This window comes from Acidovorax sp., from assembly GCF_047607405.1.
Lineage (GTDB): Bacteria > Pseudomonadota > Gammaproteobacteria > Burkholderiales > Burkholderiaceae_C > Acidovorax.
The window spans coordinates 1-57671 of the sequence record NZ_JASGDA010000008.1 but is presented as its reverse complement, the minus strand read 5'-3'; the positions used below and the strand labels follow the sequence as shown (position 1 = coordinate 57671).

General features: G+C 66.6%; 51 protein-coding genes (1 of these 51 running past the window's edge). 35 read left to right on the top strand and 16 right to left on the bottom strand.

What is annotated here, in order from left to right; all coding sequences use genetic code 11:
- The 29 genes from QM569_RS01590 to QM569_RS01450 all read left to right on the top strand — a co-directional run.
- Positions 1-133 carry the 3' end of an SDR family oxidoreductase gene (locus tag QM569_RS01590; protein ID WP_414985470.1) on the top strand. It extends 1853 nt beyond the left edge of the window, so the window shows 133 of its 1986 coding nt (coding positions 1854-1986); its start codon lies off the left edge, out of view; its stop codon occupies positions 131-133.
- 54 nt (positions 134-187) lie between these two features.
- A complete protein-coding gene (gene rfbB, locus QM569_RS01585) occupies positions 188-1249 on the top strand; it encodes a dTDP-glucose 4,6-dehydratase (protein ID WP_414985469.1) in 1062 nt (353 codons plus the stop codon).
- Entirely contained in the window at positions 1246-2136 is an 891-nt protein-coding gene (rfbD, locus tag QM569_RS01580; protein WP_414985468.1) for a dTDP-4-dehydrorhamnose reductase, read from the top strand. The genes rfbB and rfbD overlap by 4 nt, the downstream gene beginning before the upstream one ends.
- Before the next feature lie 11 nt (positions 2137-2147).
- Entirely contained in the window at positions 2148-3029 is an 882-nt protein-coding gene (rfbA, locus tag QM569_RS01575) for a glucose-1-phosphate thymidylyltransferase RfbA (RefSeq protein ID WP_414985467.1), read from the top strand.
- A gap of 12 nt (positions 3030-3041) precedes the next feature.
- Complete coding sequence (gene rfbC, locus QM569_RS01570; RefSeq protein WP_414985466.1) at positions 3042-3587, top strand: dTDP-4-dehydrorhamnose 3,5-epimerase; 546 nt, start codon at positions 3042-3044, stop codon at positions 3585-3587.
- 178 nt (positions 3588-3765) lie between these two features.
- The gene (locus QM569_RS01565) at positions 3766-4866 is read left to right on the top strand and encodes a glycosyltransferase family 4 protein (protein WP_414985465.1); all 1101 of its coding nucleotides are present in this window, start codon (positions 3766-3768) and stop codon (positions 4864-4866) included.
- A gap of 59 nt (positions 4867-4925) precedes the next feature.
- Positions 4926-5816 carry an acetylglutamate kinase gene (gene argB / locus QM569_RS01560; protein WP_414985464.1) on the top strand — a complete coding sequence of 297 codons (891 nt, stop codon included), beginning with the start codon at positions 4926-4928 and terminating at the stop codon, positions 5814-5816.
- Between the two features lie 164 nt (positions 5817-5980).
- On the top strand, positions 5981-7405 hold the full coding sequence (locus QM569_RS01555) for a mannose-1-phosphate guanylyltransferase/mannose-6-phosphate isomerase (protein WP_414985463.1): 1425 nt from the start codon (positions 5981-5983) through the stop codon (positions 7403-7405).
- Entirely contained in the window at positions 7405-8199 is a 795-nt protein-coding gene (locus QM569_RS01550) for an ABC transporter permease (protein ID WP_414985462.1), read from the top strand. The genes QM569_RS01555 and QM569_RS01550 overlap by 1 nt, the downstream gene beginning before the upstream one ends.
- A complete protein-coding gene (locus QM569_RS01545; protein ID WP_414985461.1) occupies positions 8199-9422 on the top strand; it encodes an ABC transporter ATP-binding protein in 1224 nt (407 codons plus the stop codon). The genes QM569_RS01550 and QM569_RS01545 overlap by 1 nt, the downstream gene beginning before the upstream one ends.
- The gene (locus QM569_RS01540) at positions 9419-11515 is read left to right on the top strand and encodes an FkbM family methyltransferase (RefSeq protein ID WP_414985460.1); all 2097 of its coding nucleotides are present in this window, start codon (positions 9419-9421) and stop codon (positions 11513-11515) included. The genes QM569_RS01545 and QM569_RS01540 overlap by 4 nt, the downstream gene beginning before the upstream one ends.
- The gene (locus QM569_RS01535; RefSeq protein WP_414985459.1) at positions 11512-12645 is read left to right on the top strand and encodes a glycosyltransferase; all 1134 of its coding nucleotides are present in this window, start codon (positions 11512-11514) and stop codon (positions 12643-12645) included. The genes QM569_RS01540 and QM569_RS01535 overlap by 4 nt, the downstream gene beginning before the upstream one ends.
- Positions 12646-12840: 195 nt before the next feature.
- A complete protein-coding gene (gene slmA, locus QM569_RS01530) occupies positions 12841-13497 on the top strand; it encodes a nucleoid occlusion factor SlmA (protein WP_414985458.1) in 657 nt (218 codons plus the stop codon).
- A gap of 110 nt (positions 13498-13607) precedes the next feature.
- Positions 13608-14345, top strand: coding sequence for a TetR/AcrR family transcriptional regulator (locus QM569_RS01525; RefSeq protein WP_414985457.1), 738 nt, complete (start codon positions 13608-13610; stop codon positions 14343-14345).
- A gap of 5 nt (positions 14346-14350) precedes the next feature.
- Positions 14351-16147, top strand: a complete 1797-nt coding sequence (locus tag QM569_RS01520) for an acyl-CoA dehydrogenase C-terminal domain-containing protein (RefSeq protein WP_414985456.1) — start codon at positions 14351-14353, stop codon at positions 16145-16147.
- 44 nt (positions 16148-16191) lie between these two features.
- On the top strand, positions 16192-16626 hold the full coding sequence (locus QM569_RS01515) for a DUF2147 domain-containing protein (protein ID WP_414985455.1): 435 nt from the start codon (positions 16192-16194) through the stop codon (positions 16624-16626).
- Positions 16627-16647: 21 nt separating this feature from the next.
- Complete coding sequence (locus tag QM569_RS01510) at positions 16648-19050, top strand: 3-hydroxyacyl-CoA dehydrogenase NAD-binding domain-containing protein (RefSeq protein WP_414985454.1); 2403 nt, start codon at positions 16648-16650, stop codon at positions 19048-19050.
- 88 nt (positions 19051-19138) lie between these two features.
- On the top strand, positions 19139-19525 hold the full coding sequence (locus QM569_RS01505) for an endonuclease domain-containing protein (protein WP_414985453.1): 387 nt from the start codon (positions 19139-19141) through the stop codon (positions 19523-19525).
- Positions 19526-19547: 22 nt separating this feature from the next.
- A complete protein-coding gene (locus QM569_RS01500) occupies positions 19548-20741 on the top strand; it encodes an acetyl-CoA C-acyltransferase (RefSeq protein ID WP_414985452.1) in 1194 nt (397 codons plus the stop codon).
- A gap of 73 nt (positions 20742-20814) precedes the next feature.
- A complete protein-coding gene (locus QM569_RS01495) occupies positions 20815-21651 on the top strand; it encodes an acyl-CoA thioesterase (RefSeq protein ID WP_414985451.1) in 837 nt (278 codons plus the stop codon).
- Between the two features lie 6 nt (positions 21652-21657).
- The gene (locus QM569_RS01490) at positions 21658-22428 is read left to right on the top strand and encodes an enoyl-CoA hydratase (protein WP_414985450.1); all 771 of its coding nucleotides are present in this window, start codon (positions 21658-21660) and stop codon (positions 22426-22428) included.
- A 172-nt stretch (positions 22429-22600) separates the two neighbouring features.
- The gene (locus QM569_RS01485; RefSeq protein WP_414985449.1) at positions 22601-23233 is read left to right on the top strand and encodes a TetR/AcrR family transcriptional regulator; all 633 of its coding nucleotides are present in this window, start codon (positions 22601-22603) and stop codon (positions 23231-23233) included.
- Between the two features lie 4 nt (positions 23234-23237).
- A complete protein-coding gene (locus QM569_RS01480; RefSeq protein ID WP_414985448.1) occupies positions 23238-24143 on the top strand; it encodes an SDR family oxidoreductase in 906 nt (301 codons plus the stop codon).
- Positions 24140-25747, top strand: a complete 1608-nt coding sequence (locus tag QM569_RS01475) for an acyl-CoA carboxylase subunit beta (protein ID WP_414985447.1) — start codon at positions 24140-24142, stop codon at positions 25745-25747. Before QM569_RS01480 ends, QM569_RS01475 begins: the two co-directional genes overlap by 4 nt.
- Before the next feature lie 22 nt (positions 25748-25769).
- Positions 25770-26939, top strand: coding sequence for an acyl-CoA dehydrogenase family protein (locus QM569_RS01470; protein WP_414985446.1), 1170 nt, complete (start codon positions 25770-25772; stop codon positions 26937-26939).
- Positions 26936-27745: an enoyl-CoA hydratase/isomerase family protein gene (locus tag QM569_RS01465; RefSeq protein WP_414985445.1), complete on the top strand. Its 810-nt coding sequence runs from the start codon at positions 26936-26938 to the stop codon at positions 27743-27745. The genes QM569_RS01470 and QM569_RS01465 overlap by 4 nt, the downstream gene beginning before the upstream one ends.
- Positions 27742-29652 carry a biotin carboxylase N-terminal domain-containing protein gene (locus tag QM569_RS01460; protein WP_414985444.1) on the top strand — a complete coding sequence of 637 codons (1911 nt, stop codon included), beginning with the start codon at positions 27742-27744 and terminating at the stop codon, positions 29650-29652. The genes QM569_RS01465 and QM569_RS01460 overlap by 4 nt, the downstream gene beginning before the upstream one ends.
- Complete coding sequence (locus QM569_RS01455) at positions 29649-30797, top strand: acyl-CoA dehydrogenase family protein (RefSeq protein ID WP_414985443.1); 1149 nt, start codon at positions 29649-29651, stop codon at positions 30795-30797. Before QM569_RS01460 ends, QM569_RS01455 begins: the two co-directional genes overlap by 4 nt.
- Before the next feature lie 2 nt (positions 30798-30799).
- Positions 30800-31702, top strand: coding sequence for a 3-keto-5-aminohexanoate cleavage protein (locus tag QM569_RS01450; protein WP_414985442.1), 903 nt, complete (start codon positions 30800-30802; stop codon positions 31700-31702).
- 62 nt (positions 31703-31764) lie between these two features.
- On the opposite strand, the gene QM569_RS01445 is transcribed toward QM569_RS01450, so the two are convergent.
- From QM569_RS01445 to QM569_RS01395, 11 genes are all read right to left on the bottom strand, one after another.
- Positions 31765-32229 (bottom strand): GNAT family N-acetyltransferase, encoded by a 465-nt coding sequence (locus QM569_RS01445; protein ID WP_414985441.1) that lies wholly within the window; start codon positions 32227-32229, stop codon positions 31765-31767.
- Positions 32230-32236: 7 nt separating this feature from the next.
- Positions 32237-34390: a 3-hydroxyacyl-CoA dehydrogenase NAD-binding domain-containing protein gene (locus QM569_RS01440; protein ID WP_414985440.1), complete on the bottom strand. Its 2154-nt coding sequence runs from the start codon at positions 34388-34390 to the stop codon at positions 32237-32239.
- A 19-nt stretch (positions 34391-34409) separates the two neighbouring features.
- Positions 34410-35615: an acetyl-CoA C-acetyltransferase gene (locus tag QM569_RS01435; RefSeq protein WP_414985439.1), complete on the bottom strand. Its 1206-nt coding sequence runs from the start codon at positions 35613-35615 to the stop codon at positions 34410-34412.
- A gap of 81 nt (positions 35616-35696) precedes the next feature.
- On the bottom strand, positions 35697-36854 hold the full coding sequence (locus tag QM569_RS01430) for an acyl-CoA dehydrogenase family protein (protein WP_414985438.1): 1158 nt from the start codon (positions 36852-36854) through the stop codon (positions 35697-35699).
- A 271-nt stretch (positions 36855-37125) separates the two neighbouring features.
- Positions 37126-38439, bottom strand: a complete 1314-nt coding sequence (locus tag QM569_RS01425) for a DNA cytosine methyltransferase (protein WP_414985437.1) — start codon at positions 38437-38439, stop codon at positions 37126-37128.
- 145 nt (positions 38440-38584) lie between these two features.
- On the bottom strand, positions 38585-39742 hold the full coding sequence (locus QM569_RS01420; RefSeq protein WP_414985436.1) for an ABC transporter substrate-binding protein: 1158 nt from the start codon (positions 39740-39742) through the stop codon (positions 38585-38587).
- Between the two features lie 67 nt (positions 39743-39809).
- The gene (locus QM569_RS01415) at positions 39810-41666 is read right to left on the bottom strand and encodes an AMP-dependent synthetase/ligase (protein WP_414985435.1); all 1857 of its coding nucleotides are present in this window, start codon (positions 41664-41666) and stop codon (positions 39810-39812) included.
- 5 nt (positions 41667-41671) lie between these two features.
- Positions 41672-42463 (bottom strand): ABC transporter ATP-binding protein, encoded by a 792-nt coding sequence (locus QM569_RS01410; protein ID WP_414985434.1) that lies wholly within the window; start codon positions 42461-42463, stop codon positions 41672-41674.
- Complete coding sequence (locus tag QM569_RS01405) at positions 42460-43296, bottom strand: ABC transporter ATP-binding protein (RefSeq protein WP_414985433.1); 837 nt, start codon at positions 43294-43296, stop codon at positions 42460-42462. The genes QM569_RS01410 and QM569_RS01405 overlap by 4 nt, the downstream gene beginning before the upstream one ends.
- A complete protein-coding gene (locus QM569_RS01400) occupies positions 43293-44369 on the bottom strand; it encodes a branched-chain amino acid ABC transporter permease (protein ID WP_414985432.1) in 1077 nt (358 codons plus the stop codon). The genes QM569_RS01405 and QM569_RS01400 overlap by 4 nt, the downstream gene beginning before the upstream one ends.
- A gap of 2 nt (positions 44370-44371) precedes the next feature.
- Positions 44372-45247 carry a branched-chain amino acid ABC transporter permease gene (locus QM569_RS01395; RefSeq protein ID WP_414985431.1) on the bottom strand — a complete coding sequence of 292 codons (876 nt, stop codon included), beginning with the start codon at positions 45245-45247 and terminating at the stop codon, positions 44372-44374.
- A gap of 245 nt (positions 45248-45492) precedes the next feature.
- On the opposite strand from QM569_RS01395, the gene QM569_RS01390 reads away from it, so the two are divergent.
- Positions 45493-45975, top strand: a complete 483-nt coding sequence (locus QM569_RS01390; RefSeq protein ID WP_414985430.1) for a thioesterase family protein — start codon at positions 45493-45495, stop codon at positions 45973-45975.
- Between the two features lie 132 nt (positions 45976-46107).
- Positions 46108-46644: a bactofilin family protein gene (locus QM569_RS01385; RefSeq protein ID WP_414985429.1), complete on the top strand. Its 537-nt coding sequence runs from the start codon at positions 46108-46110 to the stop codon at positions 46642-46644.
- A 7-nt stretch (positions 46645-46651) separates the two neighbouring features.
- On the opposite strand, the gene QM569_RS01380 is transcribed toward QM569_RS01385, so the two are convergent.
- Complete coding sequence (locus tag QM569_RS01380; protein WP_414985428.1) at positions 46652-47077, bottom strand: acyl-CoA thioesterase; 426 nt, start codon at positions 47075-47077, stop codon at positions 46652-46654.
- Between the two features lie 44 nt (positions 47078-47121).
- Here QM569_RS01380 and QM569_RS01375 point away from each other — a divergent pair, with 44 nt between their 5' ends.
- The 4 genes from QM569_RS01375 (at position 47122) to QM569_RS01360 (ending at position 50731) form a co-directional block, all read left to right on the top strand.
- Positions 47122-48921, top strand: coding sequence for an ABCB family ABC transporter ATP-binding protein/permease (locus QM569_RS01375; protein WP_414985427.1), 1800 nt, complete (start codon positions 47122-47124; stop codon positions 48919-48921).
- Positions 48918-49853, top strand: coding sequence for a 2-hydroxyacid dehydrogenase (locus QM569_RS01370; RefSeq protein WP_414985426.1), 936 nt, complete (start codon positions 48918-48920; stop codon positions 49851-49853). The genes QM569_RS01375 and QM569_RS01370 overlap by 4 nt, the downstream gene beginning before the upstream one ends.
- A gap of 105 nt (positions 49854-49958) precedes the next feature.
- On the top strand, positions 49959-50228 hold the full coding sequence (locus tag QM569_RS01365; protein ID WP_414985425.1) for a DUF1778 domain-containing protein: 270 nt from the start codon (positions 49959-49961) through the stop codon (positions 50226-50228).
- Positions 50219-50731 (top strand): GNAT family N-acetyltransferase, encoded by a 513-nt coding sequence (locus QM569_RS01360; protein WP_414985424.1) that lies wholly within the window; start codon positions 50219-50221, stop codon positions 50729-50731. Before QM569_RS01365 ends, QM569_RS01360 begins: the two co-directional genes overlap by 10 nt.
- A gap of 64 nt (positions 50732-50795) precedes the next feature.
- Here the strand turns inward: QM569_RS01360 and QM569_RS01355 are convergent, their stop codons facing one another.
- The 4 genes from QM569_RS01355 to QM569_RS01340 all read right to left on the bottom strand — a co-directional run.
- Positions 50796-52187 carry an efflux transporter outer membrane subunit gene (locus QM569_RS01355; RefSeq protein ID WP_414985423.1) on the bottom strand — a complete coding sequence of 464 codons (1392 nt, stop codon included), beginning with the start codon at positions 52185-52187 and terminating at the stop codon, positions 50796-50798.
- A complete protein-coding gene (locus QM569_RS01350; RefSeq protein WP_414985422.1) occupies positions 52184-55318 on the bottom strand; it encodes an efflux RND transporter permease subunit in 3135 nt (1044 codons plus the stop codon). The genes QM569_RS01355 and QM569_RS01350 overlap by 4 nt, the downstream gene beginning before the upstream one ends.
- Before the next feature lie 9 nt (positions 55319-55327).
- On the bottom strand, positions 55328-56533 hold the full coding sequence (locus QM569_RS01345; RefSeq protein ID WP_414985421.1) for an efflux RND transporter periplasmic adaptor subunit: 1206 nt from the start codon (positions 56531-56533) through the stop codon (positions 55328-55330).
- A gap of 200 nt (positions 56534-56733) precedes the next feature.
- Positions 56734-57671 (bottom strand): DctP family TRAP transporter solute-binding subunit (locus QM569_RS01340; protein ID WP_414985420.1); only part of this gene is annotated, 938 nt, incomplete at its 5' end.

The following is a 57671-nucleotide window of genomic DNA, read 5'->3' as shown; positions in this document are numbered from 1 at the left end:
GCAGATCGCCATGAACACGAGTTTTCGCATGTTCCCCGACTCCACGGCAGCCAAGGGCGACAAGAACGCCAAGCCCCAGCTCTCCGCCGAGGCCGTGGCGCTGCAGCAGATGATGCGGGGCATCCACTTCTGAGGTGGCGGGGCGAAGGGGATAATCCGGCCTTCCTTCGGACACGCCCATCCCCCCATGATCCTCGTCACCGGCGGCGCCGGTTTCATCGGTGCCAACTTCGTGCTGGACTGGCTCGCCACCTCGGATGAGCCGGTCCTGAACCTCGACAAGCTCACCTACGCGGGCAACCTGCACAACCTGGACAGCCTGCAGGGCGACCCGCGCCACGTCTTCGTGCAGGCCGACATCGGCGACAGTGCCACGCTCGCGCGCCTGCTGGCCGAACACCAGCCCCGCGCCATCGTCAACTTCGCGGCCGAGTCGCACGTGGACCGCTCGATCCACGGCCCCGAAGACTTCATCCAGACCAACGTGGTCGGCACTTTCAGGCTTTTGGAGGCCGTAAGGCAATACTGGAGCGGGCTGCCAGCTATCAAAAAAGAAGCATTCCGCTTTCTCCACGTCTCCACGGACGAGGTGTACGGCACCCTGCACGCTGACGCGCCCGCCTTCACCGAGGTACACCCCTACGAGCCCAACAGCCCCTACAGCGCCAGCAAGGCCGCCAGCGACCACATGGTGCGCGCCTGGCACCACACCTACGGCCTGCCGGTGCTCACCACCCACTGCAGCAACAACTACGGGCCCTACCACTTCCCGGAAAAACTCATCCCGCTGATGATCGTCAACGCCCTCGCGGGCAAGCCCCTGCCCGTGTATGGCGACGGCCTGCAGGTGCGCGACTGGCTGTACGTCAAGGACCATTGCAGCGCCATCCGCCGCGTGCTGGAGGCCGGGCAAACCGGCCAGACCTACAACATCGGCGGCTGGAACGAAAAGCCCAACATCGACATCGTGCATACCATCTGCGCGCTGCTCGACGAATTGCGCCCCCGCGCCGACGGCCAGAGCTACCGGGCGCAGATCACCCACGTGAAGGACCGCCCCGGCCACGACCGCCGCTACGCCATCGACGCCCGCAAGATCGAGCGCGAGCTGGGCTGGAAGCCTGCCGAGACCTTCGACACCGGCATCCGCAAGACCGTGCAGTGGTACCTGGCGAACGCCGACTGGGTCGCCAGCGTGCAGACCGGCGCCTACCGCGACTGGGTTTCCAAACAATACGAAACCGCATGAACATCCTGCTCTTTGGCAAGAACGGCCAGGTGGGCTGGGAGCTGCAGCGCAGCCTGTCGGTGCTGGGCACCGTCACCGCGCTGGACTTCGACAGCACCGACCACTGCGGCGACTTCGCCAACCCCGCAGGCGTGGCCGACACCGTGCGCGCCCTGCGTCCCGACGTGATCGTGAATGCGGCGGCCCACACCGCCGTGGACAAGGCCGAGAGCGAGCCCGAATTCGCCCACACCCTCAACGCTGCGGCGCCCGCCGCGCTGGCCGACGAGGCTGCCCGCCTGGGTGCATGGCTCGTCCACTACAGCACCGACTATGTGTTCGACGGCAGCGGCACCCGCCCCTGGACGGAAGACGACACGCCCGCGCCCCTGTCCGTCTATGGCCGCACCAAACTCGCGGGCGAGCAGGCCATCCAGCAGTCCGGCTGCCAGCACCTCATCCTGCGCACGAGCTGGGTGTATGGCGCACGCGGCGGCAACTTCGCCAAGACCATGCTGCGCCTGGCGCAAGAGCGCGAGCGCCTCACCGTCATCGACGACCAATGGGGGGCGCCCACCGGTGCCGACCTGCTGGCCGACGTGACCGCCCACGCCATACGCCACCTGCGCCAGCACCCGCAGCACGCGGGCCTGTACCACTGCGCGGCGGCGGGCGAAACCAACTGGCATTTTTATGCAAATCACGTTCTAGCGCTTGCTGCACAAGCGCAAGCAGCTATCAAAATTAAAGCAACCGAGGTGGCGCCCATCCCCACCAGCGCCTACCCCACGCCCGCCGCGCGCCCGCACAACTCGCGCCTGAACACGCGCAAGCTGCAGGCCACCTTTGGCCTGACCCTGCCCCCGTGGCAGGCGGGCGTGGCGCGCATGCTGGCGGAAATTCTTTGAAAAACAGCACCATGGAACGCAAAGGCATCATCCTCGCGGGCGGCTCCGGCACCCGCCTGCACCCGGCCACCCTCGCCATCAGCAAGCAACTGCTGCCGGTCTATGACAAGCCCATGATCTACTACCCCCTCAGCACCCTGATGCTGGCGGGCATCCGCGAGATCCTCATCATCAGCACCCCGCAGGACACGCCCCGCTTCCAGCAACTGCTGGGCGACGGCAGCCAGTGGGGCATCCGCCTGGAATACGCCGTGCAGCCCAGCCCCGACGGGCTGGCGCAGGCGTTCCTGATCGGTGAGGCATTTCTGGCAGGCAGCCCCAGCGCCCTGGTGCTGGGCGACAACATCTTCTACGGTCACGACATCCACCTGCTGCTGGCCCACGCCATGCACCGCACCGAGGGCGCCAGCGTCTTCGCCTACCACGTACACGACCCCGAGCGCTACGGCGTGGCCGCGTTCGACGGCGCGGGCAAGGTGCTGTCGCTGGAAGAAAAGCCTGCCAAGCCCCAGAGCAACTACGCCGTCACCGGGCTGTACTTCTATGACAGCCAGGTGGTGGACATGGCCAGGCGCCTTACTCCGTCGCCGCGGGGCGAGCTGGAGATCACCGACCTGAACCGGCTGTACCTCGACCAGGGCCAGCTCCACGTCGAGATCATGGGCCGGGGCTATGCCTGGCTGGACACCGGCACCCACCAGAGCCTGATGGAGGCGGGTCAGTTCATCGCCACGCTGGAGCACCGCCAGGGCCTCAAGATCGCCTGCCCCGAAGAGATCGCCTGGCGCCAGCGCTGGATCGACGGCGCACAGCTCGAAGCCCTGGCCCGGCCTCTCACGAAGAGCGGCTACGGCCAGTACCTGATGCGGCTGCTCACCGAAAAAATCTATTGATAACGCCGCCCCATGCAAGTCACGCCCCAGGCCATCCCCGACGTTCTGCTGATCGAACCCAAGGTGTTCGGCGACGCGCGCGGCTTTTTCTTCGAGAGCTTCAACCAGCGCGCCTTCAACGAGGCCACGGGCACCAACCATCAGTTCGTTCAGGACAACCACAGCCGCAGTGGCAAGGGCGTGCTGCGCGGCCTGCACTACCAAGTCCGCCAGCCGCAGGGCAAACTGGTGCGCGTGGTCAGCGGGGCCGTGTTCGACGTGGCGGTGGACATCCGCAAAAGCTCGCCCACGTTCGGCCGCTGGGTGGGGGTGGAACTCAGTGCCGACAACCACCGGCAGCTCTGGGTGCCGCCCGGCTTCGCGCATGGGTTCGTGGTGCTCAGCGAGACGGCGGAGTTTCTGTACAAGACCACCGACTACTACGCGCCCGAGCATGAGCGGTGCATCGCCTGGAACGATGCCGCCTTGGCCATCGACTGGCATCTGGGTGGCGAGCCGCGCCTGTCGGCCAAGGATGCGCAAGGCGTGGCGCTGGCACAGGCGGAAGTCTTTGCCTGACGGGTTTGGCGCCCCCGCGCTGGAAGCTGTTTTTGTCGTCCCCCGCTGGGCGACCCGACTGATGCCATTGGTCTGCACGAGCTGGTGTGCCGCTGCTGCGCCTGGAATCCGGTGCGACCGGAATACTCCTGAATGTTTGCAATTTGAAACCTGCGTGCCGCGTAACATCGGCAATCCCATGATCTTGTTGTCCTTTGTCAGTTTCCTCTGCACGCTGGCCGTTTCCGCCGCCGTCATCCGTTGGCTGGGCAAACGCAGTGTCGAATACGGTGAAGGCATGCCCCAGCGCTTCCATGTGGGCGAAGTGCCCCGACTGGGCGGCCTGGCCCTGTTGATCGGCGTAGTGGCCAGTTGGCTGCTGGGCGTGTGGCGGACGCAGGCGGGTGACCCGGGCTTGCTGCGCCTGGGCTCCTGGGTGCTGCTGTGGATCGCAGTGCTGCTGCCCGCAGCACTGGGCGGCATCGCGGAAGACATGACGCAGCGGCTGTCGGTGCGCTACCGTTTGCTGCTCACCCTGCTGTCGGGCGGCCTGGCAGTGTGGTTGCTAAACCTGCGCCTGCCGCGCCTGGAACTGCCCTGGCTGGACGTGCTGCTGCACCAGGCGCCCTGGCTGGGGGTGGGCATCGTCCTGCTGGCCATCGCGGGCCTGCCGCATGCCTTCAACATCATCGACGGTTACAACGGCCTGGCGGGCATGGTGGCCCTGATCGTGTGCCTGGCCCTGGCCCACGTGTGCCTGCAGGTGGGCGACCGGGCATTGGGCGCGCTGCTGGTGTGTACAGCGGCAGCGACAGGCGGGTTTCTGGTGTGGAACTACCCGCGCGGCATGCTCTTCGCCGGGGATGGCGGGGCCTACATTTGGGGCCTGGTGATTGCGGTGGCCAGCCTTTCGCTGGTGCAGCGCAACCCCGACGTGTCGCCCTGGTTCCCCATGCTGCTGCTGATCTACCCAGTCTGGGAGACAGTGTTTTCCATCTACCGCAAGACCGTGCGCGGTGTGTCGCCCGGCGTGGCGGACGCGCTGCACTTTCACCAACTGATCTACCGCCGCATCGTGCGCGGCGTGTTCCACGACGACGAATCGCGCCGCGTACTGATGCGCAACAACCGCACCTCGCCCTACCTCTGGGGCTTCACCCTGCTGACCGTCGTGCCTGCCGTGCTGTTTTGGAACAACACGCCGCTGCTGATGGCGTTCTGCGGGTTGTTCGTGATCAGCTACGTCATGGCGTATTTCGCCATCGTGCGCTTCAAGGTTCCGCGCTGGCTGAGGCATTGAACCGGATACGGCACAATTTGCGCCTTACCGTTTTCTTTGCTGCCCAGCGGCCCGCCCCCATGACCGATCTCCTCTCGATTGCCCCGCGCGACAAGGCTGAAATCCTGGCCCAGGCGCTGCCCTACATCCGCAAGTTCCACGGCAAGACCATCGTCATCAAGTACGGCGGCAACGCCATGACCGACCCGGCCCTGCAGGCTGATTTTGCCGAGGACGTGGTGCTGCTCAAGCTGGTGGGCATGAACCCCGTGGTAGTACACGGCGGCGGGCCGCAGATCGAGATGGCGCTCAAGCGCCTGGGCAAGAAGGGCGAGTTCATCCAGGGCATGCGCGTGACCGACGCCGAGACCATGGAAGTGGTCGAGTGGGTGCTGGCCGGCGAGGTGCAGCAGGACATCGTGGGCCTCATCAACCAGGCCGGCGGCAAGGCCGTGGGCCTGACGGGGCGCGACGGCGGCATGATCCGCGCGCAGAAGCTCAAGATGGTGGACAACAAGGACCCGAGCATCGAGCACGACGTGGGCCAGGTGGGCGACATCGTCGCCATCGACCCCAGCGTGGTCAAGGCGCTGCAGGACGACGCCTTCATCCCCGTCATCAGCCCCATCGGCTTCGGTGAGGCCAACGAGAGCTACAACATCAACGCCGACGTGGTGGCCAGCAAGCTCGCCACGGTGCTGCAGGCCGAAAAACTGGTGATGCTGACCAACATCCCCGGCGTGCTGGACAAGCAGGGCCAGTTGCTAACCGAACTGACGCCCCGCCAGATCGACGCGCTGATTGCCGACGGAACCATCTCGGGCGGCATGCTGCCCAAGCTGGCCGGCGCCATCGACGCGGCCAAGGCCGGCGTGAACGCGGTACACGTGGTGGATGGCCGCGTGCCGCATTCCATGCTGCTGGAGATTCTGACCGACCAAGCCTACGGCACCATGATCCGCAGCCATTGAAATTGCGAGCAATGGCGGGTAGCGGTTCGTTACGTGCTGCCGTGGGGCGATGGGATAATTCTTCGCATTGCCGCTGCAGCACATCCAACTCACCTGATCGTCCTTCGATCACGGCCCGCCTTGCAAATGCTTTTCGTTGGTTCGTTTCTTCCCAAAGGTAAGTCATGTTGATCCCCGTAGTACTGTCCGGCGGTGCTGGCACACGGCTCTGGCCTGCTTCCCGGGAGGGCCATCCCAAGCCCTTCATGCAACTGGCGGATGGCGAGAGCCTGTTGTTGAAAACCTACCGGCGCGCTTCGGAAGTGGCTGCCGGTGGCGAAATCGTGACGGTCACCAACCGCGACTACTACTTCATGAGCAAGGACGAACTGGCTCTGCTGGGGGGCGGTGAGCGCGGCACATTCCTGCTGGAGCCGACGGGGCGCAATACGGCTCCCGCCGTTGCACTGGCTGCCCGGATGGTGGCGGCCCGGTACGGGCGCGATGCGGTGATGCTCGTGCTGGCGGCGGATCATTTGATTCAAAACCAGCGAGGGTTTGTCGATACCGTCGCCATCGCGCAAGGGTTGGCCCAGCAGGGGCGGCTCGTGACGTTTGGCATCGTGCCGACGGCTCCCGAGACCGGCTTTGGGTACATCGAGACGCAGGAGGGCGAAGCCTCTGACGGCGGCAAGCGCGTGCTCCGTTTCGTTGAAAAGCCTTCGGCGGACAAAGCGCGCGAGTATCTGGCGAGCGGGCGGTTTTTGTGGAACTCGGGCATGTTCTGCTTTCAGGCGGGCGTCATCCTTGACGAACTGGCGCGGCATGCGCCTGATGTCAGCGCCGCCGTTGAGGCATGCTGGAGCGCGCTGGGCGCTGCGGAGGGCGAGATGATCGAACTCCCGGCACAGTCTTTTTCCCAGGTGCCGGACATTTCCATCGACTATGCCGTCATGGAGCGGTCGAGCAACGTGGCCGTGGTGCCGACCGACATCGGGTGGAGCGACATCGGCTCATGGGTCGCCGTGAGCCAGCTCACGCAGCCTGACGGCGACGGCAACCGTGCAGCCTGCGATTCGGCGGTGTTCGTCGATAGCCACGACGTGTTCGTGCGCAGCGAGGGGCGGGTGGTGGCAACGGTGGGGGTGCGTGATCTGATGATCATCGACACACCCGATGCACTGCTGGTTGCCGACCCCGCGCGTGCGCAGGATGTCAAGCAGGTCGTGGCAAGACTGAAGAAACAGGGGCACGAAGCCTACAAGCTGCACCGCACCGTAAGCCGCCCATGGGGCACCTATACGGTGCTGGAGGAAGGCGCCCGCTTCAAGATCAAGCGCATCGAGGTCAAGCCCGGCGCCAGCCTCAGTCTGCAGATGCACCACCACCGCAGCGAGCATTGGATTGTCGTCAGCGGCATGGCCAAGGTCGTCAACGGCGACAAGGAATTCTTCGTCCGGGCCAATGAATCCACCTACATCCCCGCCGGCCACCAGCACCGGCTGGAAAACCCCGGCGTGCTTGACCTGGTGATGATCGAGGTGCAAAGCGGCGAATACCTGGGTGAAGACGACATCGTCCGTTTCCAGGACATTTACGGGCGCGCCTGATGCTGGGCATGGTGAGGGCCCTTTGGGCCTACCGCGGCTTCATCCTGGGCAGCGTCAAGCGCGAATTTCAATCCAAGTACCAGAATTCGCTGCTGGGCGCGGCGTGGACGGTGCTCAATCCGCTGGCCATGATCGTCGTTTACACGGTGATCTTTTCACAGGTCATGCGCACCAGGCTGCCGGGAGCGGACAACAGCTTCGCTTACAGCATCCACCTTTGTGCGGGCGTCCTCACCTGGGGGTTGTTCGCGGAGATCGTCAGCCGGGCGCAGAACACCTTCATCGACAATTCCAACCTGCTAAAAAAACTGAGCTTTCCGCGCCTGTGCCTACCGGTGATCGTGGTCGCCAATGCGCTCGTCAACTTTGGCATCGTGTTCGGGCTGTTCACGCTGTTTTTGCTGGTCTCGGGCAACTTTCCGGGCCTGGCGTATCTGGCACTGCTGCCCACGCTGGCGCTGCTGGTGATGTTCGCCGTCGGCCTGGGCGTCACATTGGGCGTGCTCAACGTGTTCTTCCGCGATGTGGGGCAGTTCTTTGGCATCTTTCTGAACTTCTGGTTCTGGCTCACGCCCATCGTCTATTCGGTGAGCATCCTGCCCGAACGTGTGCGCCATTGGGTACACCTCAACCCGATGGCACGGCTGATGGAGTCCTACCAGACGATTCTGGTGCAGGGCCGCTGGCCCGATTGGACCAGCCTGTGGCCGGTGCTGGTGCTGGCCATTCTGCTGTGCGTGCTGGCCCTGCGCTTGTTCCGTAGGCACGCGGGCGAAATGGTGGACGAGCTGTGATGAACGCAATCACCGTCAGCGGCCTGGGCAAGGCCTACAAACAATACCCGTCACGCGGGGCGCGGCTGTGCGAATGGATGGATCCGCGCGACAAACCGCGCCACCAGCTGCACTGGGTGCTGCGTAACCTGAACTTCGTCGTACGCCGGGGTGAGGCCGTGGGCATCATTGGCATCAATGGCGCGGGCAAGAGCACGCTGCTCAAGATGATCGTCGGCACCACCCAGCCGACGACCGGCAGCGTGCAGATGGTGGGCCGCGTCGCCGCGCTGCTGGAGCTGGGCATGGGCTTTCACCCGGATTTCACCGGCAGGCAGAACGCCGTCTTGGCAGGGCAGCTGCTGGGCATGGGCGTGGCCGACGTGCTGGCGCTGATGCCGCAGATTGAAGCCTTTGCCGAGATCGGCGACTACATTGACCAGCCGGTGCGCGTGTATTCCAGCGGTATGCAGGTGCGCTTGGCCTTTGCCGTGGCCACGGCCGTGCGGCCCGATATTCTGATCGTCGATGAAGCACTGTCGGTGGGCGATGCCTACTTTCAGCACAAGAGCTTCGAGCGCATCCGCGAGTTCCGCCAGCAGGGCACCACGTTGCTGCTGGTGTCGCACGACAAGCAAGCCATCCAGTCCATCTGTGACCGCGCCATTTTGCTCAGCGCAGGCGAGCTGCTGATGGAAGGCGAGCCCGAGGCAGTGATGGACTACTACAACGCCATGCTGGCCGACAACCAGAACCAGACGGTGACGCAAGAGGTGCGCGGCGACGGCAAGGTGCAGACCATCTCCGGCACGGGCGAGGCCACCGTCGAGCATATTGCGCTGCTGGATGCCAATGGCCAACCCATCGAAGTGGCCGACGTTGGTCAGCCGGTGCGTCTGCGCGTGGACGTGCGCGTGCATGCGCCCATCCCCAGGCTGGTGCTGGGCTACGGCATCAAGGATCGGCTCGGCCAAGTGATGTATGGCACCAATACCGACCTGAAGCAGCAGCCGCTGAACGACGTGCCCGCAGGCAGCCTGTGGCGCTATGACATCGACTTCCCTGCCAGCTTGGGGCCGGGCACGTATTCGGTGCAGACGGCGCTGTCGAGCACCGACACGCACTTGGTCAACAACTATGAGTGGCGCGATCTGGCGCTGGTGTTCACCGTGGTCAATATCGGCAAGCCGCATTTTTCCGGAGTGGCCTGGATTGACCCGCAGATTCGGATTGAACCGCGATGAGCCTGATTTCCTACGCACAGAACTTCGAGGACGTCATGCTCTGGCGCGCGCTGAGGCATGTGTCAGCAGGCTTTTATGTCGATGTAGGCGCGGCTTGGCCGGAACAGCATTCGGTGAGCAAGGCCTTTTATGACGCCGGCTGGTCTGGCATCAATATCGAGCCGAACCCTGCACTGTATGCAGCGCTGTCGGCAGCGCGACCGCGTGATGTCAATCTGAACGTTGCTGTCGGCGAGCGCAGCGGACGGATTCGCCTCCATGTGATTGATGACACTGGACTATCTTCCGTGGACGAGGGCATCGCGCAACGGCACATCCAGTCCGGGTGGCAGACCACGCCACGCGAGGTGGACATGGCGCGTTTGACAGACATCCTGAATGCGCATTTGTCTGCAGGGCAGGCGATCCATTTTCTCAAGGTCGATGTCGAAGGGCTGGAAACCCAGGTGCTGCGAGGCAATGACTGGCATAAATATCGTCCATGGATCGTGCTGGTCGAAGCCACGCAGCCCATGACACAAGTGGCTTCATACAGCGAGTGGGAACCGCTGTTGCTGGATGCAGGCTATGCATTTGCCTATGCGGACGGGCTCAATCGCTTTTATCTCGCCAGAGAACATGAGGGTTTGCAAACGCATTTCAGCGTTCCGCCCAATGTGTTCGATGACTTCGTCCCTGCCGAGCAGGCAAGGCTTGTTGCCCGGGCGGACGCTGCGGATGCGCGAGCGGACGCTGCGGATGCACGGGCGGATGCTGCGGATGCACGGGCGGATCATGCCCTGGCGCTTGCAGCCAGCGCCAATGCACGGACGCAGCAGGCATTCGCAGAGCAGTCGCGCCTGGCTGATGAGTTGGCGCGCACTTATCGCAGCCTGTCGTGGCGTCTGACCACACCGTTGCGCGTGTGCAATCCCAAGCGCTTCGTGTTCGCTGGATTGCGGTGGGCGGGGAGGCGAGCCATGCAGCATCCGGGGTTGGTCGCGACGGTCAAGCCTCGGCTTGAGTCGTGGCCCTGGCTGTGGGAGCGGCTCAAGCGTGTGGTGGTGTACGACGGTGGATCGACTCAAAAAGATGCAGCGCCTTACACGACATTGGTGTTTCCTGATTTCGATCTGCTGTTTGCCAATGGCCCTTTGGCCGACCAGCGCGGCATTGGCCGGGTTTGTCGCGAGCAGTTCAGGCAATTGCAGCGACTGGCAGGCAGTGCAAAAGGCCCGGCAGCGCCTGGGACAGATCAGCAAGCGATGCGTCCGCGCTTGCATTTCTATACATCCATACACTGGTGTCCGGAAGTGCTCCCTCCCAACTCGGTGGTCATGATCCATGATGTGACGCCATTGTTGTTTCCACAGCATTTTCCAAAGGCCGTGTGTGAGGAATGGGAAGGTCGTTATGCACGCATTGCCCGGCAAGCCGAGCGCATAGTGACGATCAGCCGCGCCAACGTGCAGGATGTATCGCGCCTGCTGGGCGTGCCGCCCGAGCGCATCAGCATGGTTTACAACGGAGTGACTGCCTTGCCTGCAGCAAGAGAGGTCGATGTGAAGCTACCAGAGCGTCCGTTTCTGGTGTTTCTCGGCTCTGATGACCACCATAAAAATCTTGACATCGTGCTGCAAGCCTATGCGCAGTTGCGTGACGAAGCTGTGGACTTGGTGATGATCGGCGACAACAGAACCTGTGAGCCGAAGGTGCGCGCGCTGGGCTTGCAGGAGCGGGTGCATTTCCTGGGCAAGCTGGACGATGGCAGCGTTGGCTATGTGCTGTCGCGCGCCAAGGCGTTGGTTTTCCCCAGTCTGTACGAAGGTTTCGGGCTGCCGCCGCTGGAGGCCGCGTTACTGGGAACCCCTTCGCTGTGCAGTGATCGCCCGGCCATGAACGAGATCATCGATACGGGCGTCATCTTCTGCGACCCGCTCAAAGTGCAGGATTGGGAGCAGGCCATCGCCACGGCGGCCCGTGGCGGCATTCCCGCTGAGGGCGTCCAGGCGCTGAAACGCAAGCTGGAGCAGGACTTTTCCTGGGAAAAGTCTGCCAAGGCACTGCAAGGCATCCTGCATGAGGCTGCAACCGCAGGGGGTCTGCGGTCTTGAAGGCGCTGCACGTCTACCGCACCTACTTCCCCGACAGCACCGGCGGCATCGAAGAGGCCATCCGGCAGATCGCCCTGGCGACGGCGGCGCTGGGCGTGGAGAACACGGTGTTCGCGTTGTCCACCCGGCCCGAGCCTGCCGAGATGGTGCGGCCCGAGGCCCGGGTGGTGCGCGAGCGCTCCTGGGCCGCCCCCGCCTCGTGCGACCTGGGCGGGCCTGCCGCCTTCCGGCGCTTTGCGGCGCTGGCGCGCGGGGCCGATGTGGTGGTCTATCACTATCCCTGGCCGTTGGCCGATGTGCTGCATGCGGCGGTACGGCCCGGTGCGCCTGCGGTGATGCTGTACCACTCGGACATCGTGCGCCAGCGCTGGCTGGGCATGGCCTATGCCCCGCTGATGCGGCGCACGCTGAGGGCCATGTCGGCCATCGTGGCGACCTCGCCCGCATACGCGCGCACCAGTCCGGTACTGACGGCGCCGGATTTGCGAGACAAGGTGTGTGTGATCCCTCTGGGCATGGGCGATGACGCTCGGGATGGCCCTGGCGATCCGGCCATCCTTGCGCGGCTGGGCCTGGGGGAGGGGGAGCCGTTCGTCCTTTTCGTCGGCGTGCTGCGCTACTACAAGGGCCTGCATGTGCTGCTGCAGGCGGCAGCTTCGGTGGGGGCGCGTATCGTCATCGCGGGCTCGGGGCCGAAGGATGCGGAACTGCGTGCCCAGGCCGCACGGGATGGCGTGGGCAACGTGCTATTTGCCGGCCAGGTAACGGACGCCGAAAAGACCGCGCTGTTCAGACACTGCCGTGTATTCGTATTGCCTTCGCATTTGCGTTCCGAGGCTTACGGAATGGTCCTGGTGGAGGCTGCCATGTTCGGGCGCCCCATGGTGTCGTGCGAAGTCGGTTCGGGCACCTCTTTCGTCAATGCGCATGGGGAGTCCGGCTTGGTGGTGCCGCCTGAAGATGCTTCGGCCTTGGCCGCTGCACTCAATACGCTGCTGGATGATGCGGCGCTGGCTGCGCGCTATGGGCGCGAGGCGCGGGCCCGGTACGAACGCCTGTTCTCGCGGTCGGCATTGGGCCGGAGCTATGTCGAATTGTTCGAGCGGCTGCGGTATCGGCAGTTGGCATAAGAGCGTCGCAACGGAGTGGCGATGCCGCCCGCCGAGCGCCTGAGCGCTGCATCCCTCGCATGACAGCAGCCATTGAGTATTTGGGCGGAAATGTGGCTCTAGCGCTTATCTGGTAAGCGCTAGCAGCTATGATTTTGGTAGTATTCCGGGTGCAAGCCTCGCTGTGCGAGAATCAATTGCACACATTTGTTGCCCATGCCAGAACCGACCGCCGCCTCTATCGAACCCTCCGAAACCGGCGAGGCTCCCACTGCGCGCAAGCGGCCCAAGCCCGGCGAGCGGCGCGTGCAGATATTGCAGACCTTGGCCGCCATGCTGGAGCAGCCGGGGGCCGAGCGCATCACCACCGCAGCGCTGGCCGCCCGCCTGTCGGTCAGCGAGGCCGCGCTGTACCGCCACTTCGCCAGCAAGGCGCAGATGTTCGAGGGGCTGATCGACTTCATCGAGCAGACCGTCTTCAGCCTGGTCCAGCAAATCGTGGGCCGCGAGCTGCCCGATGCGGACCAGCCCCCCGAAGTGGGTGCGCGCCAGGCAGTGCGCGTGGTGGCGCTGCTGCTGCAGTTCGGCGAGCGCAACCCCGGCATGGTGCGCGTGATGGTGGGCGACGCCCTGGTGTTCGAGCACGAGCGCCTGCAGCAGCGCATGAACCAGTTCTTCGACCGCATCGAGTCCACCCTGCGCCAGTGCCTGCGCCTGGCGGCGGCGGGTTCGGCCACGCCCACCGTGGATGCGCAGGTGGCGGCCAGCGTGCTCACCGCCTTTGCCGTGGGGCGGCTGCAGCGCTACGCCCGGTCGGGCTTCAAACGCCTTCCCACCGAGCATCTGGACGCGAGCATCGCGCTCATCTTGTAAGGGTTGTCCCGTAGCCGGTTTTGGCGCGGCTCCCTATTTTTTCTGGGGGTTTGGGGTGGTTGCGGAAATTGCTGCAAAATAGAACGAACGTTCGTTTTTATCTGCATCGCATGTCCGCCATTCCAGAAACCGCTTCGGTCACCCGCATCCCGCGCTCGCGCAGCGGCACCGGGCGCGCGCTGCAGAAGGGCCAGCAGACCAAGGCCGCCATCGTCGAGGCCGCGCTCGGTCTGGCCACGCACATCGGGCTGGAGGGGCTGTCCATTGGCGCGCTGGCCGATGTCACGGGCATGAGCAAGTCGGGCGTGTTCGCCCATTTCGGCTCGCGCGAGGAACTGCAGATCTCCGTGATCCGCGAATACCACACGCGCTTCGAGCAAGAGGTGTTCTACCCCGCCATGTCCGAGCCGCGCGGCGTGGCGCGTCTGCGCGCGCTGTTCGACAACTGGATGAAGCGCACCTCCATCGAGATCGACTCGGGCTGCATCTACATCAGCGGCGCGGTCGAGTTCGATGACCGCGCCGGCCCCGTGCGCGACGCGCTGGCGCACTCGGTGCTGACCTGGCACGCCGCCATGCGCCGCGCCATCGAGCAGTGCAAGGTGTTGGGTGAGCTGCAGGCGGACACCAACGAGGAGCAGATGCTCTTCGAGATCCACGGCCTCATCCTGGCGCTGCACTACGAGGCGCGCTTCCTGCGCACGCCGGGTTCCATCGAGCGTGCCCTCACCGGCTTTCACAACATCCTGGCGCGCTACAGCGCCGAGGCGCCCGCAGCGGCCACGGCAGCCCCTGCCGCCGCGAAGCGCCGCAAAGTTTCCAACCAAACCACCACCTCCAAGGAGTAAACCCCATGCCCAGCTACACGCCGCCCCTGCGCGACATGCAATTCGTGCTGCACGAAGTGTTCAAGGTCAGCGATGAATTCAAGGCCATGCCGACCCATGCCGAGGTGGACGTGGACACCATCAACGCCGTGCTCGAAGAGGCGGGCAAGTTCGCCGCCGAGGTGACCTTTCCGCTCAACATCAGCGGCGACACCGAGGGCTGCGTACTGGACCAGGCCACGCACGAGGTCAAGACCCCCACGGGCTTCAAGGAAGCCTATGCCAAGTACGTCGAGGGCGGCTGGGCCGCGCTGTCGTGCGACCCGGCCTACGGCGGCCAGGGCCTGCCCTTCGTGCTGAACCAGTGCCTGTACGAGATGATGAACAGCGCCAACCAGGCGTGGACCATGTACCCCGGCCTGTCGCACGGCGCGTACGAGGCCCTGCACGCCCACGGCACGGACGAGCAGAAGAAGACCTACCTGCCCAAGCTGACCAGCGGCGAATGGACCGGCACCATGTGCCTGACCGAGCCGCACTGCGGCACCGATCTGGGCCTGCTGCGCACCAAGGCCGAGCCGCTGCCCGACGGCACCTACAAGATCACCGGCAACAAGATCTTCATCAGCGCGGGCGAGCACGACTTCACCAGCAACATCGTCCACCTGGTGCTGGCCCGCCTGCCCGACGCGCCCAAGGGCAGCAAGGGCATCAGCCTGTTCGTGGTGCCCAAGTTCAAGGTGAATGCCGACGGCAGCCTGGGCGAGCGCAACCCGATCTACTGCACGGGCCTGGAGCACAAGATGGGCATCCACGGCAACGCCACGGCGCAGATCGCCATCGACGGCGCCATCGGCACCATGGTGGGCCAGCCCAACAAGGGCCTGGCCGCCATGTTCGTGATGATGAATGCCGCCCGCCTGGGCGTGGGCAACCAGTCGCTGGGCCTGACCGAAGTGGCATACCAGAACGCCCTGGCCTACGCCAAGGACCGCATCCAGATGCGCAGCCTCTCCGGCACGAAGGCCAAGGACAAGGACGCCGACCCCATCATCGTCCACCCCGACGTGCGCAAGATGCTGCTGACGGCCAAGGCGTACGCCGAAGGCGGCCGCGCGCTGCAGGTGTTCTGCACGCTGCTGCTGGACAAGGCGCACAACCACCCCGACGAAAAGGTGCGCGCCGACAGCGATGAACTGGTCGCGCTGCTGACGCCCATCGTCAAGGCGTTCATCACCGACAACGGCCACATCTCCACGCACGCCTGCATGCAGGTCTTCGGCGGCCACGGCTTCATCAAGGAATGGGGCATGGAGCAGTTCACCCGCGACAACCGCATCAACATGATCTACGAAGGCACGAACACCGTGCAGTCGCTGGACCTGCTGGGCCGCAAGATCCTGGGCAACAACGGCGCTACCCTGAAGAAGTTCGGCAAGCTCATCGGTCAACTGGTCGAGGAAGAAGGCGTGAACGAGAAGATGGCCGAGTTCATCAACCCGCTGGCGATGCTGGGCGACCAGTTACCTAAGTTCACCACCGAGATCGGCTTCAAGGGCATGCAGAACCCCGACGAAGTGGGCGCTGCCGCCGTGGACTACCTGCGCGTGGCGGGCCACCTGGTGTTTGCCTACCTGTTCGCCCGCATGGCCCAGGTGGCGCTGCGCGAAATCGCCGCAGGCAACACCGACCCGTTCTACGGCGCCAAGCTGCAAACGGCGCGCTTCTACTTCGCCAAGCTCTTCCCCGAGACGGCGACGCTGATGCGCACCGCCCGCGCAGGCAGCAAGGTGTTGATGGATACCGACCTGGCCCTGGCCTGAGTCTCCCTCTCGCAAAATTTAAGTCTTTTTGCCACGGAGCCCTTATGTATCAAGCGCTAGCAGCTATTGTTTTGGTAGTAAGTGCGGTGCCTGCCTGGGCGCAGATGACGCCCGAGGGCCTGTGGCGCAACATCGACGACAAGACCGGCGAGTCCAAGGCCGAGATCCGCATCAAGGACACGGGCGGCGTGCTCACCGGCGTGCTGGAGCGGCGCCTGACCAAAGACGCCAAGCCCGATGACGTGTGCAAAGAGTGCAGCGACGACCGCAAGGACAAGCCGCTCGTGGGCCTGGAGATCATCCGCGGCGCGAAGAAGGCCGAGGGCAAGGACGTGTGGGAAGGCGGCAAGATTCTCGACCCCGAGAACGGTCGCAACTACACCCTGCGCCTCACGCCCATCGAGGGCGGCAAGAAGCTCGAAGTGCGCGGCTCCATCGGCCCCTTCGGTCGCACCCAGACCTGGGTGCGCGTGCAGTAACCCCATTCAAAGAAAACAACCATGTCCCGATTCCAAGTGAAGAAAGTCGCCGTGCTCGGCGCGGGCGTGATGGGCGCGCAGATCGCGGCCCACCTCGTCAACGTGAAGGTGCCCGTGGTGCTGTTCGACCTGCCGGCGAAAGAAGGCCCCAAGAACGGCATCGTCTCCAAGGCCGTCGAGGGCCTCAAGAAGCTCAAGCCTTCACCCCTGGGCGTGGCCGATGACGCCGCACTGATCCAGCAGGCCAACTATGAAGAGCACATGCACCTGCTCAAGGAATGCGACCTCGTCATCGAGGCCATCGCCGAGCGCATGGACTGGAAGCTCGACCTGTACAGGAAGATCGCGCCCCACGTCGCCAAGCACGCCATCCTGGCGAGCAACACCTCGGGCCTGTCGATCACCAAATTGAGCGAAGCCCTGCCCGAGAGCGTGAAGCCGCGCTTTTGCGGCATCCACTTCTTCAACCCGCCGCGCTACATGACGCTGGTGGAACTCATCGACACGCCCACCACGCAGCCCGAGGTGCTCGACCAGCTCGAAGCCTTCGTCACCAGCGGCCTGGGCAAGGGCGTGGTGCGCGCGCACGACACGCCCAACTTCATCGCCAACCGCGTGGGCATCGCGGGCATGCTCGCCACGATGAAGGAGGTCGAGAACTTCGGCCTGACCTTCGACGTGGTGGACGACCTCACCGGCAAGAAGCTGGGCCGTGCATCCAGCGGCACCTTCCGCACGGCCGACGTGGTGGGCCTGGACACCATGGCGCACGTCATCAAGACGCTGCAGGACAACCTGGACGAAAAGTCCGACCCGTTCTACGGCAGCTTCGGCACGCCCGCCGTGCTGCAAAAACTGCTCGATCTGGGCAACCTGGGCCAGAAGACCCAGGCTGGTTTCTACAAGAAGGTGGGGCGCGACGTTCTGCGCTTTGAGCTGGAGAGCGAGGAGTACGTGCCCGGCGGCCAGAAGGCCGACGAGGTGTATGCCCGCATGCTCAAAAAGCCCGCCGCCGAGCGCTTGAAACTGCTGCGCAACGCCGAGGGGGCGCAGGGCCAGTTCCTGTGGGCCATCCTGCGCAACAGCTTCCACTACGCCGCAGTTCACCTGGGCACGATTGCCGACAACGCGCGCGACGTGGACCAGGCCATGCGCCGGGGCTTTGGCATGCAGCAAGGCCCCTTCGAGCTGTGGCAGGAGGCGGGCTGGCTCGAAGTCGCGAAGATGATCCAAGAGGACATAGCCGCAGGCAAGGCGCTGTGCAAGGCACCGCTGCCGGATTGGGTCTTCAAAGGCCCCGTCGCCGAAGCGGGCGGCGTACACACGGCCAACGGCTCGTGGAGCGCATCCAAGGGCGTCTTCGTGCCGCGCCGCCAACTGCCGGTCTACGAGCGCCAACTGTTCCCCGAGGCGCTGCTGGGCGAAACCAACCTACCCGACTGGCGCACCGCGGGCACGACCGTTGCCGAATCCAAGGCGCTGCGCACCTGGACGCTGGACGGCCAGGTGCTCATCGCCAGCATCAAGAACAAGATGCACGCCATCAGCCCCGAGGTGATGGAAGCGCTGATGGAAGCCGTGGAAGTGGCCGAGCGCGACTACCAGGCCATGGTCATCTGGTCGGGTGATGCGCCGTTCAGCGTGGGCGCCGACCTGGAAGCCACCATGCCCGCCTTCGTCGTCGGCGGCCCCGACGCCATCGACAGCGTGGAGCAGGATCTGCAGAACCTGATGCTGCGCATCCGCTACGCCCAGGTGCCCGTGGTCGCGGGCATTCACGGCATGGCGCTGGGCGGCGGCTGCGAGCTGGCCGTGCATTGCGCCCGCCGCGTGGCACACATGGAAAGCTACATCGGCCTCGTCGAAGTGGGCGTGGGCCTGGTGCCCGGCGCGGGCGGCCTGACCTACATCGCCCGCCGCGCGGCGGAGAGCATGGCCGCATCGACGAGCAAGGACATCCTGCCGTTCCTGACCGAAGGCTTCACCGCCGCCGCCATGGCCAAGGTGGGCACCAGCGCCATCGAATCGAAGAAGCTCGGCTACCTGCTGGACAGCGACCTCATCGTGCCGCACAAGGACGAGCTGCTGTTCGTCGCCATCAACGAGGCCAAGTCCCTGGCCGCAGGCGGCTGGCGCGCGCCGCACAAGCGCCTGTTCCCCGTGGCGGGCCGCAGCGGGCTGGCCACCATCACGGCGCAACTGGTCAACATGCGCGACGGCGGCTTCATCAGCGCGTACGACTTCAAGGTCAGCACGCTGATCGCCAACGTGGTCTGCGGCGGCGACGTGGATGCAGGCTCGCTGGTGAGCGAGGAGTACCTGATGGCGCTGGAGCGCAAGGCGTTCTGCCACCTCATCGGGCAGCCCAAGACGCACGAGCGCATCCTGGGCATGCTGAATACGGGCAAGCCGGTGCGGAATTGATGCAACCAATTGCCACGGTCCCCGCTTTGCTCCCTCCCCCGTTGGGGGAGGGCTGGGGTGGGGGCTTGCCCGCCACGGGGCGCTGATCATGCAGAACCAAGCCACATCCAATGCCCGGAAGAACGCCGTGGTGTTGCGCCGTGCCATGACCGAAGCGGAGCGCAAGCTCTGGGGCGGCCTGCGCGGCGAGCAGTTGGGCGTGAAGTTCCGCCGCCAGCATCCGCTGGGCAGCTATGTGGCTGATTTCGCGTGCCTGGCTCCCCGGCTGATCGTGGAGCTTGACGGCTCCCAGCACCTGCAGCAAGAAGACTACGACGCGCAGCGTGATGCCTTTTTTCGCCGCCAAGGATTCGATGTGATGCGTTTTGCATCCAACGAGCCATTCGTCCATCTGGAAGGGGTTTTGCAGGCCATTGCCAACCGGCTCGGCGCGCTGGCCCCCATCCCCGCCTTCCCCCAAAGGGGGAAGGAGTAAAGACAACCCAGGAGCCATCTCCATGAAACAAGTACAAGACGCCTACATCGTTGCCGCCACGCGCACGCCCATCGGTCGCTCGGGCCGCGGCTACTTCAAGAACACCCGCCCGGACGACCTGCTGGTCGCCGCCATCAAGAGCGCCATGACCCAGGTGCCCACGCTCGACCCCAAGGCCATCGAGGACGCGATCATCGGCTGCTCCTTCCCCGAGGGCGAGCAGGGCATGAACATGGCGCGCATCGCCGTGGGCCTGGCGTTCGACCACCCCGTGGGCGGCGTTACGGTCAACCGCTTCTGCGCATCCGGCGTCACCGCCATCCAGATGGCTGCCGACCGCATCCGCGTGGGCGAGGCCGACGTGCTGATCGCGGGCGGTGCCGAGTCCATGAGCCTCGTGCCCATGGGCGGCAACAAGCCCTCGTTCAACCCCGCGGTCTTCCTGCGCGACGAGAACGTGGGCATCGCCTACGGCATGGGCCTGACCGCCGAGAAGGTGGCGCAGCAGTGGAAGGTGTCGCGAGAGGCGCAGGACACCTTCGCGCTCGAATCGCACCTGCGCGCCATCAAGGCGCAGCAGGCGGGCGAGTTCGCCGACGAGATCACGCCCATCGAGGTCGTTGACCGCTCGCCCGACCTGGCGACGGGCGAGGTGGTGGAAAAGCGCCGCACGGTCAGCCTGGACGAAGGTCCGCGCCCCGACACGTCCCTGGAGGGACTGGCCAAGCTGCGCCCCGTGTTCGCTGCGCGCGGCAGCGTCACGGCGGGCAACAGCTCGCAGACCAGCGACGGCGCGGGCGCGCTGATCCTGGCGAGCGAGAAGGCCGTCAAGCAGTTCGGCCTGACGCCCCTGGCGCGCTTCGTGAGCTTCGCCGCGCGTGGCGTGCCGCCCGAGATCATGGGCATCGGCCCCATCGAGGCCATCCCCGCCGCGCTGCGCTACGCGGGCCTCAAGCACGAGGACATCGGCTGGTTCGAGCTGAACGAGGCCTTTGCCGCCCAGTCGCTGGCCGTCATCAACACGCTGGGGCTGGATGCGTCCAAGGTCAACCCCATGGGCGGCGCCATCGCCCTGGGCCACCCGCTGGGCGCCACGGGCGCCATCCGCGCCGCGACGGTGGTGCATGCGCTGCGCCGCCACAAGCTCAAGTACGGCATGGTCACGATGTGCGTGGGCACGGGTCAGGGCGCGGCGGGCATCTTCGAGGCGCTGTGAGCGGGGCGGGCCGCGCAAAGGCCCGTCTCCTGCATGACCGGGCGCGGGCCCGATTGGCGGCACACTTGGCGGCATGACTTCTTCCTCACACCTTCATCCGCTGGACGAGGCGCTGCAGCTCGCCGCGTCCGCCCCTGGCCAATACCAGGGCCAGACGCATCCAGGCTACTGGAACATGGTCGGCCCGTTCGGTGGCATCACCGCCGCCACGCTGCTGCAGGCCGTGATGCAGCACCCCGACCGCCTGGGCGAGCCGCTGTCGCTCACCGTCAACTACGCGGGCGCGCTGGCGGCGGGGCCGTTCAGCGTGCAGGCCACGCCCGTGCGCACCAACCGGTCCACGCAGCACTGGACCTTGAGCATCCTGCAGGCCGGCGCCGACGGCGCCCAGGTGGTCACCACCACCGCCACGGCGGTGACGGCGGCGCGGCGCGAGACCTGGAGCGTGAGTGACCTGCCCATGCCCTCCGTTCAACCGCCCGCGCAGCACGCGACCGTCCCGCCGCAGGTGGGCACGATCGAATGGCTCAACCGCTATGAGATGCGCCCCATTGCAGGCTTCATCCCCGAGGCGTGGGACGGCAGCGGCGACCACAGCCTGTCGCAGCTGTGGATGCGCGACGCACCGCCGCGCCCGCTGGACTTCTGCGCGCTGGCAGCGCTGGCGGACTTGTTCTTCCCCCGCGTGTGGCTGCGCCGCGCGCGCCACGTGCCTGCGGGCACCGTGTCCATCACCGTGTACTTTCACGCCAGCAGCGCGCAACTGCAGGCCACCGGCACCGGCTACCTGCTGGGCCAGGCGCGCGGGCAGGAGTTCCGCAACGGCTTCTTCGACCAGACCGTGCAGCTCTGGAACGAGGCGGGCCTGATGCTCGCCACCAGCCATCAAATCGTTTACTTCAAGGAGTGAGACACCATGACCCAAGACATCCTCGTCCACACAGAAGGCGGCATCACCACCATCACCTTCAACCGGGTGGACAAGAAGAACTCCATCACCGCCGCCATGTACGCCGCCATGGCCGACGCGCTGGAAGCGGCCAAGGCCGACGCCAGCGTGCGCGTGGTGGTGCTGCAAGGTGACATGGCCATCTTCAGCGCGGGCAACGATATTGGCGACTTCCAGCGCCAGCCGCCCAGCTCGCGGGAAGAGTCGCCCGTGTTCCGCTTTCTGCGCGGCATTGCCACCTTCCCCAAGCCCCTGGTAGCCGCCGTGTGCGGCCCGGCGGTGGGCGTCGGCACCACCATGCTGTTCCACTGCGACCTGGTCTATGCGGGCGACAACGCGGCGTTCAGCATGCCCTTCGTCAACCTGGGCCTGTGCCCCGAGGCCGCGTCCAGCCTGCTGGTGCCGCAGATGATGGGTTACCACCGCGCGGCAGAGGCGCTGTTGCTGGGCGAGCCGTTCATGGCCGAAGCCGCGCTCGAAGTCGGCCTGGTCAACCGCGTGGTGCCGCCTGCCGAGTGCAACGCCCTGGCGCAGGCGCAGGCGAAAAAGCTGGCGGCCAAGCCGCTGTCGGCACTGATCGAAACCAAGCGCCTGCTCAAGGGCCCGCAGGCGGCCAAGGTGCTGGAAGTGATGGATGAGGAGGGCGACAGCTTTCGCCGCATGCTGCGCGAGCCTGCGGCGCGTGAGGCGTTCTCGGCCTTCATGGAGAAAAGAAAGCCGGACTTCAGCAAAGTCTGATCCATAAAAATCATAGCTGCTAGCGCCTGCTGTGCAATGGTTTCAGATAGAAATTGGCCTGAAACCATTAATTGACAGGCGCTGGCAGCTATTTTTTTGATAGTACCCTGTCAGGGTATTTTTACAAAGCATTTGCTTGTTAAAAATACCTGGCTTTGCTATCGTCCAGCGCATGGACCAACCCGCCGCGCGCCGTCCCCGGGGCCGCCCCCGCAAGACCGCCGAAGAAATTGACGACGGCAACCGCCGCCGCACGCTCATGGACGTGGCGGCGCGGCTGTTCATCACCAAGGGCTACGCGGCCACCAGCACGCGCGACATCGCCGCTGCGGCGGGCATGCACAGCGGCTCGCCCTTCTATCACTTCGAGAGCAAGAACGCGCTGCTCTTTGCCATCATGAACGAGGGCATGGACACCGCCGTGCAAAGCCAGCAGCGCGTGCTGGCGGCCCTCGCCCCCGATGCCGCGCCGCGCGAGCGGCTGCGCGTGCTCATCCGCCACCACTTCGAGGTGCTGCTCGGCCCGCACAGCGGCTTCATCCCCGTGATGCTGTACGAGTGGCGCTCGCTCACGCCCGCGCAGCGCAAGAACATCACCCGCGTCAAGGACGTGTACGAAGCCGTCTGGGTGCCCACGCTGCAGGCGCTGGCGGCGCAGGGCGCGCTGGCTGCCGACCCGGGCGTGGCGCGGCTCTTCATCTTTGGCGCCTTGCATTGGGCCGTGCAGTGGTTCACGCCCCACAAGGGCAAGACGCTCGACGAACTGACGAGCGAGGCGCTGGCCCTGTTCATCCGCGAGGTTTGATCGCATGACTTACCAATCCATTTTTGCGCCGGGCCTGTTCGACGGCCAGGCCATCATCGTCACGGGCGGCGGCTCGGGCATAGGCCGCTGCACGGCGCACGAACTGGCCCGGCTGGGCGCGCACGTCGTCCTGGTGGGCCGCAAGGCCGACAAGCTGCAGGCTGTGCAGGGCGAGATCGAGGCCGACGGCGACCGGGCGTCCTGGCATGCCTGCGACATCCGCGCCGAAGACGCGGTGGCGCAGATGGTGCAGCAGGTGCTGGCCGCGCGCGGCCGCATCGACGCGCTGGTGAACAACGCGGGCGGGCAGTTCATGGCGCCGCTCGAATCCATCAGCGCCAAGGGCTGGGAAGCGGTGGTACACACCAACCTCACGGGCGGCTTTCTGCTGGCGCGCGAGTGCTACCGGCGGTGGATGGGCGCGCACGGCGGCAGCATCGTCAACATCGTGGCCGACATGTGGGGCTCCATGCCCGGCATGGGCCACAGCGGCGCGGCGCGTGCGGGCATGGTCAGCTTGACCGAGACGGCTGCCGTCGAATGGGCGCACAGCGGCGTGCGCGTGAACGCCGTCGCCCCGGGCTACATCGCTTCGAGCGGCATGGACAACTACCCGCCCGAGGCCGCAGCCACGCTGCGCGCCATGCCGCGCACCGTGCCGCTGGGGCGCTTTGGCAACGAGGCCGAGGTGTCCGCCGCCATCGTCTTCTTGCTGAGCCCCGCCGCCAGCTTCATCAGCGGCAGCACGCTGCGCGTGGACGGCGCGCGCCCCCAGGTGCGCATGGGCTGGCCCATGCAGCCGCCGGACGACGCTGCCCGCGAGCGCGCCGCCGTCAAGCCGTTTGGGGGCTTTCACCGCGCCCAGGTGCCGCGTGTGTTTGCGGCGCAAGACGGCAAGGGGGCGCAATGAGCTTCGCCTCGCGCTTCAACCCCGGCGGGCCCGACGCGCAACGCCGCCGCGCCGCGCTGCTGTCGCGGCTCGATGCCCTGCGCGCACTCGAAGACCGCGCCGCCGCCGCCTCGGCCCGCTCGCTGCCCCAGTTCGAGAAACGCGGCCAACTGCTGCCGCGCCAGCGCGTCGCCCTGCTGCTGGACGCGGGCGCGCCGTGGCTGCCGCTGTGCTCGCTGGCGGGTTATCTGCACGACACCCAAGACCCCGCCAAATCCATACCCGGCGGCGGCGTCATCGCGGGCATCGGCTTCGTGGCGGGCGTGCGCTGCATGGTGGTCGCCAGCGACTCGGGCATCGAGGCGGGCGCGATGCAGCCCATGGGCTTGGACAAAATCCTGCGCGTGCAGGAGATCGCGCTGCGCGAGCGCCTGCCCTTTGTCCACCTGGTGGAGAGCGCGGGCGCCAACCTGATGCGCTACCGTGTGGAAGGCTTCGTCCACGGCGGTTCGCTGTTTCGCAACCTGGCGCGGCTGTCGGCGGCGGGCATCCCCGTCATCACCATCCAGCACGGCTCGGGCACGGCGGGCGGGGCGTACATGCCGGGGCTGTCGGACGTGGTCATCATGGTGCAGGGCCGCTCGCGCGCCTTCCTGGCCGGGCCGCCGCTGCTCAAGGCCGCCACGGGCGAGATTGCCACCGAGGAGGAACTGGGCGGCGCGGAGATGCACACCGCCGTCTCGGGCCTGGGCGAATACCTGGCGGCGGACGACCGCGAGGCCATCGGCATCGCCCGTGCCGTGGTTTCCAACACCGGCTGGGCGGCACAAAAACGCAGCGCGGCTTTGGAACCCGCATTGCCCGCCGATGACCTGCTGGCCCTGATCTCCGAAGACCTGCGCCAGCCCGTGGACATGCGCGAGGTCATTGCGCGCATCGTCGATGGCTCGGAGCTGCTCGAATTCAAGCCCCGCTACGGCGCGGCCACCGTCTGCGCGCAAGGCCGCATCCAGGGCCACGCCGTGGGTTTCATCACCAACAACGGCCCCATCGACGTGGCGGGCGCGAACAAGGCCACGCACTTCATCCAGTGGATGTGCCAGCTCGGCCACCCCATCGTCTATCTGCAGAACACCACCGGCTACATGGTGGGCAAGGACAGCGAGCAGGGCGGGATGATCAAGCACGGCAGCAAGATGATCCAGGCCGTGACCAACGCCACGGTGCCGCAGATCACCATCCAGTGCGGCGCAAGCTTTGGCGCGGGCAACTACGGCATGTGCGGGCGCGGCTATGCGCCGCGCTTTTTGTTCAGTTGGCCGGGCGCCAAGACGGCGGTCATGGGCGGCGAGCAGGCCGCGCGCACCATGCAGATCGTGACCGAGGCGGCGCTCGCCCGCAAAGGCATTACGCCCGACCCTGCCGAATCGCAGGCGCAGTTCGACAAGATCGTCGCCATGTTCGAGGCGCAGGCCGATGCGCTCGTAACCAGCGGCATGCTGCTGGACGACGGCGTGATCGACCCCCGCGACACGCGGGCCGTGCTGGCCTTCTGCCTGGACACGATTGCCGAAGGCGCTGCGCGCACGGCGCGGCCCATGCAGTTTGGCGTGGCGCGGATGTAGATAAAACACAGGAGACAAAGCCATGCAATTCACGCACGAGCACCGCGAGATTCAAAAGACGCTCAAGCGCTTTATAGACGAGGAGATCAACCCCCACGTGGACGAATGGGAGGCGGCGGAAATCTTCCCCGCGCACGAGGTCTTCAAGAAGATGGGCCGGCTCGGCCTGCTGGGCCTGTGCAAGCCCGAGGAATACGGCGGCGCGGGCCTGGACTATTCCTACAGCCTGGCGATGGCCGAGACCCTGGGCCACATCCACTGCGGCGGCGTGCCCATGGCGATTGGGGTGCAGACAGACATGTGTACGCCCGCGCTGGCGCGCTACGGCAGCGACGAACTGCGGCGCGAGTTCCTGGCCCCGGCCATCGCGGGCGACATGGTGGGCTGCATTGGTGTGAGCGAGCCCGCTGCGGGCAGCGACGTATCCGGCATCAAGAGCGTGGCGCGCAAGGACGGCGACGATTACGTCATCACCGGCCAGAAGATGTGGATCACCAACAGCCTGCAAGCCGACTGGATGTGCATGCTGGTCAACACCGGCGAAGGGCCCGTCCACAAGAACAAGAGCCTCGTCATGGTGCCCATGCGCGAGAACGGCAAGCTGCGCCCCGGCATCGAGGTCGCGCAGAAGATCCGCAAGATCGGCATGCACAGCAGCGACACGGGCCTGATCTACTTCGACGAAGTGCGCGTGCCGCAGCGCTACCGCATTGGCGCGGAAGGGCAGGGCTTTATCTACCAAATGCAGCAGTTCCAGGAAGAGCGCCTGTGGTGCGCGGCCAGCACGCTCGAATCGCTGACCAACTGTATCCAGTGGACCATAGCCTACGCGCAAGACCGCAAGCTCTTTGGCGCGACCCTGGCGGACCAGCAGTGGGTGCAGTTCAAGCTGGCGGAACTCAAGACCGAGGTCGAGGCCCTGCGCGCGCTCACCTACCGTGCCTGCGATTTGTACGTGAATGGGCAGGATGTCTTGGAGCTGGCGAGCATGGCCAAGCTCAAGGCCGGGCGGCTGAACCGCGAGGTGCCCGATACCTGCCTGCAGTTCTGGGGCGGCATGGGCTTCACGCTGGAGAACAAGGTCTCGCGCATGTACCGCGACGGGCGGCTGGCCTCGATCGGGGGCGGGGCGGATGAGGTGATGCTGGGCATCCTCGCCAAGCTCATGGGCATTGCCAAGCGCGCACCATGACGGATGCGCTGCTGATCACCCGCGCGCCGCTCGCCACCGGCTGCGTGGAAACCTGGACGCTCAACGACCCCCAAAGCCGCAACGCACTGTCAGAGGCCCTGGTGGAGGCTCTGTTCGCCGCGTGCGAACGTGCCCAGGCCGACGCCGATTTGCGCGGCGTGGTGCTGCGCGGCGCGGGCGGGCACTTCTGCGCGGGCGGCAGCCTGGGCGGCTTTGCCAAGACCATCGGCCAGCCGCTGGCGGCTGGCGAGGCCGACCCGCTCGTGCCCATGAACCGCCAGTTCGGCGCGCTGCTGCAAGCCCTGTGTGCGCTGCCGCAATGGCTCGTCGTGGCCGTGGAAGGCGCGGCCATGGGCGGCGGCATCGGCCTGGTGTGCTGCGCCGACCGCGTGCTGGCGCATGCGGGCGCGCAGTTCGGCATGCCCGAGGTCACTTTGGGCATCGTGCCCGCGCAGATCGCGCCCTTTGTGGTGCGGCGCATGGGGGCGGCCTCTGCTCGCCGTTATCTGCTGACGGGTGAGCGGTTGAATGCCGCGCAAGCCCAAAGCGCGGGCCTGGTGGACGAGGTGATCGAAGGCGGCATGGATGCCGCCGTGCAAAGCACCATCGCTGTTCACGCCGCCGCCGCGCCGCAGGCCGTGGCCGCCACCAAGCGCCTGCTGCTGGCCGTGCCGGAAGCCCCCTTGCCTGCGCTGCTCGACGATGCCGCGCTGGCCTTTGCCCAGGCCCTGCGCGGCACCGAAGCGCCGCAGGGGCTGGCCGCGTTTTCTGCCCGGCGCGCGCCGCCGTGGAGTGCCAAGGCATGAAGAAAATTTTGATCGCCAACCGTGGCGAGATTGCTCGCCGCATCATTCGCACGGCCCATCGCATGGGCGTTGAAACGGTGGCTGTCTATTCAGACCCTGACGCGCGGGCTTTGCACGTGCGCGAAGCCACGCAGGCCGTGGCCCTGGGCGGGTCGGCCAGCGCCGACAGCTACCTGCGCATCGACAAGCTGCTGGCCGCAGCCCGCGCCACGGGGGCTGATGCCGTTCACCCCGGCTACGGCTTTCTGAGCGAGAACGCCGACTTTGCCCAGGCCGTGGTGGACGCAGGATTGACCTGGATCGGCCCGCCCCCCGCCGCCATCCGCGCCCTGGGCAGCAAGGCAGGCGCGAAGGCGCTGGCCCAGGTACACGGCGTGCCCTGCCTGCCCGGCTATGCGGGTGACGACCAGAGTGACGAGCGCTTTGCTGCCGAGGCTGCGCGCATCGGCTTCCCCGCCATGGTCAAGGCCGTGGCGGGCGGTGGCGGGCGCGGCATGCGGCTTGTCACCGACGCCGCGCAACTGCCCGCCGCGCTCGCCAGTGCAAGGTCGGAAGCGCTCGCGGGCTTTGGCTGCGGCGACCTGCTCATCGAACGCGCCCTGCTGCAGCCGCGCCATGTCGAAGTGCAAATCTTTGCCGACGCCCACGGTGCCTGCATCCACCTGGGCGAGCGTGACTGCTCGGTGCAGCGCCGCCACCAGAAGCTCGTCGAGGAATCGCCCAGCCCGGCTGTTGACGCCGCTTTGCGCGAACGCATGGGCGCGTGCGCCGTGGCGCTGGCGCAGGCGGCGGGCTATGTGGGCGCGGGCACGGTGGAGTTTTTGCTCGACGGCAATGAATTCTTTTTGATGGAGATGAACACCCGCCTGCAGGTGGAGCACCCCGTCACCGAAGCCTTGACGGGCCTGGACCTGGTGGAATGGCAAATCCGCATCGCACGCGGCGAGCCGCTGCCCCTGGCGCAATCGCAGGTCGCGCTGCAAGGCCACGCCATCGAGGTGCGCCTGTGCGCCGAGGACGCGCATTTCCAACCTCACACGGGTCGCGTGCTGCACTTCAGCGCGCCGCCCGCAGCCGCCTTTCAACGGGGAGCGCTGCGCTTCGACCACGCGCTGGAGCAGGGCACCGAGGTATCGCCCCACTACGACGCCATGCTGGGCAAGCTCATCGCCCACGCCCCCACGCGCGCCGAGGCCATCGCCGCGCTGCGGCGCGCATTGCAGTCCATGAGCGTGCTGGGCCTGCCCACCAACCGGGCTTTCCTGGCTGAGTGTTTGGCGCACCCGGTGTTCGCCAGCGGCCAGGCGCTGGTGCCCTTTCTGGCCGAGCATGCGGCAGATTTGCAGAGTGAGCTATCAAAAAGTGAGCTACTGGCGCTTATCCCATCTGCGCTAGAGGCCATTTTTACTTCAAACTCCCATCTGCCTTGCCCCCTGGCCCGCCCGCTGCGCCTGCGCCACCAGGGCGAGGTGCATGCCGTCTCCGTGCGCGAACTCGGGGTCGGGCGCTTGCAGGTGGAACATGGCGACACGACCGCCACCCTGCAACTGCCCCAGCACGGCGTGTACGCCGTCCCTGTGGGCAGCCTGCGCTGGCACTGGCAGGCAGGCGCGGTGGACGGCTGGGTGGAAGACGCATCCTGGGAACCCGCAGCACGCGCAGGCGACGCGGGCGGCGCGAGCGAGTTGCGCGCACCCTTCAATGGCCGCGTTGTCGCCTTGCCCGCCGCCCCAGGCCATGCGCTGGCAAAGGGCGACACCGTGGCCGTCATCGAATCCATGAAGCTCGAACACAGCCTGTCCTGCCCGTCAGCCGCCACCGTGGCCGAGGTGCTGGTGGCCGTGGGCCAGCAGGTATCCCCCGGCCAGGTGCTGGCGCGCTTTGAACCACCAGGAGCCTCTGCATGAGCGACACCGAAGAAAGCACGGCCCTCACCGACACCGTCACCCGCTTCGCCCGCACCGAAATCGCGCCCCACGTGGATGCGTGGGACGCGGCGGGCGAGTTCCCGCGCACGCTCTACCGCCGCGCGGCGGAACTGGGCCTGCTGGGCCTGGGCTACCCCGAGGAATACGGCGGCACGCCCGCCAGCTACGCGCTGCGGCTGCCGCTGTGGCGTGCCCTGAGCCGCCATGGCGCAAGCGGCGGCGTGCTGGCCAGCCTGTTCTCGCACAACATCGGCCTGCCGCCCGTGGTGGCCCACGGCAGCGAGGCCGTGCGCGCCGAGGTCGTACCGCCCGTGCTGGCGGGCGAGCAGATCGCGGCGCTGGCGATCACCGAGCCGGGCGGCGGATCGGACGTGGCGCAGCTCAAGACCACGGCGCGGCGCGAGGGCGACGAGTACGTGGTCAACGGCGAGAAAGTGTTCATCACATCCGGCATGCGCGCCGACTGGATCACCGTGGCCGTGCGCACGGGGGAGCCTGGGACGAAGGGCGCGGGCGGCATCTCCATGCTGCTCGTCCCCGGCCACAGCGCGGGCCTGTCGCGCACGCGCCTCGACAAAATGGGCTGGCTCTGCTCCGACACCGCCCACCTGCGCTTTGACAACGTGCGCGTACACGCCCGCTACCTGCTGGGCGAAGAAGGCGCGGGCTTTCGCATCATCATGGGCAACTTCAACGGCGAGCGCTTTGGCCTCGCCGCATCGGCCCTGGGCTTTGCCGAAGCCTGCTACGACGAGGCCCTGGCCTGGGCGCGCCAGCGTAAGACCTTTGGCGCGGCGCTGGTGGAGCACCAGGTCATCCGCCACAAGCTCATGGACATGCAGATGCGCATCCAATCGACAGCAGCATGGTGCGAAGCCGTGGCCGCGCAGGCCGACGCGGGCCGCACCGGCGCGGAATGGGTCGCGCACATCTGCCTGCTGAAAAACCACGCCACGCAAACCATGCAGTTCTGCGCTGACCAGGCCGTGCAGATCCTGGGCGGCATGGGCTTTATGCGCGGCACCGTCAGCGAACGCATCTACCGCGAAGTCAAGGTCATGATGATCGGCGGCGGCGCGGAAGAAATCATGAAAGACCTGGCGGCACGCCAGTTGGGAGTCTGACCATGCAACACAGCAACCACAGCAACAAAGCCATCCTCACCTGCGCCATCACCGGCGTGCTGACCGACCCCGCGCAGCACCACGTGCCCGTCACCCCCGATGACCTCGCCCGCGAGGCCCGCCGCGCGGTCGATGCAGGCGCGTCGGTCGTCCACGTCCACTTTCGCAGCCAGGAACCCGGCAAGGGCCACCTGCCCAGTTGGGATCCGCAAGTCGCCCGCGACTGCGTGCAGGCCATGCGCGAGGCCTGCCCCGGCCTCATCATCAACCAGACCACGGGCGTCGTCGGCCCGCACTACCAAGGCCCGCTCGACTGCCTGCGCGCCACGCGGCCCGAAATGGCGGCGTGCAATGCGGGTTCACTCAACTACCTGAAAGTGCGCGGCAACGGCACCTGGGCCTGGCCGCCCATGCTGTTCGACAACCAGCCCGCCAAGGTCAAGGACTTCATCGACGTAATGCTGGAGACGGGCACGCTGCCCGAGTTCGAATGCTTCGACGTGGGCATCGTGCGCTGCGTGGAGATGTACGTGCAGACGGGCATGTACATGGCAGGCCTGCCCGAATACAACTTCGTCATGGGCGTCGAATCGGGCATGCCCGCCGATGTGGACTTGCTGCCCATCCTGCTCAAGCTGAAGATCAAGGACGCCCCCTGGCAGGCCACGCTGATCGGTCGCAGCGAAATCTGGCCCGTACACCAGCGCGTGGCTGAACTGGGCGGGCACCTGCGCACGGGGCTGGAAGACACGTTCTACCTGCCCGACGGCGCCAAGGCCACGTCGAACGGCCCGCTCATCGAGCAGTTGGCACGCTGTGCGCGCAACGCGGGGCGCGAGGTAGCGACTGCCCAGGAAGCGCGAGAGATGTTGGGATTGAAAGAGGCGGCGGCTGAAGGCGCGTGAGCGTCCGCCAAAGGCGTTTTAGGCTCTCAGCACTTGATGGGAAAGCGCGAGCAGCTATCAAATCAGAAGCATTGCGCTCCAGATGGGGCCGTGGGCTTGATGACAAACCCGCGCTCCACATCCCCCCGGAACCCCAGCGATTCATACAGCCTGTGCGCCTCGGGGCGCTGCATGCCGGACAGCAGCATGACCTTGCAGCAGTCGCGCGACCAGGCGAAATCCAGCGCGTATTGCATCGTGGCGCGGCCCAGGCCCCGGCCGCGATAGGGCGGCAACGTCACCACGTGTTCGATCAGCGCAAAGGGGCGGCCGCCGCTCGCCAGGTGGGAGATCACGGCGATCATGCACGTTGCCGCCAGGCACTGGTCTTCTGCCTGCGCCACCACGACGCGCAGGTGCGGCTGGGCGATGACTTCGCGCCACCGCGCATCCGCGTCGGCGGGCGGGAGCACGGGGTCGTGCGGGCGCAGTTCACGGTACAGGCGCAGCACGCCCGCAAGGTCGTCGTGCGTGGCGAACCGGATCATGCCGCGATCAATACACGGGCCGGAACTTCTCGATCGCCTCGCGCACCTTCGCATCCACCGCAAAGCCCGCGCCATGCCGGGCCGCGAGTTCATCCGCGCGGCGCAGGAAGTTGTCCACCCCCATGCCGTAGATGAACTGCATGGCCCCGCCCGTCCAGGCCGGGAAGCCGATGCCGAAGATGGAGCCGATGTTGGCGTCGTGCGTGCTGGTGAGTACGCCTTCGGCGAGGCAGCGGGCCGTTTCCACGGCCTGGCGGTAGAGCAGGCGGTCTTGGATCTCCTGCACGCTCCACGGTGCGTCGGGCTTTTCGAACAGCGTGCGCAGTTCGGGCCACAGGTGCTTCTTGGCGCCTGCGGGGTAGTCGTAGAAGCCGCCACCACCGGCGCGGCCTGGGCGGTTCAGCTCCTTGACCATGCGCTCGACCAGCAGCTCGCCGGGCGTGGCGGTGTAGGTCTTGCCCTCGGCGGCGTAGTCGGCGCGGGTCTGCTCCATCACGTGCACGCTCAGGGTGAGGGCGGTTTCGTCCAGCACCGCGAGTGGCCCCACGGGCAGGCCTGCCTGCATGGCGGCGTTTTCGATCACCGCCGCCGGGATGCCTTCGCCCAGCATGGCGGCACCTTCCATCACGAAGGTACCGAAGGTGCGGCTGGTGTAGAAGCCGCGTGAGTCGTTGACCACGATGGGCACCTTGCCCAGGGCCTGCACGTAGTCGAAGGCGCGGGCGACGGTTTCGTCGTCGGTGGCCTTGCCCCGGATGATCTCGACGAGCTTCATCTTGTCCACGGGGCTGAAGAAGTGGATGCCGATGAATTTCTCGGGCTTGCTGCTGGCGGTCGCCAAGCCGCTGATGGGCAGGGTGGACGTATTGCTGGCGAAGAAGCCGCCGGGGGCGAGCTGCGGCTCGGCCTCTTGCGTGACCTTGGCTTTCAGCTCGCGGTTCTCGAACACGGCTTCGATGATGAGGTCGCAGCCCGCCAGGTCTGCCGCGCTGGCGGTGGGCGTGATGCGCGCGAGCAGCGCTTGCTGGGCGTCAGGCGTCATGCGGCCCTTGTCCACGCGGGCTTGCGTGAGTTTTGCGCTGTACGCCTTGCCTGCCTCGGCCTTGTCCACGCTCACATCCTTGAGCACCGTGGCGATGCCCCGGCTGGCCTGCGACCAGGCGATGCCCGCGCCCATCATCCCGGCACCCAGGATGCCGACCTTTTGCGGCTTGAAGCGCGGCGCGCCTGCGGGGCGCGACTTGCCGCTCTTGATCGCGTTCATGTCGAAGAAGAACGTGTTGATCATGTTGCGCGCCACGGGCGTGGTCATCAGGCGCGCAAGGTAGCGGCTTTCGATGCGCAGGGCCGTGTCGTAGTCCACCAGCGCGCCCTCGGCCATGGCGGCCAGGGCGGCTTCGGGCGCGGGGTAGCGGCCCCGCGTGGTCTTCTTGAGCATGGCGGGGGCGACGGTGAGTGCGCCCGCTATTTTTGGATTGGCGGGCGTGCCACCGGGCATCTTGTAGTTTTTGTCGTCCCACGGCTGCATGGCCTGCGGGTGCGCCGCGATGCGGGCCAGCGCTGCCGGCAGCAACTGGTCGGGCGTGGCGACGAGTTCATGCACCAGTTGCAGCTCCAGCGCCTCGGCGGGGTTGAACAGCTTGCCTTCAAGGATGTAGGGCTGTGCGCCCAGCAGGCCCAAGAGGCGCGTCATCTTGGTCACGCCCGTCGCGCCGGGCATCAGGCCCAGGGTGACTTCGGGCAGGCCGAACTGGATCTTGGGGTCGTTGACGGCGATGCGGTAGTGGGCGACGAGCGCCACTTCCCAGCCGCCGCCCAGGGCCGCGCCGTTGAGGCAGGCGACGACGGGGATGCCCAGCGTTTCCAGCGTGCGGAACTGCTTTTTCATGCGCTCGATTTCGGCGAACACTGCTGGCGCGTCGTCGGGCGTGAGGCGCATGGTGGCCTTGAGGTCGGCCCCGGCGAAGAAGCTGCTCTTGGCCGATGCGAGCACGATGCCTTTGAGGTTGGCCCGGTCGGCCAGGACCTTGGCTGTCACTTCGGCCAGATCGTCCTGCCACTGGCGGCACATGGTGTTGACGGGGGAATTGGCCTCGTCGAAGGTGATCTGCGCGACCTTGCCGCCTGCGGCGTCGATCAGTTCGTAGCGGATGGTTTGCATGTTCTTGTCTCCCTGTTCTTTAGATGCGCTCGACGATGGTGGCGATGCCCATGCCGCCGCCGACACACAAAGTCGCCAACCCATAACGCAGGCCGCGCCGGTGCAGTTCGTCGATCAGGGTGCCGAGGATCATCGCCCCCGTCGCCCCCAGCGGATGGCCCATGGCAATCGCGCCGCCGTTCACGTTCACCTTCTCGTGCGGCACGCCCATGTCGCGCATGAAGCGCATGGGCACGGCGGCGAAGGCTTCGTTGACTTCAAAGAGGTCGATCTGGTCCACCGTCATCCCTGCCCGCGCCAGCGCCTTGCGCGCCGAGGGCGCGGGGCCGGTGAGCATGATGGTCGGGTCGGCACCGCTCAACGCCGTGGCGACGATGCGGGCGCGCGGCGTGAGGCCGTGTGCCTTGGCGGCGGCTTCGTTGCCGATGAGCACGGCGGCAGCGCCGTCCACGATGCCCGACGAGTTGCCCGCGTGGTGGACGTGGTGGATGCGCTCCACCTGCGGGTAGCGCTGCAGCGCCACGGCGTCAAAGCCCATGCCGCCCAGTTGCTCGAACGAGGGCTTGAGTGCGCCCAGGCCCTCCAGCGTGGTGCCGGGCTTGATGAACTCGTCCTCTTCCAGAATCGTCTGGCCCAGAAAGTCGCGCACGGGCACCACCGAGCGCTTGAAGTGGCCCGCAGCCCGCGCAGCGGTGGCGCGGCGCTGCGATTCGAGCGCGAAGGCATCCACGTCGGTGCGCGTGTAGCCGTCCAGCGTGGCGATCAAATCGGCACCGATGCCCTGCGGCACGAACAGCGTGGCGGAGTTGGTGGCGGGGTCTTGCGCCCACGCGCCGCCGTCGGAGCCTATGGGCACGCGGCTCATGCTCTCCACGCCGCCGGCGACCACCAGGTCTTCCCAGCCGCTGCGCACTTTCTGCGCGGCCAGGTTCACCGCTTCCAGGCCCGAGGCGCAGAAGCGGTTGACCTGCACGCCCGCGCAGCGCCAGTCCCAACCGGCCTTCAGGGCGGCCACCTTGGGCAGCACGGAGCCCTGCTCGCCCACGGGCGAGACGATGCCCATGACCACGTCATCGACGGCGGCGGTGTCGAAGCGGTGGCGCGCTTGCAGCTCGGTCAGCAGGCCCGTGAGCAGGTCGATGGGCTTTACCTCGTGCAGCGTGCCGTCCTTCTTGCCCTTGCCGCGCGGGGTGCGCAGGGCGTCGAACACATAGGCTTCGGTCATGTCGTCGTCTCCATAAAATAGGGGTCAAATTGGCCTCTAGCGCTTATGCAGCAAGCGCTTGCAGCTATAAATATAGAAGTATCAGCGCGCAGGCAGCCCCATGGCGCGCGTGATGACTTCCTTCATGATTTCATTCGTACCGCCGTAGATGCGCTGCACGCGCGCGTCGGCCCAGGCGCGGGCGATGGGGTATTCCCACATGTAGCCGTAGCCGCCGTGCAGTTGCACGCATTCGTCCATCACCTTGCATTGCAGGTCGGTCGTCCAGTACTTGGCCATGCTGGCGGTGGCGGTGTCCAGCTCGTTCTTCAATATCAGCTCGCAGCACTTGTCCACGAACACGCGGGCCACCTGTACCTCGGTCTGCAATTCGGCCAGGGTGTGGCGGGTGTTCTGAAAGGCGGCCACGGGCTGGCCGAACACCTTGCGCTGCTTGACATAGTCCACCGTCCAGTCGATGGCGGCCTGCGCCGAGGCGACGGCGGAGATGGCGATCTGCAAACGCTCCCAGGGCAGTTGCTCCATCAGGCAGATGAAGCCGCGTCCTTCCGCGCCCAACAGGTTTTCTGCGGGCACCTTCACGTCGTGGAAGAACAGCTCGGACGTGTCCTGCGCCTTCAGGCCCACTTTCTTCAGGCGCTGGCCTTTCTCGAAGCCGGGCATGCCGCGCTCCACCAGCAGCAGGCTGGTGCCCTTGGCGCCTGCGGCGGGGTCGGTCTTGGCGACGACGATGACCAGGTCGGCATGCCAGCCGTTGGTGATGAAGGTCTTGCTGCCGTTGAGCACGTAGTGCGATCCGTCCGCGCTCTTGATTGCGGTGGTCTTCACGCCCTGCAAATCGCTGCCCGCCGCAGGCTCGCTCATGGCAATGGCGCCCACCATCGCGCCGCTGGCGAGCTGCGGCAGGTACTTGCGCTTTTGCTCCTCGGTGCCGTAGTGCAGGATGTACGGTGCCACGATCTCGCTGTGCAGACTGAAGCCGATGCCGGTGGCGTTGGCGCGGGCGATCTCCTCCATCTGCGCGACGGAGTAGAGCTTGTCGGCGCCCGCGCCGCCGTATTCCTCGGGCAGGCTCATGCACAGGAAGCCGTTGGCGCCCGCCTGGCTCCAGACCTCACGGGCGACGTAGCCCTGTTCTTCCCAGGCGGCGTGGTGGGGGGTGATTTCCTTCTCGACAAAGCGGCGGAAGCTGTCGGCAAAGGCGAGGTGTTCGGGCTGGAAGAGGGTGCGTTCGATCATGGCGGAGAATTTAGCAAAGCAAATGCTTGGTTAAATTCTGCCATGCCGGGGCCGGTTGCACATTCGTTTTATCCCTGCCACGGGCGGGTGGGTATGAGCGCACGGTTCACTGGTTGCGACTGGTTACTCCGTGTCGTCTTCCGAGGCCATGCCAATGTCCGTGGCGACGATCGCAATGATGCGGGCCAATTCGCAAGCTTCCATCAAGGCCCGCATGTTGGCGGTGTTGGTGATGGTCAGCAGTCGGGTGAGCTGCAGGGACCTTTCCGCGCTAAGCCGTGGCCGTTTTGCATGCATCGAACATCAATCTCTGTTGGCGCATTTCTGCGAGCAGCATGGCTGTGGATTGGAGCGCGGGGCTCATTCCGGAGGACTCCGTCAGAACGAAACCCAGCAATTGCGCAGCGGCGGGCCTCGGGGCCTGTAGGTCAGAGCCGAACGCGCCATCGAGCTTCAGCAAATGCCGGGCCAGATGCTGGGCCGCCAAGGGCGGGACCGCATTGCCGATCTGCTGGATGATGCTGGCGCTGTTGCCTGCCCACTGATAGCGGTCTGGAAAGGTCTGTATGCGAGCACACTCCCGGATTGTCAGGGGGCGGTGCTCGGTGGGGTGGATGAATTCGCGCGAGGCGGCGCCTGTGATGGTGAGGCTTTGCAGGTTTCCGCGCAGCCGCTTGATGCCCGATGGCGCGCCGCCGCGTTTCTCGGTGGGTGTGCCGTCGCAGACACGCCGGTTGGCCCGACGCGCAAAGCTTTCGTGCCATAGCTCCGGCGGCAAATCCTTCATGGTCTGCCCGGGCTTGAGCAATTCGATTTGCGTGCGCTGCGCAGGCTCGGCACGTACATGTTGCGTGACGCTGCCCGCTTCGTTCTCTTGACGCATCAGCGCATCGAACGTGTTGAGCGGCACACTGCTGGCGTATCGAACGGCTGCGCCCTTCGCCGTGGCTGCCGGGCCCAGCCCTGCTATCGCATCATCCAGTGTGGGGGCCATGGGCAGCCCTGACGCTTTCTTGGCCTTGCCGCTATCGAAGGAATGCAGTTCTGCGGGGAATTCAAAGTCAATCCCCAGACGGTTTCCGATGATGAGTACGCGCTTTCGCGTCTGGGGCACTCCATAGGATGCCAGGTTCACCTTCTGCATGCGAACCGAATACCCCAGTCCGACAAATTCGCGGACCAGGCGGGCCAAATCCCGGCCCCCGCCTGACGTGAGCAGGCCCTCGACATTCTCGAAGACGAACCACCGGGGCGACAGCCGATCCACGATGTGGAGGTAGTTGAAAATAAGCCGGTTGCGCGGGTCGGAACTGTTGCGCGGCCCCGCTGTGCTGAAGCCCTGGCAGGGCGGCCCGCCGATGACGGCAAGCGGTTTTTGTCCGCCAACAAGGTTTTGCAAAAGGCTTGGGTCGGCAATGCTCAAATCCAATGGATAACAAGCGCTGCCGATGTTGAGCTCGTAGCTTTTGCAGGCATCCACGTTGATGTCTGCGCCAAAAAGCGGCTTCAAGCCGGCCTGGGCGAAGCCTGTGGAGAAACCGCCAGCACCGGCAAACAGCGATACAACGATGTCGTCCTGATTCATGCCGATCATCCTACCAGCGGGGTCCTTCTTGGTGCAGGGCAGTGCAGAGCGGCACCCGCACTGGAATCAGTCGGACACGGTGTTGAAGCAGTCCTGAACGCAAAAAAACCGCCCGAAGGCGGTTCATGAAAAGAGGAAGGCTGGCTCAGAAGAAGTCGGACACGGCCTTCCACTTGCCGTCCTGGATTTGCGACAGGCGCGAGCGCTCCGAGCCCAGGCGGTTCTTGTCGGAGAACTTCATGGTGTCGCTGCCGAAGATGTCCGGCTCGATGGGCTTGCTGATCATGGCCTTGCTGAAGCTCTCGGGTGTCAGGTTGGGGCCCGCGCGCTGCGCGCCCTGGATGAAGTTGTCCATGATGGCATAGCCATAGACGGAGAACACGCCGGGGTCTTCGTTGAACTTGGTCTTGTACTTGTTGGCCCAGAAGCGGATCGGTTGCGAGGCATCGTCCAGGTAGGGAACCTGCACCGCGCTGGTGGCGTAGATGCCGTCCATGGCTTTGCCGCCCAGCTTGTGGATCAGGTCGGTGTAGGCGGCGGTGGTGCCCATGAAGACGGGGTTGAAGCCGGTCTTGCGCGCCTCGCCGACGGTGCCGATGGTCTCGCGGATGATGGTGCCCAGCACCACCAGGTCGCAGCCTGCGGCCTTCATCTTGGCGACCTGTGAGGAGAAGTCGGTGGCGCCGCGCTTGTAGCTGGTCTTTTCCGCCAGATCCATGCCGATGGTCTTCAGGCCCGCCTCGGCGCCGCGCAGCACCTCCAGGCCGAACTCGTCGTCCTGGTAGATGGCGCAGGGCTTCTTCAGGCCCTTGTCCTGCACCAGCTTGACTGTGCCCTTGCGCGCCTGGTCGTAGTAGGGCACGCTGAAGGCGAACTTGAGGTTCATGTTCGGCTCCTCGAACATTTCGCGCGCGCCGGTCAGGGGGTAGAAGTTGATGATTTTCTTGGGGAACAGCACCGGGAAGGTCGCCATGTTGCCCGCCGTGCCGATGTGGGCCAGCATGGCGAAGATCTTGTCCTGCGTGACCAGCTTCTGCGCGGCCAGCACGGCCTTCTTGGGGTCGTAGCCCGAGTCCTCGACCTTCAGATCGACCTTGCGGCCGTGGATGCCGCCCTGCTCGTTGATCTCGTCCACGCGCAGCATCATGCCCATGCGCGCCTGCTTGCCGAAGCCCGCTATGGGGCCCGACAGGTCCTGGATGGAGCCGAGCGTGATGGTGTCCTTGCTCACGCCCTGCTGGGCCTGGGCGGCGCCAGCGGTCAGGGCCAGGATGGCCAGCGCGGCGACGGAATGAAGTTTCATGGCATGTCTCCTTTGGGTGGATGAATCGTTATAGAACGGCGCCCGGGGCAGGGCACCAGCAGTTTCCCTAGCGGTACATCGCGTCGATTTGTGCGGCGTACTTCTGTTGCACCAGCTTGCGCTTGAGCTTCATGGTGGGCGTCAGCTCCTCGTCTTCCGCTGTGAGCTGGGTGTCGAGCAGGAAGAACTTCTTGATCTGCTCCACGCGGGCGAACTTCTTGTTCACCGCGTCGATCACGTCCTGGATCAGCGCCTGCACCTCGGCCGCGCGCGTCAGGCTGGCGTAGTTGCTGAACGGCACGTCGTTGTCCTGCGCGAATTTCTCCACGTTCTCCTGGTCGATCATGATGATGACGGTGAGGTAGGGCCGCTTGTCGCCGATGACCACGGCATCCGTGATGTAGGGGCTGAACTTGAGTTCGTTCTCCAGCTCGCTCGGCGTGACGTTCTTGCCGCCTGCGGTGATGATGATGTCTTTCATGCGGTCGGTAATGCGCAGGTAGCCGTCGGCGTCCATGGTGCCCACGTCGCCCGTGTGCAGCCAGCCGTCGGCGTCGATGGTCTCGGCCGTTTTCTCGGGCAGGTTCAGGTAGCCCTTGAAGACGTTGGGGCCGCGCACCAGGATCTCGCCCGTGGCGGGGTCGATGCGCACCTCGTTGAAGCTGGCCGCCGGGCCGATGCTGCCGGGCTTGATGCGGCTGGCGGGTACGCCGGTGGCAGCGCCGCAGGTCTCGGTCATGCCCCACACCTCCAGCATGGGCACGCCCAGCGCCAGATACCACTTGACCAGCTCGGGCGAGATGGGCGCCGCGCCCGTGACGAGAAAGCGCGCGCGGTGGATGCCGATGAGCTTGCGCACGTTGTCCAGCGCGATCCAGCGCGCCACGCGGAACTGCGCCTTCAGGCCCGCGCCCACGGGCTGGCCCGCCAGCACGCGCTCGGCGATGCGCGTGCCCACGCCGATGGCCCAGGCGTAGGCGGCGCGCTGCAGGGCGGTCGATTCCTTGAGTGCGATCATCACGCCCGAGTAGAACTTCTCCCACACGCGCGGCACGGCGGTGAACACCGTGGGTGCGATCTCGCGCACGTTCTCGGGCACGGTGTCGGGGTTCTCCACGAAGTTGAGCTTGCAGCCCGTGTACATCGAGAAGTATTCGCCGCCCATGCGCTCGGCGATGTGGCACAGCGGCAAAAAGCACATGGCCTCGTCGTCCTCGCCGCGCACGACCAGGGTGTTGTAGCCGCGCGCGGTGTAGCAGAGCGCGCCGTGCGTATGCATGGCGCCCTTGGGCTTGCCCGTGGTGCCCGAGGTATAGACGAGGATGGCCAGGTCGTCTGGCTGCACGGCCTGCACGCGCTGCTCCAGCGCGCCGCCGTTCGCGGCGTTCCATTCGCGGCCCAGGGCGCGCAGCGCGTCCAGGCTGATGATGCCGGGGTCGTCCAGGCCGCGCAGGCCCTCCATGTCGAAGACGACGATCTTGCGCAGCAGCGGCAGGCTGGCGCGCACTTCCAGCGCCTTGTCCAATTGCTCGTCGTCCTCGACGAACAGCACGCGCGTGGCCGAGTCTTCGCACAGGTAATGCACCTGCGTGGCCGCGTCCGTGGGGTAGATGCCGTTGGCAACGCCGCCCGCACTGAGCACCGCCAGGTCGCACAGCACCCATTCGATGTTGGTGTTGGACAGGATGGACGCACACTCGCCCGGCGCGAAGCCCAGCGCCATCAGCCCGCCCGCCACCTCGCGCACGGCGTCGGCGGTCTGGTTCCAGGTCCAGCTCTTCCAGATGCCCAGGTGCTTCTGGCGCAGCCAGACGCTGGGGCCACGCTGGCGCACGGCGTTCCAGAACATGGCGGGGATGGTGTCGCCGTCGAGCACGCTCTCGGTGCGCGGCTGGATGTGCGAAAGATCCCAAAGATGGCTCACGGTCGTTATCTCCAGGTCTTCTTTTTCTTCCAGCGCCGCTCGCCGCGCACGCCCTCGTCCTTCATGCCGAGGTAGAACTCCTTGATGTCGTCCTTCTCGCGCAGGCGCTCGCAGCTGTCTTCCATCACGATGCGGCCGTTCTCCAGCACGTAGCCGTAGTCCGAAGCGTTGAGCGCCATGTTGGCGTTCTGCTCCACCAGCAGGATGGTGGTACCGCGCTCGCGGTTGATGCGCACCACGATCTCGAAGATCTCCTTGGTGAGCTTGGGACTCAGCCCCAGGCTGGGCTCGTCCAGCAGGATCAGCTCGGGCGCGGCCATGAGCGCGCGCGAGATCGCCAGCATCTGCTGCTGCCCGCCCGAGAGCAGGCCCGCATCCTGCGCGGCGCGCTCCTTCAGGATGGGGAAATAGCCGAACACCGTCTCCACGTCGCGCGCCACGGCGTCGCGGTCGGTGCGGGTGTAGGCCCCCATCATCAGGTTGTCGCGCACCGACAGCAGCGGGAACACCTCGCGCCCCTCGGGAACGTGCGACAGGCCCCGGCGCACGATGACCGCCGGGTCGTGCGCGGTGATGTTCTGGCCCTGGAACTCGATAGAGCCCTTGCGCGGGTCGATGATCCCGCTGATGGTCTTCAGGATGGTCGTTTTGCCCGCGCCGTTGCTGCCCAGCACGGTGGCGACCTCGCCGCGCCGCACTTGCAGGCTCACCCCGCGGATGGCCTTGATGGGGCCGTAGGCGCTCTCTACGTTCATCAGGCGCAGCACGGGTTGGTCGTTCTGCACGGCGGTGCTCATGCCCGGCCTCCGATGCTGCCTGCGGCGGGACGGCGCAGGTTGCTCACGTCGTCGATGGTGCCCAGGTACGCCTCGGCCACGCGGGGGTGCGACTGCACCTCGCGCGGCGATCCCAGTGCCACCACCTCGCCCTGGTTCATCGCCAGCACGCGGTCGGACACCTTGGATACCAGCGACATGTCGTGCTCCACCATCAGCACGGTGATGCCCAGCTCCTCGCGGATGTCCTGTATCCAGAAGGCCATGTCGTCCGTCTCCTCCACGTTCAGGCCCGACGAGGGCTCGTCCAGCAGCAGCAACTGCGGCTCGGTACACAGCGCGCGCGCCAGCTCCACCACCTTGCGCACGCCGTAGGGCAGGCCCGCCACCAGCGTATCGCGGTAGTGCTGCAGGTCGAGGAAGTCGATCACCTCCTCGGCCTTCTCGCGGGCGCGCACCTCGGCCTCGCGCACGCGGCGGGTGAACAGCATCTCGCTCCACAGCCCCGTCTCGCGCCGCGTGTGGCGGCCTATCAGCAGGTTGTGCAGCACGCTCGCGTGCTCGAACAGCTCGATGTTCTGGAAGGTGCGCGCAATGCCCAGCCCCGCGATGCGGTGCGGCGGCTGCTCGGTCAGCACCAACTGGCCTTGCGGCCCCGCATAGCTGATGGTGCCGGTGGTGGGCGTGTAGATGCGGCTGATGAGGTTGAACACCGTCGTCTTGCCCGCGCCGTTGGGGCCGATGAGGGTGAACACCTCGCCACGCTTCACGTCGAAGCTCACGTTGTTTACCGCCAGCACGCCACCGAAGCGCACGCTGAGGCCCTGGGCCGAAAGGAGCACGTCGTCGTTCATTTCAGGCGATCGGACTTTTGGAAGGACTTCTGCCGCTTGAACAGCCCCGCGCGGTAGAACGGGAACAGTTGCAGCCAGGTGCGCACCTTCAGCCAGCGGCCATACAGCCCCATCGGCTCGAACAGCACGAAGGCGACCAGCACCGCGCCATACACCACGCTTTGCAGGCCGGGCGACTGGCCCACGGACTCGGGCAGCCAGTCCTTGCCCATGGAGATGAGCTGCGGCATGGCGATGAGGAAGATGGCCCCCAGGAACGCGCCATGCACCGAGCCCAGCCCGCCGATGACGATCATCAGCAGCAGGTCGATGGACTGCAGGATGCTGAACTGGTCCGGCGAGATGAACTGCAGCTTGTGCGCGTACAGCGCACCGCCGATGCCCGCCAGCGCGGCCGAGAGCGAGAACGACAGCGTCTTGTAGCGCGCCAGGTGAATGCCCATGCTCTGCGCCGAGATCTCCGAGTCGCGGATGGCGACGAAGGCCCGCCCCGTGGGCGAGCGCAGCAGGTTCAGGATGGCGAGCGTGCAGATGGCAGTGATGACGAGGCACAGAAAGTAGAACGACTCCGTGGACTCGAAGGCATAGCCCATGATCTGCGGCGCGGCCATGCTCTTGCCCGCGTTGCCACCCGTCACCGATTCCCAGCGCGCAAACACCTCCTCGACGATGAAGCCGAACGACAGCGTCGCCATGCCCAGGTAGATGCCCTTGACGCGCAGCGCGGGCAGCCCCACCACCACGCCCACCGCCGCCGACAGCCCGGCAGCGCAGGCCAGCGACAGTGCGAACGGCCAGCCCATGCCCGTCAGCACCGCCTGCGTGTACGCCCCCACGCCCAGAAAGGCCGCATGCCCCAGCGAGAACTGCCCCGTGAAGCCCGCCAGCAGCATCAGCCCCAGGCCCACGACGGCATAGATGAGCACGAAGGTGAGCTGCGCCAGCCAGTATTCGGGCACCAACCAGGGCGCGGCGATCAGCGCCAGGCACAGCAGGCCATACCAGAACACATGGCCGCCGTGCTTGGCGAGGCGGATGTCCTGCTCGTAGGAGGTCTTGAAGATGAAACGCATGCTCAGACTTTTTTACGGAGCTTTTCGCCGAACAGGCCGTTGGGCTTGACCATCAGCATGATCAGCACCACGACGTACGCCGCCGTGTCCTTGAAGCCGTCGGGCAGGTAAAAGCCCGACAGCGACTCCACCACGCCGATGACGATGCCGCCCACGATGGCCCCCGGCAGGCTGGTGAAGCCACCCACCACTGCGGCGGGAAACGCCTTGAGACCGATGAAGCCCATGTTGGCATGCACGAAGGTGATGGGCGCCAGCAGCAGCCCCGCCACCGCCGCCACCGCCGCCGCCAGCCCCCACACCAGACCGTTGAGCCGCTGCACCGGAATGCCCATGTAGTACGCCGCCAGTTGGTTCTGCGACGCGGCCTGCATGGCGATGCCCAGCTTGCTGTAGCGAAACAGTGCGAACAGCAGCACGCACAGCACCGCCGTGGCGCCCATCACCACCAGGTGCTCCGCCCCCACCACCAGCTCGCCCACGCGCAGCGCCTGGTCCTTGTAGGGCACGGGCAGGGTGTGCGTCGCGGTGCCGATGTTGGGAATCATGGTGACCAGGCCGCGCAGCAGGTAGCCCACGCCAATGGTCAGCATGACGATGGAGAACGCGGGCTGCCCCAGGATGGGCCGGATCACCGCGCGCTCCAGCACCACGCCGAACAGGCCCATGGCGAGAACGCTGGCGAGCACCGCCACCCAGAACGGAAAGCCCAGCAGCGTCATCAGCGCCAGGCCGCAAAAGGCCCCCAGCATCATCAGCTCGCCCTGCGCGAAACTCACCGTCTCGGTGGCCTTGTAGATGAGCACGAAGCCCAGCGCGATCAGCCCGTAAATGCAGCCCTGGGAGACGCCGCTGATCAGCAGTTGCAACAATTGCACCCGGACCTCCAGAATATTTTCACAAAGCAAATGCTTTGCATAAATAATGATGGCTGCGCAGGCCCCGCGCCGCACTTGGGTAGAACCCTGAGCCGGTCCGCATATTGGCCCAGCCATGGCGCGAGAGGACGTGGTGAATTCCCTATGGCCCTGCGGATTGGCATGGAGGTTCTAAGATCATGAACACGCTCTAAGCCAAAATGGCCTCTAGCGCTTATCTGGCAAGCGCAACCAGCTATTGAAATATGAGCAAACAAGCCCCGCCGCCCGCCGCGTTCGAGTCCGAGTTCATCGACGGCCTCACGTCCATCTTCGAGGACAGGATCGTCTTCAACCGGGTGCTGGGCCTCAAGATCACGTCGCTGCGGCCCGACGGCGTGGAGGCCCGCATCGACATGAAGCCCGAGCTGGTGGGCCACTACGCCTACAACCGCGTGCATGGCGGCGTCATCAGCGCGGGGCTGGACGCCATGGGCGGCCTGGCCGTCATGGCCGCCATCGGCGCCAGGCACATGGACGAATCGCCCGCGCAGCGCCTGCACCGCTTTGCCAGGCTGGGCACCATCGACCTGCGCATCGACTACCTGCGCCCCGGCATCGGCAGCCATTTCAGCCTGCGGGCCGAGGTGCTGCGCCTGGGCTCGCGTGTGGCGACCACGCGCATGGAGTTTGTGGGGCCGGACGGGCAGATCATGTCGGCGGGCGCGGCGGCCTACATCGTGTCGTGAGAACGTAAGCACGTTCCCAACCTTGCAAGCGCATGCAACCAGGGAACCGTTTGGTTACCGTTCTTGCGTAACGAGCGCATCTTTCACGCGCCACGGCCCCTAGCATCGAACGGTTTCTTTCAAGGAGATCTGATGGCCGTGCAAAACCCCTTCTTCGGCAAGCGTGAACCCGAATCCTTCCAGCCCCGCAGCACCAGCGCATCGTCGGTGCTGGGCGGCGCCACGGCGCCTGGCAGCAGCAGCACCACCGCCGCTGCCGCGCAGCCAGCGGCCACGCCCAAGCCCGCCGCCAGCGCGAGCGATGCGTCGGGCAGCAAGCTCACCGTCGGCCCCAACATCAAGCTCAAGGGCGTGGAGATCACCGACTGCGACACGCTGGTGGTCGAGGGCACGGTCGAGGCCACGATGGACTCGCGCGTGATCCAGATCGCCGAGAACGGCGCGTTCAAGGGCTCGGCCGAGATCGACATCGCCGAGATCCGCGGCGAGTTCGACGGCTCGCTCACGGTGCGCCAGAAGCTGGTGATCTACAGCAGCGGCAAGGTCAGCGGCAAGATCCGCTACGGCAAGGTCGTGATCGAGGAAGGCGGCCAGCTCACGGGCGAGATCGCCTCGGGCACGACGGCAGCCGGCGCAGCGGCAGGCGCCGCCGTGCGCATGGCGGCCTGACCCATCGTCAACATTCCACCTGCTGCTTGGGCAGGGCGCGCGGGCGGCCTTCGTCGTCGATGGCGACGTAGGTCAGCCGCGCCTGCGTCACCTTCACGTACTGGCCCTGCATGCGAATGCGCTCGGCATACACCTCCACGTCCACGGTGACCGAGGTGTTGCCCACGCGCGTGACGGATGCGAAGAACGACAGGATGTCGCCCACCCGCACCGGCTGCTTGAAGATGAATTCATTGACCGCCACCGTCGCCATGCGCCCCTGCACGTAGCGCGCGGGCAGCACCGAGCCCGCCAGGTCCACCTGCGCCATCACCCAGCCGCCGAAGATGTCGCCGTTGCTGTTGGTGTCGGCGGGCATGGGGATGACCTTGAGCACCAGTTCCTTGTCGGTGGGCAGGGCGGCGGCGGGCGGGCTGAAAGGGGTGGAGGACATGGGCACAATTCCAGTTCAAAAACCAACGAACCGGATTGTCCCCCATGCGCCGCTTAGGCGAATCCCCATCTTCCCTGCATTCCAAGCCGTCCGACTGGTCCACGCTGGCCCGGCTGTTGCCCTACCTCTGGCAATACAAGTGGCGTGTGCTCGCGGCCCTGGCCTTCATGGTGGCCGCCAAGGCCGCCAACGTGGGCGTGCCGCTGCTGCTCAAGACGCTGGTCGATGCGATGAGCGTGAAACCCGGCGACCCCACGGCGGTGCTCGTCGTGCCCGTGGGGCTGCTGGTGGCCTATGGGCTGCTGCGCCTGTCCACCTCGGTGTTCACCGAGCTGCGCGAGCTGGTGTTCTCGCGCGCCACGCAGGGCGCCACGCGCTCCATCGCCCTTGCCACGTTCGAGCACCTGCATGCGCTGTCGCTGCGCTTTCACCTGGAGCGGCAGACCGGCGGCATGACGCGCGACATCGAGCGCGGCGTGAAGGGCATCGAGTCGCTGATCTCGTACTCGCTCTACAGCATCATCCCCACGCTCATTGAGGTGGCGCTGGTGCTCGGCATCCTGGCCGTCAAGTTCGACGCCTGGTTCGCCTGGATCACGCTGCTGGCGCTGGCGGCATACATCGCGTTCACCGTCACGGTGACCGAATGGCGCACCAAGTACCGGCGCGAGGCCAACGAGCTGGACTCGGCCGCGCACACCAAGGCTGTCGATTCGCTGCTGAACTACGAGACCGTGAAGTACTTCAACAACGAAGCCTTCGAGGCCCGCCGCTACGACGAGAGCCTGGACCGCTACCGCCGCTCGCGCATCAAGGCGCAGGCCACGCTGTCGCTGCTCAACACCGGCCAGCAGCTCATCATCGCCACCGCGCTGGTCGCCATGCTCTGGCGCGCCACAGAGGGCGTGGCGGCGGGCAGCATGACGCTGGGCGACCTGGTCATGGTCAACGCCTACATGATTCAGCTCTACATACCGCTCAACTTCCTGGGCGTGATCTACCGCGAGATCAAGCAGAGCCTGACCGACCTGGACAAGATGTTCGCCCTGCTCGACCGCGAGCGCGAGGTGGCCGACGCGCCCGGCGCGCTGCCGCTGGCGGGGCTCGCGCAGCCCACGGTGCGGTTCGAGAACGTGCATTTCGGCTACGCGCCGGACCGACCCATCCTGCAGGGCGTCAGCTTTGAAATCCCCGCAGGCAAGACCGTCGCCGTGGTCGGCCCCTCGGGCGCGGGCAAGTCCACGCTCGCCCGCCTGCTGTTTCGCTTCTACGATGTTCAAGAAGGCCGCATCACCATCGCGGGCCAGGACATCCGCGCGGTGACGCAGGCGAGCCTGCGCCAGTCCATCGGCATCGTGCCGCAGGACACGGTGCTGTTCAACGACACCGTCGAATACAACATCGCCTACGGTCGCCCCGGCGCCTCGCACGATGAGGTGGTGGCGGCGGCACAGGCCGCGCGCATCCACGGCTTCATCGCCAGCACGCCGCAGGGCTACGCCACGCGCGTGGGCGAACGCGGCCTGAAGCTGTCGGGCGGCGAAAAACAGCGCGTCGCCATCGCCCGCACGCTGCTCAAGAACCCGCCCATCCTCATCTTCGACGAGGCCACCAGCGCGCTCGACTCCGCCAACGAGCGCGCCATCCAGGCCGAGCTGCAGGGCGTGGCGCGCAACAGGACCACGCTGGTCATCGCGCACCGCCTGTCCACCGTGGTCGATGCGCACCAGATCCTGGTCATGGACGCAGGCCGCATCGCCGAACGCGGCACGCACACCCAACTGCTGGCCCAGCGCGGGCGCTACGCCGAAATGTGGGCCTTGCAACAGAACGAAGAACCATGAAGCCAACCCTCCTCGCCATCGCCCAACTGACCGACGAACACCAGGCGCAGATCGCGCAGTCGTTCGACCTGATCTACGCACCCGAGCCCGCGCAGGCCGCGCAGGCCATCGCCCGCGACGGCGCGCGCGTGCAGGCTGTGCTCACCATCGGCTCCACCGGCCTCAGCGCCGCGCAGATGGACGCGCTGCCCCGCCTGCAACTGGTCTGCGCCCTGGGTGCGGGCTACGAGAACATCGACATCGCCCACGCCCGCGCGCACGGCATCGCGGTGGCCAACGGCGCGGGCACCAACGACGACTGCGTGGCCGACCACGCCTTCGGCCTGCTCATCGCCACCGTGCGCGGCATCCCCCGTCTGGACGCACTCACCCGCGAAGGCGTGTGGCGCTCGGCCCTGCTGCTGCCGCCCAACGTGTCGCGCAAGCGCCTGGGCATCCTGGGCCTGGGCACCATTGGCCGCAAGATCGCCCAGCGCGCGGCGGGCTTCGAGATGGATATCGGCTACCACAACCGCAAGCCCCGGGCCGATGCGCCCCACCGCTACTTCGATACCCCGCACGCCCTGGCCGCTTGGTGCGACGTGCTCGTGGTCGCCACCCCCGGCGGGCCGGGCACGCGCCACCTGGTCGATGCCGCCGTGCTGCGGGCGCTGGGCCCTGGTGGCTGGCTGGTCAACATCGCACGCGGCAGCGTGGTGGACACCGCCGCGCTGGCCCAGGCCCTGCGCACCCATGCCATCGCGGGCGCCGGGCTGGACGTGTACGAGAGCGAACCCGCCCCGCCCGCCGAACTGGTCGGCCTGCCCAACGTGGTGCTCACGCCCCACGTCGCTGGCTGGTCGCCCGAGGCGGTGCAGAACTCGGTGGACCGCTTCATCGCCAACGCCACGCGGCACTTTGCGGGGCAGGCGATGGTATCGCCGGTTCTTTAGGTCAAATTGGCCTCTAGCGCTTATGCAGCAAGCGCTAGTAGCTATCAAAACAGGAGTATTCAAGCGAATGTAGTGCTATTTGCACTACACGGCTAGAATGCCTGCATGACCACCCTCGCCGTCCACCCCCTGTCGCTGCGCTTGCCCGAGGGCGACCTCGCCATGATCGACCGCGCCGCCGCGCTGCGTGGGCGATCACGCACCGAGTTCATGCGCGACGCGGCCGTGCGCGCGGCGCAAGAGGCGCTGCTCGAAGCCCTGCCCATCCGCATGAGCCCCGAGGGCTTCGACGCCTTCCTGGCTGCGCTGGCCGCGCCAGGCGCGCCCGTGCCCGAGATGGTGCAGGCACTGCAGCGCCCCGCTCCGTGGGAGTGAAGATCGAAGGGCCGCAGGCCCTGACGGCGCAGCACGACGTGGCGGCGTTCTCCTGCGGCCACCCGGCGCTGGACCGCTGGCTGCACACCCGCGCGCTGTCCAACCAGCAAAAGGGCTTCACCGCCGTGGTCGTCGTGCATGTACATGGGCGGGTGGTCGGCTTCTACGGCCTGTCGCCCACGGCGGTGCTGCCCGCGCAGTTGCCGCGCTCCATCCGCACCGGCCAGCCACCCGACCCGGTGCCTTGCCTGCTGCTGGGCCAACTGGCGACCGACAGCCGCTGGGCGGGGCAGGGCATCGGCACGGGGCTGGTCAAGCATGCCCTGCAGCGCAGCGTGGCGGCCGCCCGGCTGATCGGCGGGCGGGCGCTGGTGGTGCATGCGGTGGATGAAGCAGCAGGGGCGTTCTGGCTGCGCCGGGGCTTCCTGCCTTCGCGTGACGATCCGCTGGTGCTGTTCCGGTCGATGGCGGACATTGCGGCGTCGGTGGATGCCGCAGGGTAGGATTGAAAAGTGCCTCCAGAGCTTGATGCACAAGCATCAGCAGCTATCTTTTCAGGAGTATCCGTCAACCCCCGCCCAGCACCTTGTACAGCGTGATCCGGTTGACCTGCTCGGCAAGCTGCAGGCTCAGCAGCGTCTGCTGCGCCGCGTACAGCGAGCGCTGCGCGTCCAGCACCGCGAGGTAGCTGTCCGCGCCGACCTTGAAGCGCGCTTCGGACAGGGCATGGACGCGCTCCGTGGCCGTGAGCAGGGCGCTTTGCGCCGCGATGCGGTCGGCCAGCGTGGCGCGTTCGGCCAGGGCGTCGGCGGCCTCGCGGAAGGCGGTCTGGATGACCTTTTCGTACTGCGCCAGGGCGATGCGCTGGTTGGCCTCGGCGACCTCCAGGTTGGCCTGGTTGCGGCCCCCGTCGAAGATGGGCAGGCGGATTTGCGGGATGAAGCTCCAGGTGGCGTTGCCGTTGCCGAACAGGCCCGACAGCTCGTTGCTGCCCGTGCCCACGCTGGCGGTGAGCGTGATGCTGGGGAAGAACGCGGCCCGCGCGGCGCCGATGTTGGCGTAGCTGGCTTGCAGGCTGCGCTCGGCGGCCATCACGTCGGGGCGCGACAGCAGCACGCTGGATGGGATCTGCGCGGGCACGGCCAGCAGTTGCAGCGCGGGCGCGGCGGCCTGCTCTGCGGGCGGCAGCAGGGCGGGCGGCACGGCGGAGCCCACCAGCAGCTGCAGCGCGTTGCGGTCGCGCGCGACCTGGCTGGTGGCGGCGGCCACGTCGGCGCGGGCGGTTTCCACCGTGGTCTGGTTCTGCGCGAGGACGAGGCCCGAGGTGGCGCCCAGGCGGTGGGTGCGCTCGGTCAGCGCGTAAGACGCCTCGCGCGAGCGCAGGGTCTCGCGCGCCAGGGCCAGGCGGGCCTGGTCGGCGGCCAGGGTCAGCCAGGCGTTGGCGACCTCGGCCACCAGGCTCAGTTGCACGCTGCGGCGGTTGTCGGTGGTGCGCAGCACCTCCTGCCAGGCGGCTTCGTTCAGGTTGCGCACGCGGCCGAAGAAGTCCAGCTCGTAGCTGCTGGTGCCCAGCTGCACGACGTACTGCTCGGTGACCTGCGGGCGGCCCGTGGTGGTCAGGTCGAAGGCGGTGCGCGCGCGGGTGCCCTGGGCGGTGCCGTTGACCGACGGCAGGCGGTCGGCGCGGCTCACGCCGTACTGCGCCTGGGCGCGCTCGATGGCGAGGGCGGCGGCGCGCAGGTCGCGGTTGTTCTGCAGCGCCAGCGCGATGACCTCGCGCAGCGGCGCGGACTGCACCACGGCCTCCCAGCCCAGCGGGGTGTGGGTGTCGGCGTCGCCGATGGCCGCGTTGTCGAGCGCGGCGGGCACGGGGGCCTCGGGCCGCTCGTAGCGCGGGGCCAGGTTGGTGCAGCCCGCGCAGAGCGCGGCGGCAGCGATGAGAAGGGCGCGGGGCGTCATGCCTGCACCTCCTTGCGGTTGAACCACGAGCGCACCAGCAGGAAGAACACGGGCACGAAGAACAGCCCCAGCACGGTGGACGCCACCATGCCGCCCAGCACGCCGGTGCCGATGGCCTGGCGCCCGGCGGCGCCCGCGCCGGTGCCCAGGGCCAGGGGCAGCACGCCGAAGCCGAAGGCCAGCGATGTCATCAGGATGGGCCGCAGGCGCAGGCGCACGGCCTGCACCGTGGCGTCGAACAGGCTCTTGCCCTGTTCCTGCAACTGCACGGCGAACTCGACGATCAGGATGGCGTTCTTGGACGCCAGGCCCACGGTGGTGAGCAGCCCGACCTGAAAGTACACGTCGTTCGTCAACCCGCGCGTGTAGGTGGCCAGCAGCGCGCCGATCACGCCCAGCGGTACGGCCAGCATGACGGAGAACGGCACGCTCCAGCTTTCGTACAGCGCGGCCAGGCACAGAAAGACGAACAGGATGGAGACGGCATAGAGCATGGGTGCCTGCGAGCCGGAGCGGCGCTCCTGCAGCGAGGCGCCGGTCCATTCCATGGTGATGCCTTCGGGCATCTGCTTCATGATCTCCTCGATGGCGTTCATGGCGTCGCCCGAGCTGGCGCCGGGCGCGGTGTCGGCCTGCAGCTCCAGCGCCGGGTTGCCGTTGTAGCGCATGAGCTGCGGCGGGCCGCTGGCCCACGAGGTGCTGGAGAAGGTGGCAAAGCGCACCATCTCGCCGTTCTTGTTGCGCACCGACCACTGGCCGATGTCCTGCGGCAGCATGCGGTAGGGCGTGTCGCCCATGATGTACACGCGCTTGACGCGGCCCTCGTGGACGAAGTCGTTCACGTAGGTGCCGCCCATGGCGCTCGCGAGCACGCTGTTGATGTCGGTGGGCGACAGGCCCTGCGCGGCGGCCTTGCGGTCGTCCAGGGTGAGCCGCAGCTCGGCCGTGGTGTCGAAGTTGGTGGTGCGCACGTTGGTCAGCACCGGGTAGCCGCGGGCCAGTTCGATGAGCTTGTCCTTGGCGGCGACCAGCGCGTCCTGGCCCAGCGCGTTCATGTCCTTGAGCATGAAGTTGATGCCCGCGCTGGAGCCCAGGCCGCGCACGGCGGGCGGCTGCAGCATGAAGATGCGCGCGTCGCGGATGCGGGCCAGGTCCTTGCCGGCCTGCCGCGCGATGGCCTCGGCGGACTGGTCGGGCCGGGGCCGCTCGTCCCAGGGCTTGAAGCGGATGGACATGGTGCCCGAGCTCTGGTTGCCGTTGTTGCCCGACAGGCCGAACACGCGCAGCGTCTCGGGCCGGGCCAGGAAGTAGTCCTTCATCTCCTCCAGCACGTTCCACAGGCGCTCGTCGGTCGCGCCCGAGGGCAGGGTGACGCTGGCCGAGATGAAGCCCTGGTCCTCGTTGGGCAGGAACGAGGTGGGAAGCTTCTTGAACACCAGCGCCACGGCCGCCACGATGACCAGGTAGATCACCACCATGCGCAGGCTGCGCCGCAGCAGCCCGCCCACGGTGCGCTGGTAGCCGCCCGCCATGCGGTCGAAGCTGCGGTTGAACCAGGCGAAGAAGCGGTCGTTCAGCCCCAGCAGCCCCCGGCGCGGCGCGTCGCCGTGGGCCGTGTGCTGGCCCTTGGCGACGGGCTTGAGCAGCGTGGCGCACAGTGCGGGCGTGAGGGTGAGCGCCACGAACACCGACAGCGCCATGGCCGAGACGATGGTGACGGAGAACTGCCGGTAGATGACGCCCGTGGAGCCCGTGAAGAACGCCATGGGGATGAACACCGCCGCCAGCGTGAGGCCGATGCCCACCAGCGCCGGGGTGATCTCGCGCATGGACTTGCGCGTGGCCTCCTTCGGCGACAGGCCCTCCTCGCTCATCACGCGCTCCACGTTCTCGACCACCACGATGGCGTCGTCCACCAGCAGGCCGATGGCCAGCACCATGGCGAACATGGTCAGCATGTTGATCGAATACCCCATGGCCGACAGCACGCCGAAGGTGCCCAGCAGCACCACCGGCACGGCGATGGCGGGGATCAGGGTGGCGCGCAGGTTCTGCAGGAAGACGAACATCACCACCACCACCAGCAGCATGGCTTCGGCCAGGGTCTTGACCACCTCCTCGATGGACGCGCGCACGAAGGGCGTGGAGTCGGAGCTGATGACGGCGTTGATTCCGTCCGGGAAGAAGGGCGCCAGCTCCTTCATCTTGCGCGCCACGGTGTCGGCCACCTCCATGGCGTTGGCGCCGTCGGCCAGCACCACGCCGAAGCCCGCGCCGGGCTGGCCGTTGAGCCGCGTCTTGGACAGCAGGTTGTCCGCCTCCAGCGCCACGCGCGCCACGTCGCCCAGGGTGACCACCGAGCCGTCGGTGCCGGACTTGAGGACGATGCCTTCGAACTCGGGCACCGTCTGCAGCTTGGTGCGCGCGGAGATGGTGGCGTTGAGCATCTGGCCGGGCAGGGCGGGCAGGGCGCCGAGCTGCCCGGCGGAGACCTGCGCGTTCTGGTTGTTCAGCGCGGTGATCACGTCCGAGGGCATGAGCGCGTGCTTTTCCATCTTGGCCGGGTCCAGCCAGATGCGCATGGCGTAGGGCGTGCCGAACATGGTCACGTCGCCCACGCCGTCCAGCCGGGCGATCACGTCCACCACGTTGCTGGACACGTAGTCGCCAATGGCCACCTGCGACACGGCGGGGTCGGTCGAGGTGAACACGTAGGTCACCAGAAAGTCCTGCCCGCCCTTGTTGATGAACACGCCCCGGCTCTTGACGGCCTCGGGCAGCCGGTTCATGGCCGACTGGAGCTTGTTCTGCGCCTGCACCTGCGCCACGTCGATGTTGGCGCCGGGCGCAAAGGTGAGCGTGGTGCGCGAGCGGCCCGCCGAGTCGCTGGCGGAGCCCATGTACAGCAGGTTGTCCAGGCCCTTGAGCTGCTGCTCGATGACCTGCGTGACGGACTTGTCCACCGTCTCGGCCGAAGCGCCGGTGTAGGTGGTGTTGATGGTCACGCGCGGCGGCGCGATCTCGGGGTACATCTCCAGCGGCAGCGTGAAGATGGACGCCGCCCCCGCCAGCATGATGATGATGGAGAGCACCCAGGCGAAGACCGGGCGGTTGATGAAGAACTGGGCCATGGCGCGTGCTCAGGAACTGGCGGCGGACGCGGCGGGCGCGGCCTTCTGGCCGCCGCGCGGCGCCACGGGCGTGGGCGTGACGGCCTGGCCCACGCGGGCCTTCTGGAAGCCGTCCACCATCACCCGCTCGCCCGCCTGCACACCCGACAGCACCAGCCAGCGGCTGCCCATGGCCTGGCCCAGCACCACCGGGCGCTTGGCGATCTTGTTGTCCTCGCCCACCACCTGCACGCTGGGCTCGCCTGCGGCGTTGCGCAGCACGGCCTCCTGCGGCAGCAGCAGCGCCTGCGGTGCAAGGCTGGTGGCCAAGCGCGCGCGCACGTACATGCCGGGCATCAGAAAGTGGTCGGGGTTGGGGAAGGTGGCGCGCAGCGTGATCGCGCCCGACGTGGGGTTGACGGCGGTGCCGGTGAACAGCAGCGTGCCCTCGTGCGGATAGACGGTGCCGTCCTCCAGCACCAGCCGCACCTTGGCCTGCGTGGCGTCCACGCGGGTGAACTGCCCGTCCTGCCATTGGCGGCGCAGCTGCAGCAGCTCGGTGCTGGACTGGGTGATGTCCACCTGCATCGGGTCCATCTGCTGGATGGTGGCGAGCGCCGTGGCCTGGTTGGCCGTGACCAGCGCGCCCGCCGTCACCGCCGACAGCCCGATGCGCCCCGAAATGGGCGCCACGATGCGCGTGTAGCGCAGGTTGATGCGCGCGGCCTCCAGCGCGGCCTGCGCCACCGCCACGTCGGCCTGGGTCTGCTGCACGGCGGCCTGGCTCTCGTCATGCGCCTGGCGGCTGACGGCGTCGATCGCCACCAGCTCGGCATTGCGCCTGGCGTTGACCTGCGCCGTGCGGGCCACGGCCTGGGCCTTGGCCAGCGCGGCCTGCGCGCTGGCCAGGGCGGCTTCGTAGGTGGATGCATCCACCTGGTACAGCGGCTGGCCCGCCTTGACGAGCGCGCCCTCGGTGAACAGGCGCTTCTGGATGATGCCGTTGATCTGCGGGCGGATGTCCGCGTTCTGCACGGCAGCGGTGCGGCCCGGCAGCTCCGTGCTCAGGGTCTGGCTTTCGGGCTGCAGCACCACCACGCCCACGGGCGGGGGCGTGGCGGGCTTGCCGCCAGCGGCGGGCTGGTCCTTGCCCGAGCAGGCCGCCAGCGCGACCGCGCAACACAGTGCTGCCAGCAGGATTTTGGGATGGCTGAGGAGTGGGGTGGCGGGGGGCATGGGGGCGTCAATCGTGGGTGCAAGCCATTGTCGGGGGCAAATATGTACGCTCGATAAAGCAGCGGTTGCTACTGGTTTGATAGCTACTTGCGCTTGCTGCATAAGCGCCAGGGCCTGTTTTTACTAGCAATTTACGTGCCCCGTTGCGCAAAAAGGCGCTCCGCCTTTCGGGGGAGCGCCTTCATGGGAGGGGCGGAATTTCAGCGTTTGCGGCTGGCGATGGCCTTCTCCGCCGCGTTCACCAGGTCGGCGCCGATCTGGCCCTTCCACTTGTCGAACACGGGGCGCGTGGCCTTCACGAAGGCGTCGCGTTCGGCGGGCGTGAGCTGCGTCACGGTCACGCCGTTGGCGGCGATCTCCTTGAGCAGCGGCTGGCCGGGCTCGACCATGCCCTTGCGGGCGATGGCGATCTCTTCCTGGCCCGCCTCGATGGCGGCCTGGCGCACGGCCTCGCGGTCGGCGCGCGTCCAGCTGTTCCACACGTCCTTGTTGACCACGAAGATCAGCGGGTCGTTCACGTAGCCCCACATGGTGATGTGCTTTTGCGCCACGGTGTGCAGCTTGGCGGCCTGATAGACGGCGATGGGGTTCTCCTGGCCATCGACGGCGCCGCTGGCGAAGGCGGGCTGCGCGTCGGCCCAGCTCATCTGCGTGGGGTTGGCGCCCAGGGCGGTGAAGGTGTCGAGGAACAGCGGCGAGCCGACGACGCGGATCTTCAGCCCCTTCAAGTCCGCAGGCGTCTTGATGGCGTGCTTGGAGTTGCTGATCTCGCGGTAGCCGTTCTCGCCCCAGGCCAGCGGCACCACGCCGGCCTTGTCCAGCGTGGCGAAGAGGCTCTTGCCCACGTCGCCCTGCGTGACGGCGTCCACCGCCGCGTAGTCGGGGAACAGGAAGGGCAGCGAGAACAGGTTGAGCTGCTTGACCTGCGGCGACCAGTTGATGGTGGAGCCGATCGCCATGTCGATCACGCCCTGGCGCAGCGCGCTGAATTCGCGCGTCTGGTCACCCTGGATCAGCGAGACGCCGGGGTAGAGCTTGATGTTGATGCGGCCCTGGGTCTTTTCCCTGACCTTGTTGGCCCAGATCTCGCCGCCCTTGCCCCAGGGGAAGGCGGTGCCCAGCACCAGGGACATGCGGT

What these genes read in the sequence shown, in the direction of transcription:
- QM569_RS01435 (WP_414985439.1), bottom strand. Translation starts at nt 35,615, where the DNA reads ATGACCGAAGCCTATGTGTTCGACGCCCTGCGCACCCCGCGCGGCAAG.
- QM569_RS01410 (WP_414985434.1), bottom strand. Translation starts at nt 42,463, where the DNA reads ATGAGCACCGCCGTGCAGAACGACCAACCCGTGCTGCGCCTGATGAAC.
- QM569_RS01440 (WP_414985440.1), bottom strand. Translation starts at nt 34,390, where the DNA reads ATGCAAACCATCCGCTACGAACTGATCGACGCCGCAGGCGGCAAGGTC.
- QM569_RS01350 (WP_414985422.1), bottom strand. Translation starts at nt 55,318, where the DNA reads ATGGCCCAGTTCTTCATCAACCGCCCGGTCTTCGCCTGGGTGCTCTCC.
- QM569_RS01505 (WP_414985453.1), top strand. Translation starts at nt 19,139, where the DNA reads ATGCAGAACCAAGCCACATCCAATGCCCGGAAGAACGCCGTGGTGTTG.
- QM569_RS01385 (WP_414985429.1), top strand. Translation starts at nt 46,108, where the DNA reads ATGGCCGTGCAAAACCCCTTCTTCGGCAAGCGTGAACCCGAATCCTTC.
- QM569_RS01400 (WP_414985432.1), bottom strand. Translation starts at nt 44,369, where the DNA reads ATGCGTTTCATCTTCAAGACCTCCTACGAGCAGGACATCCGCCTCGCC.
- rfbC (WP_414985466.1), top strand. Translation starts at nt 3,042, where the DNA reads ATGCAAGTCACGCCCCAGGCCATCCCCGACGTTCTGCTGATCGAACCC.
- QM569_RS01545 (WP_414985461.1), top strand. Translation starts at nt 8,199, where the DNA reads ATGAACGCAATCACCGTCAGCGGCCTGGGCAAGGCCTACAAACAATAC.
- QM569_RS01380 (WP_414985428.1), bottom strand. Translation starts at nt 47,077, where the DNA reads ATGTCCTCCACCCCTTTCAGCCCGCCCGCCGCCGCCCTGCCCACCGAC.
- rfbD (WP_414985468.1), top strand. Translation starts at nt 1,246, where the DNA reads ATGAACATCCTGCTCTTTGGCAAGAACGGCCAGGTGGGCTGGGAGCTG.
- QM569_RS01355 (WP_414985423.1), bottom strand. Translation starts at nt 52,187, where the DNA reads ATGACGCCCCGCGCCCTTCTCATCGCTGCCGCCGCGCTCTGCGCGGGC.
- QM569_RS01460 (WP_414985444.1), top strand. Translation starts at nt 27,742, where the DNA reads ATGAAGAAAATTTTGATCGCCAACCGTGGCGAGATTGCTCGCCGCATC.
- slmA (WP_414985458.1), top strand. Translation starts at nt 12,841, where the DNA reads ATGCCAGAACCGACCGCCGCCTCTATCGAACCCTCCGAAACCGGCGAG.
- QM569_RS01455 (WP_414985443.1), top strand. Translation starts at nt 29,649, where the DNA reads ATGAGCGACACCGAAGAAAGCACGGCCCTCACCGACACCGTCACCCGC.
- QM569_RS01480 (WP_414985448.1), top strand. Translation starts at nt 23,238, where the DNA reads ATGACTTACCAATCCATTTTTGCGCCGGGCCTGTTCGACGGCCAGGCC.
- QM569_RS01485 (WP_414985449.1), top strand. Translation starts at nt 22,601, where the DNA reads ATGGACCAACCCGCCGCGCGCCGTCCCCGGGGCCGCCCCCGCAAGACC.
- QM569_RS01565 (WP_414985465.1), top strand. Translation starts at nt 3,766, where the DNA reads ATGATCTTGTTGTCCTTTGTCAGTTTCCTCTGCACGCTGGCCGTTTCC.
- QM569_RS01490 (WP_414985450.1), top strand. Translation starts at nt 21,658, where the DNA reads ATGACCCAAGACATCCTCGTCCACACAGAAGGCGGCATCACCACCATC.
- rfbA (WP_414985467.1), top strand. Translation starts at nt 2,148, where the DNA reads ATGGAACGCAAAGGCATCATCCTCGCGGGCGGCTCCGGCACCCGCCTG.
- QM569_RS01450 (WP_414985442.1), top strand. Translation starts at nt 30,800, where the DNA reads ATGCAACACAGCAACCACAGCAACAAAGCCATCCTCACCTGCGCCATC.
- QM569_RS01405 (WP_414985433.1), bottom strand. Translation starts at nt 43,296, where the DNA reads ATGAACGACGACGTGCTCCTTTCGGCCCAGGGCCTCAGCGTGCGCTTC.
- QM569_RS01520 (WP_414985456.1), top strand. Translation starts at nt 14,351, where the DNA reads ATGCCCAGCTACACGCCGCCCCTGCGCGACATGCAATTCGTGCTGCAC.
- QM569_RS01365 (WP_414985425.1), top strand. Translation starts at nt 49,959, where the DNA reads ATGACCACCCTCGCCGTCCACCCCCTGTCGCTGCGCTTGCCCGAGGGC.
- QM569_RS01370 (WP_414985426.1), top strand. Translation starts at nt 48,918, where the DNA reads ATGAAGCCAACCCTCCTCGCCATCGCCCAACTGACCGACGAACACCAG.
- QM569_RS01500 (WP_414985452.1), top strand. Translation starts at nt 19,548, where the DNA reads ATGAAACAAGTACAAGACGCCTACATCGTTGCCGCCACGCGCACGCCC.
- QM569_RS01375 (WP_414985427.1), top strand. Translation starts at nt 47,122, where the DNA reads ATGCGCCGCTTAGGCGAATCCCCATCTTCCCTGCATTCCAAGCCGTCC.
- argB (WP_414985464.1), top strand. Translation starts at nt 4,926, where the DNA reads ATGACCGATCTCCTCTCGATTGCCCCGCGCGACAAGGCTGAAATCCTG.
- QM569_RS01470 (WP_414985446.1), top strand. Translation starts at nt 25,770, where the DNA reads ATGCAATTCACGCACGAGCACCGCGAGATTCAAAAGACGCTCAAGCGC.
- QM569_RS01425 (WP_414985437.1), bottom strand. Translation starts at nt 38,439, where the DNA reads ATGAATCAGGACGACATCGTTGTATCGCTGTTTGCCGGTGCTGGCGGT.
- rfbB (WP_414985469.1), top strand. Translation starts at nt 188, where the DNA reads ATGATCCTCGTCACCGGCGGCGCCGGTTTCATCGGTGCCAACTTCGTG.
- QM569_RS01345 (WP_414985421.1), bottom strand. Translation starts at nt 56,533, where the DNA reads ATGCCCCCCGCCACCCCACTCCTCAGCCATCCCAAAATCCTGCTGGCA.
- QM569_RS01550 (WP_414985462.1), top strand. Translation starts at nt 7,405, where the DNA reads ATGCTGGGCATGGTGAGGGCCCTTTGGGCCTACCGCGGCTTCATCCTG.
- QM569_RS01430 (WP_414985438.1), bottom strand. Translation starts at nt 36,854, where the DNA reads ATGATCGAACGCACCCTCTTCCAGCCCGAACACCTCGCCTTTGCCGAC.
- QM569_RS01540 (WP_414985460.1), top strand. Translation starts at nt 9,419, where the DNA reads ATGAGCCTGATTTCCTACGCACAGAACTTCGAGGACGTCATGCTCTGG.
- QM569_RS01510 (WP_414985454.1), top strand. Translation starts at nt 16,648, where the DNA reads ATGTCCCGATTCCAAGTGAAGAAAGTCGCCGTGCTCGGCGCGGGCGTG.
- QM569_RS01515 (WP_414985455.1), top strand. Translation starts at nt 16,192, where the DNA reads ATGTATCAAGCGCTAGCAGCTATTGTTTTGGTAGTAAGTGCGGTGCCT.
- QM569_RS01475 (WP_414985447.1), top strand. Translation starts at nt 24,140, where the DNA reads ATGAGCTTCGCCTCGCGCTTCAACCCCGGCGGGCCCGACGCGCAACGC.
- QM569_RS01495 (WP_414985451.1), top strand. Translation starts at nt 20,815, where the DNA reads ATGACTTCTTCCTCACACCTTCATCCGCTGGACGAGGCGCTGCAGCTC.
- QM569_RS01445 (WP_414985441.1), bottom strand. Translation starts at nt 32,229, where the DNA reads ATGATCCGGTTCGCCACGCACGACGACCTTGCGGGCGTGCTGCGCCTG.
- QM569_RS01555 (WP_414985463.1), top strand. Translation starts at nt 5,981, where the DNA reads ATGTTGATCCCCGTAGTACTGTCCGGCGGTGCTGGCACACGGCTCTGG.
- QM569_RS01465 (WP_414985445.1), top strand. Translation starts at nt 26,936, where the DNA reads ATGACGGATGCGCTGCTGATCACCCGCGCGCCGCTCGCCACCGGCTGC.
- QM569_RS01525 (WP_414985457.1), top strand. Translation starts at nt 13,608, where the DNA reads ATGTCCGCCATTCCAGAAACCGCTTCGGTCACCCGCATCCCGCGCTCG.
- QM569_RS01390 (WP_414985430.1), top strand. Translation starts at nt 45,493, where the DNA reads ATGAGCAAACAAGCCCCGCCGCCCGCCGCGTTCGAGTCCGAGTTCATC.
- QM569_RS01420 (WP_414985436.1), bottom strand. Translation starts at nt 39,742, where the DNA reads ATGAAACTTCATTCCGTCGCCGCGCTGGCCATCCTGGCCCTGACCGCT.